Raw genomic sequence first — 54,698 nt, forward strand, 5'->3', positions numbered from 1 at the left:
AAGCCCCTGTATCTTCGGATACAGGGGCTTTCCGCATTTCCGGACCTTTTTCCTGCTGCCGTGAAAAGGCTCAGAAAGCGATATCCGCTGTTTCCACGGTGCCGTTCTCGCGGCCGGGGGCGGTGTGCCACGTCCAGTACAGATTGGTGTGGGCGATGACCTGGTCCGCCGGTGGGGCGCCGTACTTGGTGAGGTCTTCCGTGGTGTGGGCGTCCGCGACCAGGGTCGTGTCGTAGCCCCGGACGACCGCGCCGTGCAGGGTGGCGCGGATGCAGACGTCCGTCGAGGCACCGGTGATGAGGAGGCGGCCCACGCGCCGTTCGGCCAGGGCGGATTCCAGGTCGGTGTCCTCGAAGGAGTCCGGGTACTTCTTGTGCACCAGGTGCTCGTCCTCGGCGCGGACCAGCTCCGGGACGTAGGCCCACGGTTCGCTGCCGCGGGGGAGGTCCGTGTCGGAGTGCTGGACCCAGAGGACGGGCACGTCGGCCGCGCGGGCCTTGCCGATCACAGTGTTGATGTTCTGGACGACGTCGTCGCGGCGGTGGGCGGCGGCCACGACACCGTTCTGCATGTCGATGACGAGGACCGCGGTGTTCGGCCGGTCGGTGAGAGTGGTCATGGCACCACGGTAGGACCGGGCACTGACAGTGGCCCGCCGGTATTTCGGATGAGGGGGCGCGGGGCGGCGGTTAGCGTGACCGTATGACTTCGCAGACCGAGGGCTCCGGTTACCTCGTACGTGCTGTACGTCCCCACGAGTGGGCGGCCGTGAAGGCGTTGCGGCTGGACGCGCTGCGCGATCCTGTGGCGCCGCTGGCTTTTCTGGACACCTATGAGGAGGCCGTGGCCAGGCCCGACTCCTTCTGGCAGGACCGCGCTGTCGGGTCGGGTGAGGGGTCGGAGCGGGCGCGGCAGTTCGTCGCCGAGGCTCCGGACGGGACCTGGGCGGGGACGGTGACCGTGCTCCGGGAGGAGCCGGGGACCGAGGACTGGTCCGGGGCGGCCGTGGAGCGGCGGCAGGGGCATGTGGTCGGGGTGTTCGTGCGGCCCGGGCACCGGGGGAACGGGCTGATCGGGGCCCTGTTCGATGCGGGGGTCGAGTGGGCCTGGGAGTGGGGGGCCGAGCGGATGCGGCTGTTCGTGCACGCCGACAACGGGCGGGCCCAGGGCGCCTACCGCAGGCTCGGGTTCGCGCCGAGCGGACTCGTCGTGTCGTTCGCCAAGGACGAGACGGAGAACGAGCTGGAGTTCGTGCGGGAGCGCTGAGCGGAAGGCCTCAGCTCAAAGCGGGAGTTCCTGGTCGGGCCAGCGGGTGCGGGCCTGTTCGCGGGAGCGGAGCAGGGCGAGGGTGGGCAGGCCCTGGTCGTCGCCGGAGGCGAGCAGCTCGGGGAGCCGGGGGAGTGGGGCGACTGCGGCCACGTCGTCCAGGACGAGGGTGAGTGGTGGGTCGAGCCGACCGGAGGATGACCGTTCGGCCATGCGCCGGCCGTGCTCGACCACGCTTGCTGCCAGGGCCGTCAGCAGGGGCATGGCACCCGGCTGGGTCCTGGGGTCCTCGATGGATTCGCCTACCACGTAGAGCGTGCCCACCTCGTGGACGAAGGAATCCAGGGCGAGTGCGTCGGTTCGGTTCGGCGCGCACGCCTCGCGGACGTGGACCGTGAAGAGGGCGGAGAGCGCGCGGCCGGTCAACTCCTGGGCGATGTCCCGGCGTTCGGGGTGCGCGGTGAGCGCGGCTTCCAGTTCGCCCGCGGCGCCGGGGGCCGCCTTGGGGTGGGTGCGCAGGGTGCGGACCGCGTCCTGGATCTGGGTGCCCTGGGACCAGCGGTGGACGTGCCGGACCGTACGGGACTCCAGGGCGGCGGCGTGCAGATAGCTGCGCAGCAGGGTCGTCGCGGTGTCCGCGACCGCCTGGTCGATCCTCGCCGTCGGGCGCACCGGGGCCAGCAGTGCTTCCGCTCTGGCCAGTGCCGTCCGCTTGTCCTCGCAGCCCGCTGTGGGGGACCAGTGCAGGCGGGCCGGGGTGTCGCAGCGGTGCGTGGGGTCGTAGAGGAGGACCGGGCCGAGTTTGGCGCGGGCGTCCTTGGTCTCCGTCCACAGCGCCGGGTCGGAGGTCACCACCAGGGCGGCTCCGGGGGCTTCCTGGAGGGCCTGGGCGGCGATCGGGCGGCGGGCGTCCCTGGGGGCGACGACGAGGCGTTCGCGGGTCACCAGGGGGGCGGCGAGGGGGGCTGCCGGGGTGGGGAGCGGGAGTACGGGGGTGGGGGGCGTCGGGGGTTCGGGGAGCGGGGCTGCCTCCACAGGCTGTGGAGGGAGCGGTGGCTCCGGTGCGGGCGGGGCCGCGGGGGGCTGCTCCGCGCGTTGCACCGGGACCTCGTGATGCGGCTCCGGGGCAGGGGTCGTAGCGGCGGTGTGGTCGGCGCGGCGGCGGGTCCGGCCCGCGCGCCATCTGGCCAGCGTGCCCATCACGAACAGGGCGAGCACGAACAGGATCATCAGCTGGCCGATGAACAGGCCCCAGAACAGGCCCCAGCCGGAGAGGGCGCCGGGCGGGGCCGCCGACCAGGCGCCCGCGAGGTCGTGCGGGGCGCCGATGAGGTGGCGCATGGCGAGCGGGGTGTGGGTGAGATCGACGCCGTCCGGCCAGGCGCCGTGCGCGAACACGGCGGCGAGACCGGTCGCCGTCCACACCAGGGCGGTCATGCCGAGCAGGAACGCGATCAGGCCGAGGAGAAGGCCGTCCGGGACGCCGCCGCCCTGGCTGCCCTGGCCCTCCCGCCGGTTGTCGCGGCGGTCGTCCGGTCTCACCCGCGTACTCCCTACGCCACCGTCGATTCGTCGCCCAGATGCTGTTCCACGAAGGCCGCCGCGCGCTGTTCGGCCTCCAGCTCGGCCGCGCGCAGGGCGTCGTCGGCCAGCCGGTCGCTGGCGGACTCCGTCATGGCGCGGTCGGTGAAGACCAGCGGGCGTTCGGTCTCGGTGATCAGGTGTTTGACCACCTGGACGTTGCCGTTGACGTCCCACACGGCGATGCCGGGGGTGAGGGACGGGATGATCTCGACCGCCCAGCGGGGCAGGCCGATGACCTGGCCGGTGGCTCTGGCCTCGTCCGCCTTCTGGGCGTAGATCGTCCGGGTGGACGCCATCTTCAGGATGGCCGCCGCCTCCTTGGCCGCCGCTCCGTCCACCACGTCGGAGAGGTGGTGGACGACGGCGACGAAGGACAGGCCGAGACGGCGGCCGAACTTCAGCAGCCGCTGGAACAGCTGGGCGACGAACGGGCTGTTGATGATGTGCCAGGCCTCTTCGACCAGGAAGATGCGCTTCTTGCGGTCGGGCCTGATCCAGGTGTGCTCCAGCCACACGCCGACGATCGCCATCAGGATGGGCATGGCGATGGAGTTGCGGTCGATGTGCGACAGGTCGAAGACGATGAGCGGCGCGTCCAGGTCGATGCCGACGGTGGTCGGGCCGTCGAACATGCCGCGCAGGTCGCCGTCCACCAGCCGGTCGAGCACCAGGGCGACGTCCAGGCCCCAGGCCCGTACGTCGTCTATGGCCACGTTCATCGCCTCGGCGGACTCCGGCTCGGGGTGGCGGAGCTGCTCGACGATGTCGGTGAGGACCGGCTGCCGGTCGAGGATGGTCTCGTTGACGTAGGAGTGGGCGACCTTGAGGGCGAAGCCAGAGCGTTCGTCCAGGCCGTGGCCGAGGGCGACCTCGATGATGGTGCGGAGCAGCGCGAGCTGCCCGGTCGTCGTGATCGCCGGGTCGAGCGGGTTCAGCCGGATGCCGTGGTTGAGCGCGGCGGTCGGGTCGAGCCGGATGGGGGTTATCCCCAGCTCCTCCGCGATGAGGTTCCACTCGCCGACGCCGTCCTCGCCCTGGGCGTCCAGGACGACGACCTGGCGGTCCTTGAAGCGGAGCTGGCGCAGGACGTACGTCTTCTCCAGCGCGGACTTGCCGTTGCCGGACTCGCCGAGCACCAGCCAGTGCGGGGCGGGGAGTTGCTGGCCGTAGAGCTGGAAGGGGTCGTAGATGTAGCCCTTCCCGGAGTAGACCTCGCGGCCGATGATGACGCCGGAGTCGCCGAGGCCGGGGGCGGCCGTGGGGAGGTAGACGGCCTGGGCCTGGCCGGTGGAGGTGCGCACCGGCAGGCGGGTCGTCTCGACCTTGCCGAAGAGGAAGGACGTGAAGGCGTCCGTCAGGACGGACAGCGGGTCACGCATCAGCGCATCAGCCCCTACCGTCGGATGCCGGTGGCGAAGGGAAGGGTGTTCACGAAGGCCCGGTGGTGCTCGCGGTCGCACCATTCGAGCTTCAGGTACGACTTTCCGGCGGAGGCCCTTATGGTCCGCTTGTCGCGGTTGAGGGCCTCGGGGGAGCGGGAGGAGACCGTGATCCAGCCGACCAGGTTGACCCCGGCCGCGCCGCTGGCGAGGTCCTCGCCGCGCTGGTCGAGCCGGTTGTGGGCGGCGATGTCGCGGGGGTCCACGGTGCGGTTCATCTTGGCGGCGCGGGAGGCGTCGGCGACGTCGTTGGTCTTCTCGGTCAGCATGCGTTCGATGGCGACCTCGGTGGGTTCGAGGTCCATCGTGACGGCGACGGTGCGGATGACGTCCGGGGTGTGGACGAGCAGCGGGGCGAGGAAGTTGACGCCGACCGGGGTCATCGGCCATTCCTTGACCCAGGCGGTGGCGTGGCACCAGGGGGCGCGGGTGGCGGACTCGCGGGTCTTGGCCTGGAGGTGGTCGGGCTGGGTGGCGTCGAGTTCGGCCGGCCAGGCGTTGCGCTTGGTCATCGCCTGGATGTGGTCGATGGGGTGGTCCGGGTCGTACATGGAGTGGATCAGGGAGGCCAGGCGGCCCTGGCCGAGCGGCTGGCGGACCCGGATGTCGGCTTCCTGGAGGCGGGAGCAGATGTCGGTGACCTCGCGGGCCATGACGATGGCGAGCCCGGCGTCCCGGTCGAGCCGTCGGCCCGCCTGGGGGCGGGCGGCGCGGGCCATCGCGTTGGCCTCGGCGGCGAGTTCGCGGTTGAACTGCATACAGGCGACGAGATACGCGCGGTGCTGCTCGCTGCTGGTGGAGACCATCGACTGGAGCTGGTCGTAGGAGGCGGCCAGCCACTCGGGGGCGCGGTCGTCGCCGCGCTGGAAGACGTCCTTGGCGTGCGCGTCGGGGTCGGCGGGCAGGGTGCGGGCGAGCATCTGGAGCCGGGTGACGAAGCCGTCGCCGTTGGCCACGTGCTTGAGCAGGGTGCCGAAGCGGTCCACCAGGGCTTCCTGGTCCTCGGAGTCGCGCAGGCCGACGCCGGGGCCCTCGATCTCGACGGCCGCGGTGACGGTCTTGCGGTCGGCGTGCAGCAGGACGGCGATCTCGTCGGGGCCGAAGGGCGCGGAGAGCCAGTTGATGCGGTGGATGCCGGGGGGCGGGCCGATCTCGACCTCGCGGCCGTCGAGGCCGGTCCCGGCCTCCATGACGGAGGAGCGGTAGGCGGCACCGCGTTTGACGGTCCGTTTGTAGGAGCGGTTGATCTCGAACCACTTGTAGAAGGTGCGGCGCTTATACGGCACGTAGACCGCGGCGAGCGCGAGCATCGGGAACCCGGCGAGCAGGGCGATGCGCAGGGGCAGCGCCGGGACCAGGAGGCCGCACATCATGCCGAGGAACGCGCCGAGCACGATGAGCGCGATCTCGCCCGATTCGCGGTTGCGTCCGACGATCGCGTTCGGCCGGGCGCGGCCGATCAGATACGTACGGCGGGGCGTGACCGGATGGGACAGGTGGGACTCGGTCGTCAACGCCCTTCACCTCCTGAGCGGTTGTTGCGGGTGTTGCCTGCGTGCGGGGTGTTGACCGGGCTGGCGGCGCGCGGGGCGGGGGCGGCGGAGCCCTGGGAGGTGCGTCCGCTGTGGGCGGCGACGCCGCCGGAGACGGGGTTGGCGGGGCGGGGGGTGGAGCCGCCGCCTCCGCCGCCGGTGGCGCCGTTGCTGTCGGCGCGGGTGCTGTGGGTCTTGATGCCCTGGGCGACGAGGGTCGCGGGGGAGCTCATGACGGCGGCGGCCTTGCCTTCGGCGCCCTGCATGATGCGGTTGTTGCGGGAACCGGCGAGTTCGTCGCCGAAGCCGGGGACGAAGCGGTAGATCATCGCGCTGGCGAAGATGGCGAGCAGGATGATGGCGAGGCCGGAGACGACGGCGGAGAAGGAGTCCGGGCCGCTGCCGCCGGAGAGGGCGCCGGCGAGACCGAGGACGATCACGATGACCGGTTTGACCATGATGACGGCGATCATGATTCCGGCCCAGCGGCGGACGTGGCCCCAGAGGTTCTTGTCCACGAGACCGGCGTAGACGACGGTGCCGAGGAGGGCGCCGACGTAGAGCAGGGCGGCGCGGATGACGAGCTCCAGCCAGAGGACTCCGGCGGCGAGGATGCTGACGAGGGAGACGACGATCAGCATGATGGGGCCGCCGCCGATGTCGTCGCCCTTCTTCAGGGCGCCGGAGAAGGTGCCGAAGAAGGTGTCCGCCTGGTCGCCGGTGGCTTTGGCGAGGACGTCGGTGACGCCGTCGGCCGCGCTGACGACGGTGTAGAGGATGAGGGGGGTGAAGGCGGAGGCGAGGACGGTGAGCCAGAGGAAGCCGACGGCTTCGGAGATGGCGGTGGTGAGGGGGACGCCTCGGACGGCTCGTTTGGCGACGGCCAGGAGCCAGAGGACGAGGGTGAGGATGGTGGAGGCGGCGAAGACGACGGCGTACTGCTGGAGGAACTTCGTGTTCGTGAAGTCCACGTTCGCCGTTTCCTTCACGGCGGTGCTGAGTTTGCCGATGGTCCAGGCGGCGGCTTCCGCGCAGCCCTTGGCCAGGGAGGAGAGGGGGTCGAGGGTGGAACTCAGGGGGTTGTCGGTGACCCCTCCTCCACCGCCGCCCGTGCCCTTGTTCAGGTCGCAGCGTTCCCTGGCCGCGCCGGTGAGCAGCGCGCAGTCGATGTTCGACGTGGGCGTCGGCGTGGGGCTGGGCGCGGCGAAGGCTCGCGTGGCGGTGAGGACCGCCGCCGTCTGAACGGCGGTCACCGCTCCGGCGAGGCTCAGGACACGGCGCTTACCGGGCATAGGTGAACCCTCCGTACTCCTCGACGGCCTTCGACATGTCGCCCGAACTGGAGGCCCTGTCGTCGCCTGGCAGGGGGGACGGCCCCGCCTTCTGCGAGTTCGTGACGATCTTCCAGTCCCCCGCGGTCCACGCCAGCCGCATGGTGATGGTGAACCAGTTGTTGGTGACCGGGCTGGTGGACTTCTCGCCCGCGATGCCGAGCAGGCCGCTGCACCAGACCTCCGCCGTGACGCTGTCGTCCGTGTATCCGGTGGTCTTCGTGCCGATCGGCGTCGTCCGTGAGACGAACGTCGAGCCGCTCGGCGCGTTTCCGGCGGCGTCGATGCCGAGGCTCTGGTTGAAGGCGGGGGTGTACGCCTTGTCCATCGCGGCCTCCGCACCGGTGACCCGGTCCGGGCTCATGACGGACTGGAGGATGAAGTCCCGGCGGGCCTTGTTGAACATCTCCGCCGACCCCAGTGCCACCGCGTAGTTCGCCGCCGCGCTTTCCGCGCCCTGTTGGGTGTGGGGGAAGCCGGAGGGGATGGTGCCGGTTGTGGTGGTGACGGGTTTGGTGCCGGTGGGGGCGGTCGGGGCGGATCTGGGGAGGTTGTTCTTGGCCGAGGGGGGAGTGGTGCCGCGGGTGCGGTCGGTGCGGTTGGCGAAGGCGATGGCGGCGATGAGGAGGACGACGACGCCGACGACGGTGATGAGGCTGCGGGAGGAGGAGCGGGCGGGGCGGCGGGGGGCGCCGCCGTAGGGGTCGGTGCCGGGGAGCCGGGTGCGGGTCTGGCCGCCGTGCTCGTCTGGGGGAGTCATGCCGCGGGCGCCCCTTCCACCTCGTGGAGGTACGACGGTAGCCGTGCTGGTTCCCGCGTGGGTGCGGTGGGGTGACTCGACATCAGGGAAACGCGACCTCTGCCGGTGGGCACGACGGGTGGGTGAGGGGGAGGGGCTGCGCGCGGACGGTGCGTCAGACCGCCATGCCGTACACGATGGTGAACAGCGTGCCGAGCGAGCCGATGATGAACACCCCGGTCAGCCCGGCGATGATCAGGCCCTTGCCCTGTTCCGCGCTGAAGGTGTCGCGCAGGGCGGTGGCGCCGATCCGCTGTTTGGCCGCACCCCAGATCGCGATGCCGAGGCAGAGCAGGATGGCCACGGCCATGACCACCTCGACCATCACCTTGGCCTCGTTGCCCAGGCTGCCGAAGGGCCCCCAGTCCGGAGCGATCCCGCCGATGATGGTGTTGATGTCTCCTTTGTCGGCCGCAAAGAGCATGTAAGTCACCGCCCCTGATGGGTAGTTGCGCACGACCTCGCCGGTCTGCAGAGGTCAGTTCTCATTGTCGCCGACAACGCCGCTGTCGTATGTCGCCTTGGCGCCATTGACCGGTGGGTTTCGTACGAATAGCTGGCTCGGTGACTCTGTGTATCACGACAGGTCACGCCGGGCAACGATGACTGAGCGGAACCTGTGGTGTGGTTCCGTCGTTATCACTTTTCGCCCCGCTCGCCCGCTGCGTAGGGTTTCTGACGGCTGGTCGGGTGAGGCGTCGAGTCGATGTTCTCACGCGGGGACGGGGAAGGGGCCCCGGCGGCGGACGCCGGGGCCCCTTCGGGAGGTGCGGTGGTCAGCCGGTGAAGGCCGAGGTGCCCGCGGGGGTGCCGAGGCCGGTCGGGCCGTCGTAGCCGGTACCGGCGGTGCACAGGTAGGTGCCGCCGCAGCTGCCGTTGCTGCCGCTCGTCACGTCGTTGAGCGCGGAGGTGTGGGCGTACGGGAACTGCGCCGGGGTCGAGCCGCTGCTCGGGGTGCCGGCCAGGGCGTAGACACCGGCGATGATCGGCGCGGAGGCGCTGGTGCCGCCGAAGGTGTACCAGCCGGCGGTGACGCCGTAGGAGTCGTAGACGGAGACGCCGGTGGCGGGGTCGGCCACGGCGGAGACGTCGGAGACGGTGCGCTTGGCGCAGCCGGTGTCCTTCTGCCAGGTCGGCTTCGCGTCGTACTTGGAGCAGCCGGAGCCGGTGCCCTCGGTGCTGGAGGTGTTCCAGACGCTCTCGCTCCAGCCGCGGCTGGACGAGGAGGACTTCAGCGCGGTGCCGCCGACGGAGGTGACGTACTTGGAGGCGGCCGGGTACTCGGCGCCGTAGCCCTCGTCACCGGCGGAGACGGTGATGGCCACGCCGGGGTGGTTGTAGTACGAGGTGTCGTACGAGGTGTCCGAGGAGGACTCGGCGCCGCCGTAGCTGTTGGAGACGAACTTGGCGCCCAGCTTCACGGCCTCGTTGACGGCCGTGCCGAGGTTGGCGGTGGTCGGCGAGGTGGCCTCGACGAGCAGGATGTTGCACTTGGGGCAGACGGCGGAGGCCATGTCCAGGTCGAGGGACTCCTCCTGCGCCCAGCCGCTGTCGCCCTTGGGCAGCGAGGTGGTGGAGCCGGTCTGGCCGACCTTCTTGAAGCAGCCGCCCGCCGTGGTGCAGGCCGGGAGGCCGTAGTTCGAGCGGTACTTGGCGAGGTCGGCCTCGGCGTTGGGGTCGTCGTAGGCGTCCACGATGGCTATCGTTTCGCCCGCGCCCTTGGCGGACGCGGCCGAGGCCAGGCCGTACGCCGACTGGAGGTCGGAGGGGCCGTAGCCGGTGGGACCGGCGGCGGCGGACTTCGGGGTGACCTTCGCGGTGGCGCCGGAGCGCTGGGCGCGGGCCTTCTCGAAGGCGGTGACGCCACCGGTGACGCGGTAGGAGTTGCAGGCCAGTTCGCCCTTGTGCTTGGGGGTGGCACAGGGGGTCGCGGACCACGTCACCTTGCTGGAGCCGGACTTGGCCGGGGTGGCCGCCTCGGCGTGCGCGGCGGTCGCCAGACCGGCGGCGAGCAGGGCGGTGACGGCGACGGCGGCCGAACCGGCGCGGCGTCTGGCGGAGGTGCGGGGAGTGTTCTGGGCGGGCGTGGGCAAGGTACAGCCTCCCGGAATGGTGGCCCGAGGCCACGGGGGGTGTGGGGGACCACCGGTGGAGCCGGTGGGGGCGGCGGCCCGCGACGACACTCGCTTGTTGAGTACGTGACAACAAGAGGTTCCCGGATTCCTGACCTGCGAATTACCGAAGAGTGGACGGGGGTTACTGATCGCTGGCGGGTGCATGGGGTGGCTCTGGCCGAACCTTTACTCGGGGTAACGGTGGGTGATCGGCGGGCGTCCGGCGGGTCACGTGGGGGCGGCGTGACGGGGTGGCGGAGGTGGTGTGGTGGGGGTGGTGTGGCGGTGTGCGGGGGTTCGGCGTTCAGTGCCGGGTGCCGGGTGCCGGGTGCCGGGTGCCGGGTGCCGGGTGCCGGGTGCGGGGTGGTCTTGCGTCCCGGCCGTGCTCCTCGGCCCGGTTGCCCCCCAGCCCCTCGCCCCGCCCCTTGACCCGCCCCCCGTTTCACGGGAAAAACTCAGAGAAGTCGAGAGGGCTTTTCACTTTCGCCGGACACAGTGGGGCCCGATGAAGCGCATTCCCCGCCCCCGCCCGGCCGCGCGGCCGGCGCTGGCGTGTGCCGTGCTCATGCTCGCGGTGACGTCGGCGTCCGTCGCGTCGGCCGCCGACACGAGCGGCCCCCTCGGGGTCACCGGCCGTGCCGCGCCGACTCCCGCGAGCGCGCGGGTGGGCGCGCTGTTCGACGCCGGACGCGCCCACAGCCTGAAGGGCGGCCACTTCTGCACCGCCTCCGTGGTGCACAGTCCGCGTGCCGACCTGATCGTCACCGCCGCGCACTGTGTGGGGGAGGGGAGCGGGGGCCTCCTCTTCGTACCCGGCTACCACGACGGGAAGGCGCCGTACGGGGTGTGGACGGTGGGGCGGCGGTACGTGTCCGCGCGGTGGACACGCGCCGAGGACGAGGACAGCGACCTCGCGTTCGCGCGGGTGGACCGGCTGAAGGGGCGGCGGATCGAGGACGTGGTCGGCGCGAACCGGTTCGCCACGGGGACGGCGACCGGGGCCACCGCCGTGACCGTCACCGGTTACCCCGACACCCGCGAGAGCGCCATCCGGTGCACCAACCGGCCCAGCGAGCACAGCGACACCCAGCAGCGCATCGACTGTCCCTCCTTCACGTCGGGCACCAGCGGCAGCCCCTGGGTGAACGGCGACCACCGGGTGGTCGGGGTGCTGGGCGGGCACGAGAAGGGCGGCTCCACCGCCGACGTCTCCTACAGCGTCGTCCTCGGCGCGGAGGCCGCCGGTCTCTATCGGAAGGCCACCGCCGGTTCCTGACCCGGCGGCAGGGCGCGCGGCTCCCGGAGCGGGGGCGGGGACCGGCCTGTTCCGGCCGGACAGCACCGGGACAGGCCGGTCACCTCCTGCTCCGGGGGTCCCGGCCGTACACTGACGACCGGCGTACTCCCTGGCGGTGAGGGGCGGTTGACGGTGCGTAAGGCGTGGATCGCGGGAGGGGCGGTTCTCGGTGGTCTGCTCGCCTTCGTGATGCTGCTCGTCGTCGGGGTGTATCTGGTCGCCGGGAACCTGCTGAACGGGGTGACCTCCGGCGGCCGGGGGCTCGCCAAGGGCGCCGTACCGGCCGCGTACAAGCCGCTCGTGGAGCGGTGGGGGAACCGGTGCCCCGCGCTCAGCCCGGCGCTGCTCGCCGCGCAGCTCTACCAGGAGAGCGGCTGGAACCCGACGGTCGTCAGCCCCGCCGACGCGCGCGGCATCGCGCAGTTCATCCCCGCCACCTGGGCGTCGCACGGCATCGACGGCAACGGCGACGGCAAGCGCGACATCTGGGACCCGGCCGACGCGATCCCGTCCGCCGCGTCCTACGACTGCGAGCTGGCGAAGTACGTCAAGGACGTGCCGGGGAACGTGACCGACAACATGCTGGCCGCCTACAACGCGGGCGCCTACCGGGTGATCCGGTCCGGCGGGGTGCCCGCGATCAGCGAGACGCGCAACTACGTCAAGCGCATCCGCAGCCTGGCCGAGAGCTTCGCCGCGCCGGTCAGCCGGATCGACCCCTCCCACCAGGCCGCCGCCGCCATCGCCTTCGCGCAGAGCAAGCTCGGCACGCCGTACCTCTGGGGCGGCAACGGCACCGCCGACCAGGGGGGCCGCTTCGACTGCTCGGGGCTGACGAAGGCCGCGTACGAGAAGGTCGGCATCACGCTGCCCCGCGTCGCCAACGACCAGTACAACGCGGGCCCGCATCCCTCGCGGGACCAACTGCTCCCCGGTGATCTGGTGTTCTTCTCCGACGATCTGACCGACTCGCGGGCCATCCGGCACGTGGGGATCTACGTGGGCGGCGGGTACATGATCGACGCGCCCCGCACCGGTGCCGTGATCCGCTTCGACCGGGTGGACACCCCCGACTACTTCGGTGCGACCCGTGTCACCGAGGATGGCGCGAAAGCGCTCCCCACGCGGGTCTGAAGCCCTGCACACCGTGCGTGAAACCACCCCCTGAGCTGGGGTGACGCGTCTCTCTTCGATAACGTCTCAGTGATCGTTCCGTGGAGAGCGGAACCCGGCGGCCCCGGCCGTGCGTTCCTGGTGCAGTAGCCGTGCGGCTGCCCGCGCGTCCGAGCGCGGCGGCAGCGGATCTACGACCCACGGGGGGACGCGGCGGCGCACACCAGGTGCGTCCGGCACGACGACGAAGGAGCCGCAGCGGTATGGCTGTACTCGCCGAATCCGGTTCCGACCCCGACGTCGGCCTGCTCTTCGACATCAACGGGCTCGCCAGGTCGGCGCCCCCCGGTGTGGACCGGGCCGTGGCGTTCGTCGGGGAGTACGGACTGCTGTGCGCGATGGCGCTGCTCGTGCTCGCCTGCTGGTGGTCGCTGCGGCGGCGGGGCGGCACGGACGTCGCCTCCGGCATGGCCGCGCTGGTCTGGGCGCCGGTCGCCGCGGGGCTCGCCTTCCTCGTCAACATCCCGATCCGGGACTTCGTACGGCGGCCCCGGCCCTTCCACGAGTACCAGGGGCTGGACGTGCTGGTGCACGGGCAGCACGGGTTCTCCTTCGTCAGCGATCACGCGACGCTCACGATGGCGGTGGGGGTCGGGTTGTTCGTCGCGCACCGGCGGTTCGGGCTGGTCGGGATCGGGCTCGCGCTGGTGGAGGGGTTCTGCCGGGTGTTCATGGGAGTGCACTATCCGACCGACGTGGTGGGAGGTTTCGCGCTCGGTACGGCGGTGGTCCTGCTGCTGGCGCCGGGCGCGTCCGCCCTGCTCACCCCGTTGGTGCGGGTGGTCGAGCGGTCTCCCCGGATGGGGTGGCTTGTTCGGCGGAGGTCGGCCGGGCGGGGTGGGGCGGTGGTCCCGGGGACGCGGTTGCCTGTGGTCGAGGAGCGTGACCTGGCGGCTTGAGGGGGCCGGGGTACGGGGGTGTTCGTGCGGCGCCCTCGGCTGTCGTTGCTCGCGTGGTTCCCCGCGCCCCCGTATGACCGCCCTGCCTACAACCCCTGCGCGTAGGAGAAGAAGCGGTCCGGGTCGTACCGGTGTTTCACCTGGGTGAGGCGGGGGAGGGCGTCGCCGTAGTAGGCGGTGCGCCAGGTGGTGAGGGTGGGGTCGGTGTAGTTCTGGTAGGCGGCGCCGGAGGCGTGGGGGCGCAGGGCGGTGTGGGTGGCGGTGAGCCAGGACCGGGCGGTGGAGCCGGAGGTGCCCGCGGTCCAAGAGGCGAGGTACTGGGCGAGCACGCGCGAGCGGCGGTGGACGAAGGCGGTCGCGGTGGGGGAGACCCGGTTGACCGCGCCGCCCAGCGCGGTGAGCGCGATGCTGCCCCCGCCGCCCCGGACGTCGCTGATCTGCCGCAGCAGGGTCCGGATGCCCGCCGGGGACAGTGAGCGGTCGAAGAAGTCGGAGCGGGCGGAGTAGGTCTCGCGGCCGAGCGTTCCGTGCGGGTTCCGGTTCGGGGTGGAGCCGGGCAGGTGGCACTGGGCACCGGCCGGGAACGACGAGCAGCCCGCGTAGATCTCCATCGCCTCCTCGTAGCCGTGGCCGCGCAGCGAGACCGAGCGGGCGTCCGCACCGGCGCCGTGCGCGAGGCGGTCCACGGCGTTCTGGAGTTCGCCGTGGGTGCCGAGGGAGAAGCAGGCGACGGAGATGCCCGGGGTGCCGCCGGGGGTGTTCTCCAGGTGCAGGGAGGACCAGATCTCGTCCGGCTGGTCCGGGCCCCACTGCTGCCAGGCGGCGAGCACCGCGGCGGCCTTCGCCCACGGCCAGGTCAGACGGGCGGTGACCGCCCGAGGCGCCGGGTGGGTCCGGAACCGCAGCTCGGTGACGACACCGAAGTTGCCGTTGCCCGCGCCGCGCAGCGCCCAGAAGAGATCGGGGTGGGTGGTGGCGTCGCAGCCGACCTGGGTGCCGTCGGCGGTGATCACGGTGGCGCCGGTGAGGCTGTCGCAGGTCAGGCCGTAGGCGCGGGAGGCGACGCCGTGGCCGCCGCCGAGGACCAGGCCGGAGACGCCGACCGTGGGGCAGGAGCCCGCCGGGATCGTCGCGCCCTGGGCGGCCAGTCCCCGGTAGACGTCGATCAGTTTGGCGCCCGCGCCGACGACCGCCTGTCCGCCGCTGACCCGTACGCGGTTCAGCCGGGAGACGTCCAGGACCAGGCGGCCGTCGCCGGAGGAGTAACCGGCGTAGGAGTGGCCGCCGTTGCGGAGGGCGACCGGCACGTGGTGGGCGCGGGCGTACGACAGCAGGGTGCGGATGTCGCCGGTGTGCGCGGGGTAGGCCACGGCGGCGGGCCGCAGGGAGTCGAAGCGGGTGTTGTAGAGCTGCCGGGCGGTGCCCCAGGCGGCGTCGCCGGGGCGGACCAGGGTGCCGTCGAGGTCGTGGGCGAGGGCGGTCCAGTTCGCGGCGGCGGCCCGCGCGGTCGTGGCCGGTGCCGTACCGGTGGCCGCCGCGCTCCCCGCGGAGGCGCCGGGGCCGCCGTCGCCGCCGGAGTCGCCGGTGCCCGGGGTGCAGCCCGCGACCGCCGCGCCCGCCACCACGGCCGCGCCGCCGGACAGGAAGGTCCGCCGTTCCATGCCGCCCCCTTGTGTGCCGTAGGTCCCGCGTCACACGAGACGGGGTTCGGCGGACGGCGGTTCCGCGCGCGGGCCGGGGTGGCCGGAAAGGTGCCGCGGGGGTGCGGATCGAGGGGGGTTCTCGGAATCTCCACGTGTTCCCGCCGTGAGCATTCCGTGACCTCACCGGGCCGACGGCAGGGGTTCACCCGTCGTTCACTTCCGGCCATCGACTGCTTCACCTGTTCTGCCTAATTTCGGCCGTACCGGGTGCGGAACGCGCAATCAGCGCAGAGTCCGCATCCACACGACCTCGCACGCCGCCCCTCGCGGCGGCTCCTGGAAGGAAACCCCGGAAAGTGAACCTTCAGCGCAAGAACCGGATGCGCGTCCTCTCGCTCGGTGCGGTCGCCTTCTCCGGCGTCCTCGCTCTGACGGCGTGCGGCTCGGACGACACGGGCGCCGGTGCGGGCACGGGTGGCAAGGCGTCCGCCTCCGCCCCGGCCAAGGGCTCGATCAAGTGTGACGGCGCCAAGGGCCAGATCCTGTCCGACGGCTCCTCCGCGCAGAAGAACGCGATCGACGCCTGGGTGAAGAACTTCTCCCAGGCCTGTGGCGTGCAGATCAACTACAAGGCCGGTGGCTCCGGCGCCGGTGTCACCGCCTTCACCCAGGGTCAGATCCCGTGGGCCGGTTCCGACTCGCCGCTGAAGCCCGAAGAGGTCGAGGCCTCCAAGAAGGTCTGCAACGGCGGCCAGGGCATCGACCTCCCGATGGTCGGCGGCCCCATCGCCATCGGTTACAACGTGGCCGGTGTGGACAACCTCGTCCTCGACGCCCCGACCCTGGCGAAGATCTTCGACGGCAAGATCACCAACTGGAACGACCCGGCGATCAAGGCGCTCAACAAGGACGCCAAGCTCCCCGACCTGAAGATCCAGGCGTTCCACCGCTCGGACGACTCCGGCACCACGGACAACTTCACCAAGTACCTGATCGCCACCACGCCGAAGAACTGGAACTACTCCGGCGGCAAGACCTGGCAGGCCAAGGGCGGCCAGTCCGCCGCGCAGTCCTCCGGTGTGGCCCAGCAGGTCAAGCAGACCAACGGCGCCATCGGCTACTTCGAGCTGTCCTACGTCGGTGACGGCGTCAAGGCCGTCAGCATCGACACCGGTGCCGCCCAGCCGGTCGCCCCGAGCACCGACAGCGCCACCAAGGCCATCGCCGACGCCACCGTCGCCGGTACCGGCAGCGACCTGGCGCTGAAGCTGAACTACAACACCAAGGCGGACGGGGCGTACCCGATCACCCTGGTCACGTACGAGATCACCTGCGACAAGGGCAACAAGGCCGACACCCTGCCCGCCGTCAAGGCGTTCCTGACCTACATGGCGTCCGAGGACGGCCAGAAGATCCTGGGCGGCATCGACTACGCGCCGATGCCCGCCGACATCATCAGCAAGGTCCGCAGCACCATCCAGACCATCAGCTGAACCTGATCCGAGAGTGCGGTCCGGTCCCCGCGTCCCACGCGGGCCGGGCCGCACCGTCCGGTGCACCGCCGCCCGGAGCCGTGACCCCGTACCGGGGGCAGCGGCTCCACCGAGCCGCTCACCCCGCGGCTCCGCAGACCGGAGAACCCGATGGACATATCGACCCAGACCACTGAAGCCCCTCCCCCCACCCCACCGCCCTCCGCCACCGAGCGGAAGCGCGACGCCCGCGGTGCCACCCGCGCCGGTGACCGCGTCTTCCTCGGCCTGTCCCGCGGCTCGGGCATCCTGCTGCTGGTGATCATGGCCGCGATCGCGGTCTTCCTCACCTACCGCGCCTCGCTGGCGATCAGCGCGGACCACGGCAACTTCCTGACCACGTTCGAGTGGAACACCAACCTCAACCCGCCGGTGTTCGGCATCGCCGTGCTGGCCTTCGGCACGGTGGTCTCCTCGATCATCGCGATGGCGCTGGCCGTACCAGTCGCCGTCGCCATCGCGCTGTTCCTCACGCACTACGCCCCGCGCAGGCTGAGCGGTCCGATCTCGTACGTCATCGACCTGCTCGCCGCCGTGCCGTCCATCGTGTACGGCCTGTGGGGCGCCCTGATCCTGGTCCCGCACATGACGGGGCTGTACTCCTGGCTGAACGAATACCTCGGCTGGACCGGCATCTTCTCCTGGGACGGCGGCGCGCCCCGCGCGATGCTCACCGTCGGCCTGCTGCTGGCCATCATGATCCTGCCGATCATCACCAACGTCAGCCGCGAGGTGTTCCGCCAGGTCCCGCGCATGCACGAGGAGGCGGCCCTCGCCCTCGGCGCCACGCGCTGGGAGGTGGTCCGGATCTCCGTACTGCCCTTCGGCCGCTCCGGTGTGATCTCCGCGTCGATGCTCGGCCTCGGCCGCGCGCTCGGCGAGACGATGGCCGTCGCCACCGTGCTGTCGCCGACCTTCGACATCCAGGCCAGCCTGCTCAATCCGGGCGGCGGCACCTTCGCCCAGAACATCGCCAGCAAGTTCGGTGAGGCCACCGAGCAGGGCCGGGACGCGCTGATCGCGTCCGGCCTGGTGCTCTTCGTCATCACCCTGCTGGTCAACGGCGCGGCCCGTGCGATCATCGCCCGCCGCAAGGAGTACTCGGGGGCCAACGCATGAGCACCGCAGCCGTCACCGACCGCCGCCCCTCCACCCTGCGCGGCGCCCGGCTTCCCAAGTGGTCCCCGTGGGCCATCGCCGCCGGTTCGGTCCTCGTGGCCGTCGCCATCGGCCTCGCCGCCGGGCTGACCAGCCGCATCCAGTGGGGTCTGATCGCCGCGATCCTGTTCGTGGTCGGCACCTACGTCATCGCGGGCAGGGTCGAGGGCCGCCGTCAGGCCAAGGACCGCATCGCCACCTCGCTGGTCTGGGTCGCCTTCCTGATCGCCCTCGTCCCGCTGATCTCGCTGATCTGGACGACGCTGGCGCGCGGCGTGCACGACTTCAACCTCTACTTCCTGACCCACTCGATGGGCTTCGTCGCCGACAGCGACACCGGTGGCGGCATCTACCACGCCATCATCGGCAGCCTGGAGCAGGTCGGTCTCGCCACGGTGATCGGCGCCCCGGTCGGCGTGCTCACCGCGATCTACCTGGTGGAGTACGGGCGGGGCAGGCTGGCCCGCGCGGTCACCTTCTTCGTGGACGTCATGACGGGCATCCCGTCGATCGTCGCCGGTCTGTTCATCCTCAGCCTGATGCTGATGGCCGACATGCAGCCCTTCGGCTTCGCCGGTTCGCTGGCCCTGGCCATCCTGATGATGCCGGTCGTGGTCCGCTCCACCGAGGAGATGCTGAAGCTCGTGCCCAACGAGCTGCGCGAGGCGTCGCTGGCGCTCGGTGTGCCGAAGTGGCGCACCATCCTCAAGGTGGTCGTGCCGACCTCCATCGGCGGCATCGTCACCGGTGTGATGCTGGCCGTCGCCCGGATCGCGGGCGAGACGGCGCCGATCCTGCTGCTGGTGTGGGGCAACGCCTTCATCAACAACAACCCCTTCAGCGGGGCGCAGCAGGCACTGCCGCTCTACATCTACCAGCAGTACGCCAACAGCTCCGGCTCGCCCGCGGCCTACGACCGCGCCTGGGCCGCTTCGCTCACGCTGATCGCGTTCGTGATGATCCTGAACCTGGCGGCTCGCGGCATCGCCCGCTGGAAGGCCCCGAAGACCGGTCGCTGACGCGGCCACGGCGACCCCCCTCGAAGACTTTCGGAAGTGAAGCAGACATGGCCAAGCGAATCGACGTAAGCGGACTGACCGCCTACTACGGCTCCCACAAGGCGATCGAAGACATCTCGATGACCGTCGAGCCGCGCTCGGTGACGGCGTTCATCGGCCCCTCCGGCTGCGGGAAGTCCACCTTCCTGCGCACCCTCAACCGGATGCACGAGGTGACCCCCGGCGGTCGCGTCGAGGGCAAGGTGCTGCTGGACGACGAGGACCTCTACGGCAGCGGGATCGACCCGGTGTCGGTGCGCCGCGAGGTCGGCATGGTGTTCCAGCGGCCCAACCCGTTCCCCACGATGTCGATCTTCGACAACGTCGCGGCCGGGCTGCGGCTGAACGGCAACTACAAGAAGGCCCAGCTCGGCGAGATCGTCGAGAAGTCCCTCAAGGGCGCCAACCTCTGGAACGAGGTCAAGGACCGGCTGAACAAGCCCGGTTCCGGGCTGTCCGGCGGTCAGCAGCAGCGGCTCTGCATCGCCCGCGCGATCGCCGTCGAGCCGGACGTCCTCCTCATGGACGAGCCGTGCTCCGCGCTCGACCCGATCTCCACGCTCGCCATCGAGGACCTCATCGGTGAGCTGAAGGAACGGTTCACGATCGTCATCGTCACGCACAACATGCAGCAGGCCGCGCGGGTCTCCGACCGCACCGCCTTCTTCAACCTCTCCGCCGTCGGGCAGCCCGGCCGCCTGATCGAGATCGACGACACCGAGCGGATCTTCTCCAACCCCTCCGTCCAGGCCACCGAGGACTACATCTCCGGCCGCTTCGGCTGAGGGTCCCCCCCATACTCCTCGCGGTGTTGCATGGCGGTGCCACCCCGGGGAACAAGGAGGCCCGCCCCTACGGGGGCGGGCCTCTTCGCCGTTCGGTGTCCTCGCGCACCCCCCGCCCGGACGGACGGGGGAAGCGCCCGCTACAGCGCGACCAGTTTCACCACGCCGAAGGCCAGCGCCGCGACCAGGGCCGCCGCCGGCATCGTGATGAACCAGCCCAGGACGATGTTCTTGGCGACCCCCCACCGCACGGCGTTGACCCGCTTGGTGGCGCCGACGCCCATGATGGCGGAGGTGATGACGTGCGTCGTGGAGATGGGCGCCTTGAAGAGATACGCCGTCGTGAACATGATCGACGCGCCCGTGGTCTCGGCGGCGAACCCCTGCGGCGGATCGAGCTCGATGATCTTGCGCCCGAGGGTCCGCATGATCCGCCAGCCACCCGCGTACGTACCCAGCGACAGCATCAGGGCGCAGACGAGCTTCACCCACACCGGAATGGGGTCACCGAACGTCTCGTGGCCGGAGATGACGAGCGCGAGGACGACGACACCCATCGTCTTCTGCGCGTCCTGGAGCCCGTGCCCGAGCGCCATCGCGGCGGCGGAGACGGTCTGGGCGATCCGGAAACCCCGCTTCGCCTTGTGCGGGTTGGACCGCCGGAACAGCCACAGGATCGCGGTCATCACCAGGTAACCGGCGATCAGACCGACCACCGGCGAGAGGAACATCGGGATGACGATCTTGTCGAGCACGCCGTTCCACAGCACGTCCGTGCCGCCGGCCAGCGCCGCGCCCACCATGCCGCCGAACAGCGCGTGCGAGGAGGACGAGGGAAGCCCGAAGTACCAGGTGACGAGGTTCCAGACGATCGCGCCGATCAGCGCGGCGAACAGGATGCCCATCCCGGACGCGCCGTGCGGGGTCTCGATGATCCCCTCACTGACCGTCTTGGCGACCCCGGAACCGAGGAACGCGCCCGCGAGGTTCATCACCGCCGCCATCGCCAGCGCGGCACGCGGGGTCAGCGCCCGGGTGGAGACGGAGGTGGCGATCGCGTTCGCGGAGTCGTGGAAACCGTTGGTGTACGTGAAGAAGAGCGCGACCGCGACGGTCACGATCAGGGCGAAGGTGTCCATGAACGGGTCAGGACTCCTTGACGGCGATGGTCTCCACCGTGTTCGCCACATGCTCGAAGGCGTCCGCCGCTTCCTCCAGGACGTCCACGATCTGCTTCAGCTTCAGCACCTCGATGGCGTCGTACTTGCCGTTGAAGAGGTGGGCGAGCAGCTTGCGGTGGATCTGGTCCGCCTGGTTCTCCAGCCGGTTGACCTCGATCCAGTACTCCGTGAGGTTGGCCATCGTGCGCAGGTTGGGCATCGCCTCGGCCGTCAGCACGGCCGCCCGCGCCAGCACCTCGATCTGCTGCTCGACGCCCTTGGGCAGCTCCTCGACGTTGTAGAGGACGACCAGATCGACGGCCTCCTCCATGAAGTCCATGATGTCGTCCAGGGACCCGGCGAGGGCGTAGATGTCCTCCCGGTCGAACGGCGTGATGAACGAGGAGTTGAGCTGGTGGAAGATCGCGTGGGTGGCGTCGTCACCGGCGTGTTCGGCTGCCCGCATCCGCTCCGCGATCTCGGCTCGGGCGGAGGAGTCCGCCCCGAGCAGTTCCATCAGGAGTTTCGAGCCCGTGACGATGTTGTCCGCGGACGCGGCGAACATGTCGTAGAAGCTCGTCTCCCTGGGGGTCAGACGAAAGCGCACGTGGGGTCCTCGGGGTGCTTCGGTTTCGGTCAGGCTGATGCTAGGCGCAACATCCGGCCACGGCTATCGGGCCGTCGTCCAGTGTCGCCCATCGAACAGTGCGATCAGCACGGGGGCGCACCAAGGCCCCCTTACCCAGGGAAACTCGGTACCATATACCCACCAGGGGTATGTGTTCGCAGCCCGCTTCGAGACGGAGGCCCGCGATGACGACGACCGAGGCCGGCGCCACGCACGGCTACCACCACCAGAAGGACGAGCACCTGAAGCGGCTGCGCCGGATCGAGGGCCAGATCAGGGGCCTCCAGCGCATGGTGGACGAGGACACGTACTGCATCGACGTCCTCACCCAGGTGTCCGCCTCCACCAAGGCGCTCCAGGCGTTCGCGCTGCAACTCCTGGAGGAGCACCTGCGGCACTGCGTCGCGGACGCGGCCCTGCGCGGCGGCGACGAGATCGACACCAAGGTGGACGAGGCGACGAAGGCCATCGCCCGCCTGCTGCGCACCTGACCCGCGCCCGGACCCGAACGCTCAGTCCGCCGTCGGCCCCGGTCCCGCGCCCCGCTCGCGGTCGGCGCACACCCGCAGCACCGCGTCTATGCTCGCCAGGCTCAGCGGCTCCTCGGCCGCCGCGGCGGCGATCATCAGCTCGCCGTACAGCTCTATCTCGGCGAGCGCCACGTGGTCCTGTACTGCCGTACCGCCGAGCGGAGCCACGTGCGTCACCTCTTCCCTGCCGTCACCGGCCTCCAGAGTAGGCAGGGGCGTACGCCCCGCGCATGGCACGGACGGGCTAGTCCCGGCCCGCCGTTCGGATCACGGGGATGGCCTGATCCCGTCGTTCCGGTCCGCGCCCCTCCCGGCCCCCGGCGCCCGGTCCTCCGGCGCCCCGCCGTCCTCCGCGATCCGCCCGTCGTAGATGTCCCCCGACCCCGGCAGCGTGACGTCCACGGGGACGCCGAACCCGTACAGCAGGGTCGTGGACGCGACCGCGACCGGCGTCCGCGCGCGGCCGTTGACGAAGCTGAAGCGCTGGCGGAGCTTGCGCAGCCGTCCCCGGTCGTCGAGGTAGGCGTCGAAGGGGACCTCGGCGGTGGCGAACCCTTTCGCCGCCGCGTCCAGCGACGCCCGCACCTCCGCCGGGGCCCACCGTGCCGCGTCCGACAGGTCCGCCGTGCCCCGGTAGTGCCGCACCGGCGTCCCGCCGACCTCGGTACGGCCCGCGAACACCGCCGTCCGCGTCCCGCGCAGCACCTCGGCGGCGGTGTACGGGTCGGTCGCGCCGCCGGTGACGAGGTTGCCGTCGGCCAGGCCCGAGGTCTCCACCCGCACCCACTTGTCGGCGGGCACCCCGGCGCCCCGGTTCTTCATGAACAGGGCGCCGGGGGAAAGGAGTTCGGTGATGGGCCGATGCTCGGCGGTGCCCGCCGGGTCCTCCGGGAGCAGCACCTTCAGCCGGCCGAGCCGCCGCCGGAAGTCGTAGACGCCCTCGCCCCGGATGGTGACGCGGGTGCCGCCGGTGGCCATCTCCATCGAGGTGCTCGCCCTGGCGCTGCCCGCGTCGCGCAGCGCGGTGGACGCGGCCCGCAGCGCGGTCACCGGGTCGGCCGCCGGGCCCCCGGCCGGTTCGGCCGCGGCGCCCTCGCCGCACCCGCCGGTGGTCAGGCCGAGCCCGACCACGATCCCGACCGCGGCGGCCGTCCTGCCCGCGCGCCTGTGCTGCCGCCGATCCATCGCCTGCCTACCCCCAGCCGGTACGTCCGTCACGGGCCGCCCCCTGTCGTTCCCGTTAACGACGGCCGCGGGGCACCGTCACGCGGCGCCGGGAGCGGGACCGGCGTACGCGCCCGGTACACCGGCCCGGGACCTGGGTACCGTGGGGGCGTGGCGGAGCAGGACGGGCCGGAGGCGGCCGGGCGGGACCATCGGACGACGACGGCGGAGCAGGGGCGGTTCTGCGTGGCCCGCTGCACCTGCGGCTGGCGCGGCCCGGCCCGCCGGGCCCGCAGCCAGGCCAGGACGGACGCGGAGGGCCACGCGGCCGGGGAGTGAACTACCGCTCGGCGGAAGGGCCGAGCAGTTCGTCCACGAGGTCGCGGTCGCGGCGCCGGGTGAGACGGGCGCGGGCCGCGTCCGGGGCGAGCCAGAGGACGCGGTCCACCTCGGCGTTGGGCGTGAAGCGTCCGGTCGCGGCCTCGGCGGCCCAGTAACGCACCTGCTTGGGGCGACCGCCCACGGGATAGCACAGGGTGGACAGCTCCGCGCCGGTGCGGGCCGCGTACCCGGTCTCCTCGGCGACCTCCCGCACGGCGGCGGTCAGCGCGTCCTCACCGCGCTTCAGCTTGCCCTTGGGGTGCGACCAGTCGTCGTACTTGGGGCGGTGGACGAGACAGATCTCCAGGCCGCCGTGGACCGGCGAGCGGCGCCACAGCACGCAGCCCGCCGCCCGGACCGTGCCGCCCGCCGGTGCCGGTTCCGCCGTACGGTCGCTCATCGCCCCCCCGTTCAGGACGCGCTGACCGGCGCGGCGACCGGCTGCTGCTGCCACGCCTGCTGGAAGGCGAAGCGGGCCGCCTCCACCTCGTGGCGCTGGTCGGCGTGGAGCACGCCGAGCGCGTACGCGGTGGCCGGGGCGATCCGGGGGGTGCGGGCCGCCTGCGCGGCGGCCGCCGCCGCCTCCGAGGCGTCGCGGTGCCGGTTCAGCGCCTGGCACGCCGCGATCAGCCGCCCGTCCACCGGTACGCCCTCGTGCAGCACCTCGCGGGCGTACCGGTGCAGCCGCAGCAGCAGCCGTACCTGGTGCCAGGGGCCGTCCTGCGGGTGCGGGGACGGGTCGGGGGAGAGGCCGTGGACCAGGGCCTGCGCGTTGTACGGGTGCCCGGCGGCCAGCAGCGGCAGCGCGGTCACCGCGTCCGCGAGCCGCTCCTCGGCGGCTTCGGCGAGCCCGCCCAGGCCGGTGCCGGACGCGGCCGGGGTCAGCGGGACCTCGCTGGCCAGTACGGCGACCTTGTCCGCGACCGCGTGGAAGCGGGACGAGCCGAGCGCCTGGAGCGCGGTGGAGTGGGCGCGGGTGCGGGCCAGGGTGAGCTGGCGCTCCAGCAGCGCGCCCGCCTTGGCCGCGCCGACGGTCAGATTGCCCCGGTCGGGACCGCCCCCCGGCGCCGGCCGGGCGGCCGGTCCGGCGTCGGCCCCCGCCGCGAGCGAGGTCCGTACGGCGACGGGGGCGGCCTGGCCGCTCCGGGACCGGCCGGGGAGGGACGTCTGGCCGGGGAACGCGGTCGCCCCCGACAGCCGGTGCAGCGCCAGCAGCAGTCGTTCGAGGCGGGACTCGTAGGCGTGCTCCAGGCCCAGCGTGCCGGAGAGCCAGGCCAGTTCGGGCCGCATCTCCTCGGACCAGGCGGTGTCCAGCAGCGGCCGGAAGGTGTGCAGGCTGCCGCTGATCCGGCGGGCCGAGCGGCGCAGCGCCCGGACCGCGTCCACGGAGTCGCCCGCGCCGTCCCCGCTCCCGGCGCCGCCCGCCGTACGGGCCGGGTGACCGCCGCCCGACTCGCGGTGCGGGCGCAGCGCGCGCAGGAACTCCGTCGCCTGGGCGCGCAGATAACCGGCGAGCGCATCCCCCGTCACCTCCTCGGCCGCGGGGTCGGTCGGGTCAAGGTGTCGCTTTGCCACGCCGGCGCCTCCGGGCGTCTATGAGCATCTCCTGGACGTTGCGCAGGGGCTGTCCGTCCGTGTCGTTCGCGTGCCGGGTCCACTCCCCGTCCGGGCCGAGGTGCCAGGAAGCGGTGGTGTCGGACATCCCGGTGTCGAGCAGCCGGTTCAGGGCGGCCCGGTGGCCGGGGTCGGTGACCCGGACCAGGGCCTCGATACGGCGGTCCAGGTTGCGGTGCATCATGTCGGCGCTGCCGATCCACACCTCCGGCTCGCCGCCGTTGCCGAAGCCGAACACCCGCGAGTGCTCCAGGAACCGGCCGAGCACCGAACGGACCCGGATCTGCTCCGACAGGCCGGTCACCCCGGGCCGGATCGCGCAGATGCCCCGCACCCACACGTCCACCGGCACACCCGCCTGGGAAGCGCGGTAGAGGGCGTCGATGACCGCCTCGTCCACCATCGAGTTGACCTTGATCCGGACGAACGCCGGGCGGCCCGCGCGGTGGTGCTGGACCTCCTTGTCGATCCGGGCGATCAGCCCGTCGCGCAGCGACTTCGGGGCGACCAGCAGGCGGCGGTAGGTCTCGCGGCGGGAGTAGCCGGAGAGCCGGTTGAACAGGTCGGAGAGGTCCGCGCCGACCTGCGGGTCGGCGGTGAGCAGCCCCAGGTCCTCGTAGAGGCGGGCGGTCTTCGGGTGGTAGTTGCCGGTGCCGACGTGGCTGTAGCGGCGCAGCGTGTCGCCCTCCTGACGGACCACCAGCGACAGCTTGCAGTGCGTCTTCAGCCCGACCAGGCCGTACACCACGTGACAGCCGGCCTCCTCCAGCTTGCGCGCCCACTTGATGTTGGCGTGCTCGTCGAAGCGGGCCTTGATCTCCACCAGCACCAGCACCTGCTTGCCGGACTCGGCGGCGTCGATCAGCGCGTCCACTATCGGGGAGTCGCCGGAGGTGCGGTACAGCGTCTGCTTGATCGCCAGCACGTCCGGGTCGGCCGCCGCCTGCTCCAGGAACGCCTGCACGGAGGTGGAGAACGAGTCGTACGGGTGGTGCAGCAGGACGTCACGGGCGCGCAGCGCGGCGAAGATGTCCGGCGCGGACGCGGACTCCACCTCGGCGAGGTCGCGGTGGGTCCCGGCGACGAACTTCGGGTACTTCAGCTCGGGCCGGTCCAGGCCGTGGATGCGGAACAGGCCGGTCAGGTCGAGCGGGCCGGGCAGCGGGTACACCTCCGCCTCGGAGATCTTCAGCTCGCGCACCAGCAGGTCCAGCACCTCGCGGTCGATGGACTCCTCGACCTCCAGGCGCACCGGGGGCCCGAAGCGGCGCCGCATGAGTTCCTTCTCCAGTGCCTGGAGCAGGTTCTCCGCGTCGTCCTCCTCGACCTCCAGGTCCTCGTTGCGGGTCAGCCGGAACGCGTGGTGCTCCAGCACCTCCATGCCCGGGAACAGCTCCTCCAGGTGGGCCGCGATGACGTCCTCGATGGGGACGTAGCGGCCGGGGCTGGACTCCAGGAAGCGGGAGAGCAGCGGCGGGACCTTCACGCGGGCGAAGTGCCGGTGGCCGCTGACCGGGTTGCGCACCACCACGGCCAGGTTCAGCGACAGGCCCGATATGTACGGGAACGGGTGCGCGGGGTCCACCGCGAGGGGGGTCAGCACCGGGAAGATCTGGTGCCGGAACAGCGTGAACAGCCGTGCCTGCTCCTTCTCGGCCAGCTCGCTCCAGCGGACCAGGTGGATGCCCTCCTCCGCGAGTGCGGGGGCGACGTCCTCGTGGTAGCAGGCGGCGTGCCGGGCCATCAGCTCGCGGGAGCGGGCCCAGATCATCTCCAGCACCTCGCGCGGCTGGAGACCGGAGGCGGAGCGGGTGGCGACACCGGTGGCGATACGGCGCTTCAGCCCGGCCACGCGGACCATGAAGAACTCGTCCAGGTTGCTGGCGAAGATCGCCAGGAAGTTCGCCCGCTCCAGCAGCGGGGTGTCCGGGTCCTCGGCCAGCTCCAGCACGCGCTCGTTGAACGCCAGCCAGCTGCGTTCCCGGTCCAGGAAGCGGCCCTGCGGCAGGGGGGCGCCCTCGCCGGGTGCCTCCTCGTACCCGTCGAGGTCGGCGTCGAGATCCGGTTCCAGGTCGGAGACGGTCGCGGCCACGGTGTGCGGCCGGTGTGCGGCGATGGAGCCCACGGAGGGCTGCGTGTGCTGGATCTCTGCCCGCGTCTCTGGCTGACTCATGACCCCATTCTTCCGCGCCGGGGCCGGGACAGGCGCGTCGGAACGGGCGGGCGGGAGCACGACGGGCCTTGGCCCCGCGGGTCCCTCGGGCGGCGGCGCGGACTCTGGCACGGCGGGCTGCATGGCCCGAGCGTCGCAAGCCCGGCTGAATCAACGGTTACGGAGACATGACGTGCGGGATATCGCGGGGCGTCTCACGGGGGGCGCGCGGCGGGCGCGGGGGCGACGGCGGACCGTCCGCCGGGTGCGGCACGGGTGGGCGCGCGCGGCCGGTCGCGCCCCCGGAAGGCGGCTGCGCCGCCCTTCACGCCCGCCCGCGCGCCCCGGCGCTCACGTCTCCGTGCGGTACATCAGGTCCGTCTCGTACGTCTCGAAGCCCAGGCGCTCGTAGACGTGGACGGCGGCCGTGTTGTCGGCGTCCACGTAGAGGAGGACGGCCGGGAGGCCCTGGGCGGCGAGGTGGCGGAGGCCGAGGGTGGTGAGGGTCCGGCCGAGGCCGGTGCCCTGGGCGGTGGGGTGGACGCCGACGACGTAGACCTCGCCGAGCGCCTCCTCGGCGTGGATCTTGGTCCAGTGGAAGCCGACGAGTTCGCCGTCGTCCACCCGCTCGGCGAGGAAGAACCCGGCCGGGTCGAACCAGGGCTCGGCCATGCGGTCGTCGAGGTCGCGCTGGGTGAGGGAGCCCTGCTCGGGGTGGTGGGCGAAGGCGGCCGCGTTGAGCGCGAGCCACGCGGTGTCGTCCTTGCCGGGCTCGAAGGTCCGCACCCGGACCCCGGCGGGCACCACCGGCTCGGGCAGCGCGTCCAGCTCGGTCAACGGCCGCCGCATCTGCCGGAGTTCGCGGAACAGGGTGAGCCCGAGCACCTGGGCGAGATGCCGGGCGGCGGTGTGCCCGCCGTGCGCCCAGACGCGCAGCCGCTTGCCGGACGCGGCGAGCAGCGCGGTGCCCAGCGCCCGCCCGTGCCCGCGCCCCCGGTGCGCGGGGTGGACGACCAGTTCGGCGGCCGGTGCCTCCACCGGGTCGGAGTCCTCCAGCTGGGCGTACCCGACGAGTTCGCCGCCCGCCGTCAGCAGCAGGTGCGTGACGCCCTCGCGGGCGCCGCCGCGCAGTTGGAGGCGGCCCTGCTCGGAGACCGGCTGCTGTCCGTCCACCCGGGCGGCCTCCGCGAGCAGTCCGAGCACGGCCTCGGCCCGGCCCGGTTCGAGCGCGGAGTAGGACTCGATGGAGCGTGCGGGGAAGCCCCCGGCGGTGTCGTCGCTGCTCATGCGTACGAGGGTACGGGGCGTACGGCGCGAAGCGGCGGACCGGCCGCCGGGCAAAGGGGACGGCAAGGGCGAGGCAAAGGGAAACCAGGATGTAACCATGAAACCCCTGTTTTGCTACGCGCGTTGACCTTAGGCTGCGCCGCGAACGGGCCTTGTTGCCACAGCCGACCCACTAGGGGGTCCCATGCCAGCCGCGCCCCAGCGCACCCGACGCCGCGCCTTCGCGTTCCTCGGTACGACGGCCGCGCTAGCCACGGCGGCGGCGCTGACCGCCGCGCTGCCCGCACAGGCCCACAGTGGCGGCCACGGGCACGGGCACGGATGGCCGAGCCGTTACCAGGACGTGCAGTTGCTCTCCTTCAACGACCTGCACGGCAACCTGGAGCCGCCGTCCGGCTCCTCCGGCCGGATCACCGAGACCCAGGCCGACGGCACCACGAAGACCATCGACGCGGGCGGTGCCGAGTACCTCGCCACCCACCTGCGCGACGCCCGCAAGGGACACCCGTACTCGGTGACGGCGGCCGGTGGCGACATGGTCGGCGCCTCCCCGCTGCTGTCCGGTCTCTTCCACGACGAGCCCACCATCGAGGCGCTCAACAAGCTGAAGCTGGACGTCACTTCGGTCGGCAACCACGAGTTCGACGAGGGCGCCCGCGAGCTGGGCCGCCTGCAGAACGGCGGCTGCCACCCCACCGACGGCTGCTACACGGACAAGAAGTTCAAGGGCGCCGACTTCCCGTACCTCGCGGCCAACGTCCTGGACGAGAAGAAGAACAAGCCGATCCTCAAGCCGTACTGGGTCTGGCAGAAACGTGACGTCAAGATCGGCTTCATCGGCGTCACCCTGGAGGGCACGCCCGGCATCGTCTCCGCCGACGGCGTCAAGGGCCTCGTCTTCAAGGACGAGGTGGAGACCATCAACAAGTACGCCCGTGAACTCCAGCGCCAGGGCGTGCAGTCCATCGTCGCGCTGATCCACGAGGGCGGCTTCCCGGCCTCCGGGTCGTACAACTACGACTGCGACGCGGGCGGCGCGGGCGCGGGCATCTCCGGCCCGATCGTGGACATCGCCAAGCACGTCACCCCGGCCGTGGACGCCCTGGTCACCGGGCACACCCACAACGCGTACGTCTGCGACATCCCGGACCCGGCGGGCCGGCCGCGCATGGTCACCTCGGCCGCGTCCTTCGGCCGCCTGTACACCGACACCACGCTGACCTACGACCGCTTCACCGGCGACATCGCCCGCACGGCCGTGAAGTCCGCGAACCGGGTCGTCACCCGTGACGTGCCCAAGGCCGCCGACATGACCGACCTCATCAGCCGCTGGAACACGCTCGCCGCGCCCATCGGCAACCGCCCCGTCGGCTGGATCTCCGGCGACGTCAACAACACCGGCACCGAGTCCCCGATGGGCGACCTCATCGCCGACGCCCAGCTCGCCCACGGGCGCGAACTCGACCCGAAGACCAGCCTGGCCCTGATGAACCCCGGTGGCGTGCGGGCCGGGCTCACCTACGCGGCCAAGGGCGCCGAGGGCGACGGAGTCGTCACCTACGCCGAGGGCTTCACCGTCCAGCCCTTCGCCAACACGGTCAACCTCCAGGACTTCACCGGCGCCCAGCTCGTCCAGGTCCTGAAGGAGCAGGTCAGCGGGGCCAACGCGGCGGCCCCGAAGATCCTCCAGCCCTCTTCGGGCCTGACGTACACCCTGGACCTGACCAAGTCCGGCGCCGACCGTGTCGTCACGGACTCCATCCGCCTCGACGGCGCCCCCCTCGACCCGGCCGCCACCTACCGCGTCGCCACCAACAGCTTCCTCGCCGGTGGCGGCGACGGCTTCCCGACCCTCGCCCAGGGCACCTCCGACCTCGTCGGCTCCGACGACCTCACCGCCCTGGCGAACTACCTCACGGCCACCTCCACCCCCTCCGCCCCCCTGACCCCCCCGGCGGCGAACCGCATCACGATCGTCCAGTGACCCCCTGACGCGACGGCCCCCGGAGACCACGAGCCCCCGGGGGCCGTTTCGCGTTCCCGCGCCCGATCCGCCCCCTACTCCGCCGTACCCGGTGGCGGCACGGGCGCCCCCGGCAGTCGCACCGTCGCCACCGTGCCGTCGCCGGGTGGGGGTGCCGGGGAGAGGGAGACCTCGCCGCCCGCCTGGCGGACGGTGCGGGCGACGATGGAGAGGCCGAGGCCGGAGCCGGGGAGGGCGCGCGCGCCCGGGGAGCGCCAGAAGCGGTCGAAGACGTGCGGGAGTTCGTCGGGGGGGATGCCGGGACCGTGGTCGCGGACGGTGAGGGCACCGTCCACCAGGCGGACGTCGATCGTGCCGCCCTCGGGGGAGAACTTGACCGCGTTGTCGAGGATGTTGACGACGGCCCGCTCCAGGGCGGACGGCTCGGCGCGGACGTACCACGGCTCCAGGTGCGCGGTGATGGTGAGTTCGGGTCCGCGCAGGCGGGCGCGCCGCAGGGCGGCCTCCACCGTGTCCTGGAAGGAGAGGACCTGGACGCGCTCGCCGTGCTGTCCCTCGGAGCGGGAGAGTTCCTGGAGGTCCCCGATGAGTGAGGCCAGCTCGGTCATCTGGGCCTTCACGGAGGCGAGGAGCGCCTTGCGGTCCTCGGGGGGCAGCGGGCGTCCCGTCTCCTCGCTCCGGGTGAGCAGGTCGAGGTTGGTGCGCAACGAGGTGAGCGGGGTGCGCAGTTCGTGCCCGGCGTCCGCGATGAGCTGCTGCTGGAGTTCGCGGGAGCTGGCCAGCGCGGTGGTCATGGAGTTGAACGACCGTGACAGGCGGGCCACTTCGTCGTCGCTGTCGTCCCCCACCGGGATGCGGATGCTCAGGTCCTCGGTGCGGGCGACGTGTTCGACGGCCTCGGTCAGCTTGTCCACCGGCCGCAGCCCGGCCCGCGCGACGGCGAGCCCGGCGGCCCCGGCGCCGATCACCCCTATGCCGGAGACCAGCAGCAGGATCAGCGCGAGGTCCTTCAGCGTGTCCTGGGTGTTCTTCAGCGGGATGGCGACCAGGAGCGCGGTGTTCGGGTACAGCGCGGGCGGCCCGTCCGGCTGGCTGACGGTGAGCGGCTGGACGAGCACCCGGACGGCGGCGCCCTTGGAGTCGGTGCCGTCCCGCTTGATGACGCGGGCGCGCAGGATGCCGTCCCGGACGGAGATCTGGTTGATGACGGACGCGTCGGACGGGTCGGTCCGCACCCGGCCCGCCGAGTTGGAGAACACGCAGGACGTGCCGTCCTGCCGGACCAGCTGGACGTAGTAGTAACCGGCGTGGAAGCTGCCGACGCCCGCGTCGGCCGGGGCCTGCGGGCAGCTCTCCAGGGTGGAGGTGACGTCCCGCTGCCGCTGCGGCGAGGCCGCCTTCTGGAGATCGCTGTCCACCTGGTCGTAGACCTTGCGCTGGACGATGAACCAGCAGGTCATCGACACCGCGGCCACCGCGAACGCGACGGCGGCGGCCACCAGCATGGCGAGCCGCGCCCGGATCGGCAGCGAGCGGTACCGGCGGGCCAGCCTCCTCACTCGGCGCCGCCCTGCCGCAGGACGTACCCCACCCCGCGCACGGTGTGCACCAGCCGGGGTTCGCCGCCCGCCTCGGTCTTGCGGCGCAGGTACATGACGTACACGTCGAGGGAGTTGGAGGAGGGCTCGAAGTCGAAGCCCCAGACGGCCTTGAGGATCTGCTCGCGGGTGAGGACCTGGCGCGGGTGGGCCATGAACATCTCCAGGAGCGTGAACTCCGTGCGGGTCAGTTCGACCTGGCGCCCGCCCCGGACGACCTCGCGGGTGGCGAGGTCCATGCGCAGGTCGGCGAAGGTGAGCGCCTCGTCCTGGCGGGCCTCGTCGGAGACGGCCGCCGCGTACGAGCTGCGGCGCAGCAACGCGCGGATGCGGGCGAAGAGTTCGTCGAGTTCGAACGGCTTGACCAGGTAGTCGTCGGCGCCCGCGTCCAGTCCCGTCACCCGGTCCCCGACCGTGTCGCGGGCGGTGAGCATCAGGATGGGGGTGGTGTCGCCGGTGGCCCGGATGCGGCGGGCCGCGGTCAGCCCGTCCATGCGGGGCATCTGGATGTCGAGGACGACGAGGTCGGGCCGGTACGCGGCGGCCTTGTCGAGGGCGTCCGCGCCGTCCACGGCGACCTCGGTGCCGTACCCCTCGAAGGCGAGGCTGCGCTGGAGCGCCTCGCGGACGGCGGGCTCGTCATCGACGATCAGGATGCGCTGGGGGTCGCCTTCGGCGGGGCTCATCGCGGTTCCTCGGGGGTGCGGTCGGGTCGGTGGGCGGGGGTGCTGCTCAGCCTCGCACGTTTCCGTCCCGCCCCGCGGGCGGCCCGCGCGGCGCCGGGTCCGGCCCCCGGTGGAACACCGGGGGCGTCGGGCGGCCTGCGGGACCTGCCGGGAAGGCGCCGGTCAGACGCCGAGCGCGCTCAGCTCGCGCATGGCGGTCAGGCGGCGCAGCGGCACCTTGCGGCGGTGCGGGCGGTCGGCGGAGGTGCGCAGGCCCATCAGCTCCGGCACGTGCAGCGGGGGCAGTTCGGGCCGCGGTGCCTCGGTCGGCGCGTGCAGCGCGTGGGCCACGGAGAGGGCGAGGGTGATGTCGGCCGGAGCGATGGTGGTGGTGGGGTGCGAAACCTGCTCGATCATGACGTACTCCCTTTCGTCCCGCACGGGGTCGGGCTCGTGGGCCCGTCTACCCCGATGTGCCGTGGATTCAGCTCGTGCCGCCCGCCCGGAGTTTGGCCAGGTCGGACTTGACGGTGTCGATGGGGATGGCGAATCCGAGTCCCACGCTGCCCGCGTCCGAGGAGGACGAGGACTGGGCGCCGGACGAGTACATGGCCGAGTTGATGCCGATGACGTCGCCGGAGGCGTCGATCAGGGCGCCGCCGGAGTTGCCGGGGTTGAGCGAGGCGTCCGTCTGGATCGCCTTGTACGTGGTGGTGGACGAGCCGGTGTCGCCGTTGAACTGGCGTCCGCCGAACTGGAACGGCCACTGGTCCCCGAAGCCGCCGCCCTGGCCGTCCTGTCCGCCGCCCTGCCCGAACTGGTCGCCCTGGCTCTGGCTCTGGCCGCCCTCCTCCGGCACGGTCACGTCCCGGTCGAGCGCGGAGACGATGCCGCTGGTCACGGTTCCGCTCAGCCCCTCGGGCGAGCCGATCGCCACGACCGAGTCACCGACCCGCACGTCGGAGGAGTTGCCCAGCGAGGCCGCCTTGAAGCCGGAGCCGCCCTGGACCTGGAGCAGCGCGAGGTCCTTCGCCGGGTCGGTGCCGACCACCTTCACGGAGTACGACGTGCCGTCGCTGGTGCGCACCTTCACCGAGTCGGCGCCCGCCACCACGTGGTTGTTGGTGACGATCTGGCCGCCGCTGGTGACGATCACCCCGGCACCGGTGGACGTGCCGTCGCTCAGCCGGGCCTGGACCTCGACCACGCTCGGGCTGACCGCCGAGGCGATGGCGGCGACATCTCCGCGCTGCGAGGCGGGCACCGCGTTGGTGGTGGTCCCGGCCGCCGTGACCGTGTTCTTCCCGGTCAGCTCCTGGAAGCCGTACGCGGTGGCACCGCCGACCGCCGCCGCCACGATGGCGACCGCCGCGACCAGCACGGTCGGCCCCCGCCTGCGCCGCTTCGGCGCGGGCCCGGGCGCCCCGGCCCCGGCGACGACCGTCGGCGGGTCGTACGGCGGCGGGGGCGGCCACTCGGGGTTCACGGGAGCGGAGTAGCCGTACTGCTGCTGCGCCTGGGGACCCTGCTGGGCCTGGGGACCCTGCGGGTCCCCGTACTCGTACTCGCCGCTTCGGCGGTGGCTGTCGGTCATACGAAAAGCATTGCCCGCCACCATGAGAGCTTGCTGAGTGCCGCCTGAGAAGCCCGGCAGAACCGCGTTCGCCCGGTATAAGGACCCGTCCCGGTGAGCTCGCAGCTACTCTCGGACACCGTCGCGGAACCCACCGCGAGCCCTGCCGCACCGGCCCCGCGAGCCTCCGCCCGCGAGCCGCCCGCGGGGTCTCTCACCCGCAGCCGCAGCTCCCGCGCGTCACCAGCCGGGACGGGAACGTCTTCAGCCGCTCCCGCCGCGAGCCCGCGACGCGCAGCCCGTCGTCCAGGACGAGGTCCACCGCCGCGCGGGCCAGCGCCGGGCGGTCGGAGGCGACCGTGGTCAGCGGGGGGTCCGCGAGCGCGGCCTCCTTGATGTCGTCGAACCCGGCCACCGCCAGCTCGCCGGGCACGTCGAGGCGCAGCTCGCGGGCGGCCCGCAGCACGCCGATCGCCTGGTCGTCGGTGGAGCAGAAGAACGCCGGGGGCCGCTCGGGGCCGGACAGCACCTCCAGCGCCACCCGGTAGGCGTCGTACCGGTTGTACGGCGCCTCGTAGAGGCGGCCCTCGGTGCTCAGTCCGGCCTCCTCCATCGCGCGCCGCCAGCCCTCGACGTGGTCGGAGACCGGGTCGCCGACCGCCGGGGTGTCCGCGGTGCCGCCCATGCAGGCGACGTAGGGGTGCCCGTGCTCCAGCAGATGGCGGACGGCGAGCTGGGCGCCACCGAGGTCGTCGGTCACCACGGCGACGTCGTCGATGGCCTCGGGGCGCTCGTGCAGCAGCACCACCCGGGCGTCCCAGGCGTCGATCTCCGCGGCGGCCTGGTCGTTCAGCGCGTGCGAGACGAGGATCAGCCCGGAGACGCGCATCCCGAGGAACGCGCGCAGATAGTGGACCTCGCGTTCACTGATGTAATCGGTGTTGCCGACCAGCACCATCTTGCCGCGCTCGGAGGCGGCCTGTTCCACGGCGTGCGCCATCTCGCCGAAGAACGGCTGACGGGCGTCGGGGATGATCAGTCCTATGAGGTCGGTGCGCCGGGACGCCATCGCCTGCGCGACCCGGTCGGGCCGGTACCCCAGTTCCCTGATCGCGGCGAGGACACGCTCGCGCGTGGCCGGGGCGACCGGCCGGGGTCCGTTGTTGATCACATAGCTGACAACGGCGGTGGAGGTCCCCGCCAGCCGAGCCACGTCGTCCCGAGTCACCTTGGCCACGCGCGGAGTCTACGCGGATGGACCCTTCCTGGGCAGGGCGTTCGGCCACCCCGGTCCGCGCGGATGTGCGCGAGCAACGCCCCGGCGCGGACGCCGGGGCGTGCGGTCAGGCGTCCATGTGCGCCTCGGCGCCCGCGCGGGCCGCCGATGCGTCCCGGTCGTCCGTGTTTGCCTGCCCGGAACCGGCCTTCCGCTCCGGCGCGGACCGCTCGGCGCGCTCCGGCTTCTCCGGGGTAACGAATCGGTAACCCACGTTCCGTACGGTGCCGATCAGCGACTCGTGCTCCGGGCCGAGCTTGGCCCGCAGCCGCCGTACGTGCACGTCCACGGTGCGGGTGCCGCCGAAGTAGTCGTAGCCCCAGACCTCCTGGAGGAGCTGGGCGCGGGTGAAGACGCGGCCGGGGTGCTGCGCGAGGTACTTCAGCAGCTCGAACTCCTTGAAGGTGAGGTCGAGGACCCGGCCCTTCAGCTTGGCCGAGTAGGTCGCCTCGTCCACCGACAGGTCGCCGTTGCGGATCTCCATCGGGGAGTCGTCGTGGCCGAGCTGGCGGCGGCCCACGGCGAGCCGGAGCCGGGCCTCGACCTCGGCCGGTCCCGCTGTGTCGAGCAGGACGTCGTCCACCCCCCAGTCGGCGGTGACGGCCGCGAGGCCGCCCTCGGTGACGATCAGGATCAGCGGGCTGCCGGGCCCGGTGGAGCGCAGGAGCTGGCACAGGCTGCGGACCTGCGGCAGATCCCGGCGGCCGTCCACCAGGATGACGTCGGCGCCAGGTGTGTCCACCAGCGCGGGGCCCTCGGCGGGGGCAACCCGGACGCTGTGGAGGAGCAGCCCGAGTGCGGGCAGTACCTCCGTGGACGGCTGGAGGGCGTTGGTCAGGAGCAGCAGAGAACTCATATATCCGGTTCCTCCTCGGTCCCTGCGAGGACGTGTGCGGTGCGGCACTGCTCTGCGATCCCGGTGCGCCGGGCGGCGGCGGCCTCGCGGCCCCACCACCGTGCACAACGCGTCCGAAAGCACAAAAGGACCCGGGGGCTGCGTCGCCCGAGTCCTCTGCCCAGCACAATAGCCCACATGCGCAACCACCCGGCAGGCCGCGAGGCACGTTCCGCCGTCCGTCCGCGTGCTGAGACGGACGGACCGGGCCTCATACGGACATTCCTCCGCACAGCCGACGGCGTGGCGATCGATTCCGTATACGAACCGGGCGCCTCCGGGTCCGGGACGTCCGGCGGGGGAGCGTCCCCGGACGCCCCGGACGCCCCGGACGTGGTGTTCGTCGTCGCGCACGGCTTCACCGGGGACGCGGACCGGCCGCACGTACGAAGGGTGGCGTCGGTGCTCGCGCGGTACGGCGCGGTCGTCACCTTCTCCTTCCGGGGGCACGGCGCCTCGGGCGGCCGGTCCACCCTGGGCGACCGCGAGGTGCTCGACCTGGACGCCGCCGTCGCGCGGGCCCGCGGCTTCGGGCACGCCCGCGTGGTGACCGTCGGCTTCTCGATGGGCGGCTCGGTGGTGCTGCGGCACGCGGCCCTGCGCCCCGGCTCGGTGGACGCGGTGATCTCGGTCAGCTCCCCGGCCCGCTGGTACTACCGGGGCACGGCCCCGATGCGCCGGGTGCACTGGCTGGTCACCCGCGCCTCCGGACGCCTGGTCGGCCGGTACGGGCTGCGGGTGCGCATCCACGACCGCGACTGGGACCCGGTGCCCCTCCCGCCGGTCGCCGCCGTCCCCCTCATCGCCCCGGTGCCGCTGCTCGTCGTGCACGGCGACCGGGACGGCTACTTCCCCCTGGACCACCCGCGCAGCCTCGCCGAGGCCGCCGGTGAGCACGGCGAACTCTGGGTGGAGCCGGACATGGGGCACGCGGAGAACGCGGCCGGTGAGGCGCTGCTGGGCCGCATGGCGCGCTGGGCCGCCGCCCGCTGCGGCTAGCCTGGCCGTACCGTTCGTCTCTCGTTCGTTCGCCGCATGTGTTCCACACCCGCCAGCCCAGAGGAAACAGATGCCCAAGGTCACGGTCCGTTACTGGGCCGCCGCCAAGGCCGCCGCAGGGACCGCCGAGGAGCCGCTCGAAGCGGACACGCTCGCCGACGCCCTGGCCGCGGTGCGCGAGCGGCACCCCGGCGAACTCCCGCGCGTCCTGAAGCGCTGCTCGTTCCTCATCGACGGCGCTCCCGCGGGAACCCGCCCGCATGAGACGGTACGGCTGGCCGAGGGCGGCACGGTCGAGGTGCTCCCGCCGTTCGCAGGAGGGTGAACCGATGAGCGACCAGCAGCAGTACGGGGGCGGCCCGTACGAGGGTGGTTCCTACGGGCAGCAGGGCTACGACCCGTACACGGGACAGCCGCTCCCCGCCGGGGAACAGCGGCAGCCGTACCCCCACCCGCAGCAGCCCGCGCCCGCCTGGCCGGGACCGTACGCCGGTCAGGGCCAGAGCCAGGCCCAGGCGCACCCGCAGGCACAGGCGCACCCGCAGGGGTACGGGCAGGCGCAGGGATACGGGCAGGCGCAGGGGTACGGGCAGGCCGCCCAAGCCCCGCGGCAGCAGGGCGAGTTCGGGGAGCCGTACGCCCCCGGCGCCGACCCGCAGCACACCCAGCAGTGGCAGGGCCGCACCTGGGAGACCCCGTCGCCCGCCCCGGCCGCCCCGGCGGCGGAGACGGCGTACCTCCCGGCGCAGGACCCGTACGCCCCCCGCCCGGCCACCACCCCGGCAGCCCCGCAGACCCAAGTCCCGCAGGCGCAGGCCCCGCAGGCGCGGTCGGCCGATGCGGGGTACGGGCCCGCCACGCTCGGCGGCAACGCGCGGGTCACCGACGCCCAGCGGGCGCGCGCCGAGGGCCGCTCCCCGATCATCGAACCCGGTGTGCGGCCCGCCGCGCTCACCGCGCTGCTCGGTCTGCTCCTCGCCGGGGCCGCGCCGCTCGGCGTCTACGCGCTGGTCGTGCCGGTGGTACTGCTCCAGGCGGTGACGGCGGCCGGCTGGTTCCGGCTGAACGGCATGTGGCCGGCCCGGCAGGGCATCGCGCTCGCCTTCCTCGGCGGTCTGGTCGCGGACGCGGCGCTGCTCGCCGCCGGACGGCAGCACGCGCCCGCCGCGATCTTCGGCACCCTCGGCGTCTGGGTGCTGCTCTGCCTGGTGCTGCAACTCCGCTCGCACGCCGACCCGGACGAGCGGATGTACGGCCTGATGGCCACGGTCGCCTCCTCCGCGCTGACGATCGTCGCCACCGGGTTCCTCGGCGCCGCTCCGCACGGCGTGTCCGTCGGCGCGGCGGCCGTCGCGGTCGCCCTCCTCGTCCGGGCGCTGCCGCTGCCCACCCCCGCCTCGGTCGGGGTGGCCGTGCTGGCGGCGGCCGGTGCGGGCATCGCCGTCGGCGCCATGACCGGCCTCGGCACCAGGGGCGCGCTGGTCGGCACGGGCGCGGGCGTGTGCGCGCTGATCGGGCACCGGGTCGCCGCCTACGACTACCCGTCCCGCTTCGTGCACTTCACCGCCGGTGTCGCGCTGCCGCTGGCCGCCGCCGCGCCCGCGGTCTGGGTGCTGGGCCGCGCGCTGGGCTGAGCGGACGGAACGAAACGGGCAGGGGCCGGACGCGATGCGTCCGGCCCCTGTCACAACTGATCCACAATTCCGCCACGGCCCCCGCGAGCGGAGTTACCGTGTCGTAGCCCGTCCACACACCGCCCACCGGGGGAACTCCACATGCGCGCCCTGCGAATACTGCTCATCCTCGTCGTGCTCCTGGGCGTGCTGTTCGTGATCGTGGACCGGGTCGGTGTGCGCTTCGCCGAGGGCAAGGTCGCGGACCGGCTGAAGACCTCCGAGAACCTGTCGGCCACCCCGAGCGTGGACATCAAGGGCTTCCCCTTCCTGACCCAGGTGGCGGGCGGCTCGCTGGACGACGTCGAGGTCGGCATCAAGGAGTACGAGGCCGCCACCGGCACCGACGGCAAGAAGCTCCGCATCGACGACCTCACCGCCGACATGAAGGGCGTCTCCTTCTCCGGCGACTACAGCTCCGCCACCGCCGCCGACGCCACCGGCAGCGCGACCGTCTCCTACGCCGAGCTGCTGAAGGCGGCCCAGATTCCGGCGGCCCAGGTCGCGCCCGGTGTCACCGCCCAGGTGGTCGGCCTGTCGGACGGGGGCAACGGCAAGATCAAGGTCGCCGTGGACGCCACCGTGCTCGGCAACAAGCTGCCCCGGCCGCTCTACGTGCTCAGCTCCGTCGCCGTGAAGGACGGCAAGGTCCAGGTGCGCGCCGACTCGCTGCCCGCGATCGCCGGTGCCGCGCTCGCCGAGGGCCAGATCCGCCGGATCACCGACTTCCAGCAGGCCATCGACGGGCTGCCGGGCGGTATCGCGCTGGACAAGGTAGAACCGATGAAGACCGGCGTCCGTCTCACTGTGACGGGGACCGACGTGCGGCTGGCGGGCTGACCGCCCGCTCCGCGCCGTTCGGCCTCCCGCGATTCGGCCTGCCACGATGCGGCCTGTCGCCATCCGACGTATCGCAATATGGACCATCGCGTCTCAATATGTGACACGCCGGTGACATGCCCGCCGTTCCGTCCCTACGATCGACGGCATGAGGCGACAGGCGGATCTCACCAAGCGGCGGGCAGTGGACCTGTGCCGCGTTGCCGCCATGCTCTGTCGCCCCTTCTGAGCGGAAGTCCGCGCCGTACGCGCGCTCCGCGTCCCTCACCCGCCCTGTGATGACCAGGGCATCCGTGCGCCGCTCGGTCCGAGGGGCGCACCCACGCAGCCGTACGCCCCGCCGCACCTGCCCCGGAGGAGAACAGCATGAGCCGCAGCGACGTCCTGGTAGACGCCGACTGGGTCCAGGACCACCTGGACGACCCGGCCATCGTCGTCGTGGAGGTGGACGAGGACACGTCCGCCTACGACAAGAACCACATCAAGAACGCGATCCGCATCGACTGGACCAAGGACCTCCAGGACCCGGTCCGCCGCGACTTCGTCGATCAGGCGGGCTTCGAGAAGCTCCTGTCGGAGAAGGGCATCGCCAACGACACCACGGTGATCCTCTACGGCGGCAACAACAACTGGTTCGCGTCGTACGCCTACTGGTACTTCAAGCTCTACGGCCACGACAGCGTCAAGCTGCTCGACGGCGGCCGGAAGAAGTGGGAGCTGGACGCCCGCGAGCTGGTCGCCGGTGACGAGGTCCCCGAGCGCGCCAAGACCGACTACCGGGCGCAGCCGCAGAACACCGCGATCCGCGCCTTCCGCGACGACGTGGTCTCCGCCATCGGCGCCCAGAACCTGGTCGATGTCCGCTCGCCCGACGAGTTCTCCGGCAAGCTGCTCGCCCCGGCCCACCTGCCCCAGGAGCAGTCCCAGCGCCCCGGCCACGTGCCGTCCGCGAAGAACATCCCGTGGTCGAAGAACGCCAACGACGACGGCACCTTCAAGTCGGACGACGAGCTGAAGGAGCTGTACGCCGAGCAGGCGGTGGACCTCGCCAAGGACACCATCGCGTACTGCCGCATCGGTGAGCGCTCCGCGCTGACCTGGTTCGTGCTGCACGAGCTGCTGGGCGTCGAGAACGTCAAGAACTACGACGGTTCCTGGACCGAGTACGGCTCCCTGGTGGGCGTGCCGATCGAGCTGGGCGCCGCGAAGTAACGCCCGGTCCCGCGACCTCCCGAACGCACCCCGGACCCGATCCGATCCGGACCCACCCGACCCGAACCCGATCCGACCCTCGCGGTCAGACCCCTTACGGAGACAGACATGTGCGGAGCGAAGGCCGGCGGCCCGGACGCCTCGGCGATCAAGCCCGGTGAGACCACCATCCAGGGCCAGGTGACCCGCGACGGCGAGCCCGTCACCGGGTACGTCCGGCTGCTGGACTCCACCGGCGAGTTCACCGCGGAGGTCCCCACCTCCGCCACGGGGCAGTTCCGCTTCTACGCGGCCGAGGGCACCTGGACCGTACGCGCCCTCGTGCCCGGCGGCAGCGCCGACCGCACGGTCGTCGCGCAGCGGGGCGGGCTCGCGGAGGTCGCCATCGCGGTCTGAGCGACCGCGTCTCACGGCGTGACGGGAAGGGCCGCGCTCCGGCGCGGCCCTTTCCGCGTCCGCCGGATCTACCCTGGAAGCATGTACGCGCGGCGGCGGCACCGGTACTTCGCCATGATGGGCGTCTGCATCGGACTCTTCGTCCTGGCCTGGTCCGTCGTACGCCTGTGGTCGGTCCCGGCCGCCGTCGGGATGTGCGTCCTCGCCATGATCATCCCGCCGGTCGCCGCCGTCGTGGCCAACCGGCGCGGCCCGGACGACCGCTGGTGGGACGACCCCTCGGGCGACCCCCAGTCGGACGAGTGGTGGGACGAACTGGACGGGAAGAAGCGCCCGCGCGGATGAGTGCCCGGGGCCGGGATCAGTAGACGAGGGCCTGGGTGTCGTCCTCCATCGCCTCCCGCACGAACACCTGCGCCCCGGCGATCCGCACCCCCTCCAGCACGTCCGCCTCGGTGATGTCCCGCCGCGCGGCACACTGCGTGCACAGCGTGACCCGGCCGGAGGCCAGCACCGAGTCGATCAGGTCCGGCAGCGGCGCGGCGTGCGGCAGCTCGAACTCCGCGGCCCGTCCCGGCAGCGCGAACCAGGCGGACTCCCCGGTCAGCCACAACGACACCTCGACCCCGCTGGCCACCGCCACCGCGGCCACCGTGAACGCCTGCGAGCACCGCTCGGGCGCGTCCACCCCGGCGGTCACCTTGATCACGAGCTTCTTCGCCATGCGGCGCATCGTAGTCCGGACCGGGCGTACGCCCACCTCGTCAGGAGGCGCCCGGTCCCGCCGCGTAAGCTGGGGACCGGCTCTGTACGTACGTCCACCCGCTCAAGGAGCACTCCGTGGAGATCTTCTACGAAACCCTGCTCGTCCTGGTCTGCGTCGGCGTCCTCGCCTTCGCCGGACTGACCGTGAAGAAGCTGTACCAGGGCCAGCGCTGACCCAGACGTCGAGGAACCTCCGAGGAACCCGCTCATGATCGAGATCCCGTCCGACCTGCACAAGGACCTTGTCCCGCTGGCCTTTCTGCTGGGCAGCTGGGCCGGGGCCGGGGTTCACGACTTCCCCGGCTCCGAGAAGTGCAACTTCGGCCAGGAGGTGACCTTCGGCCACGACGGCCGGGACTTCCTGGAGTACCAGTCCCGCACCTGGGTGCTGGACGGCGACGGGAACAAGGTCCGCCCGCTGGAGACCGAGACCGGCTTCTGGCGCATCGACGCCGACCGCAAGGTCGAGGTCACCCTCACCCGTGACGACGGCGTGGTGGAGATCTGGTACGGCGAGATGGCGGACAAGACCCCCCGGATCGAGCTGGTCACCGACACGGTCGCCCGCACCGCCACCGCCCGCCCCTACTCCGGCGGCAAGCGGCTGTACGGCTACGTCAAGAGCGACCTCATGTGGGTCGGCGAGAAGCAGACCCCCGAGGTCGAGCTGCGCCCCTACATGTCCGCCCACCTGAAGAAGGTCGTCACCCCGGAAGAGGTCGAACGCTGGGCCAAGGCCCTCCCCGACGACCTGCCGGACGACGGCATCGCCTTCTTCAAGTAGGCCGGACCTGTTCTTCAAGTAGGCCGTACCCGCACCCCTCGCGCGTACCCGGAACGCCCCTGCGCCCACCGCAGGGGCGTTTCCCCGTCGTGGCCCTAGACTTTCCGGTGTGGTGAGCACCGACTGGAAGAGTGATCTCAGGCAGCGCGGTTACCGGCTGACGCCGCAGCGGCAGCTCGTGCTCGAAGCCGTGGACACGCTGGAGCACGCGACCCCCGACGACATCCTGGGCGAGGTCCGCAGGACGGCGTCCGGGGTGAACATCTCCACCGTGTACCGCACTCTGGAGCTGCTGGAGGAGCTGGGCCTGGTCAGCCATGCCCACCTCGGGCACGGGGCGCCGACGTACCACCTCGCGGACCGCCACCACCATCTGCACCTGGTGTGCCGGGACTGCGAGAACGTCATCGAGGCGGACGTCGCCGTCGCCGAGGAGTTCACCGCGAAGCTGCGCGAGCAGTTCGGGTTCGACACCGACATGAAGCACTTCGCGATCTTCGGCCGCTGCCGGGACTGCTCCCGCGAGAGCGCGCCGGACGCGTCGTAGGCTTGCCGGTATGAAGAGTCCCCTGCTGTCCCTGCCCGGCGCCGTTCCCGCCGAGGGCGTGGACGAAGGCGTCGCCGCCCACTACGGCGACCTGTTCCGCGAGCAGCGTGCCCTCGCCGACGGCACCGGATTCGTGGACCTCTCGCACCGGGGCGTGGTCACGGTCACCGGCGACGACCGGCTGAGCTGGCTGCACCTGCTGCTCACCCAGCACATCACCGACCTGCCCGTGGGCCGGGCCACCGAGGCGCTGATCCTCTCCGCCAACGGGCACATCGAGCACGCCCTGTACCTGGTGGACGACGGCACGACCGTGTGGGCGCACGTGGAGCCCGGCACCGAGGAGGCGCTGATCGCCTACCTGGAGTCGATGAAGTTCTTCTACCGGGTCGAGGTCGCGGACCGCACCGCCGACACCGCGCTCGTCCACCTCCCGGCCGGTTCCATCACGCCCGCCCCCGAGGGCGCCGTGGTGCGCGAGACGCCGTACGGCCGTGATCTCTTCCTGCCCCGCGCCGACCTGGAGTCCTTCGCGGACGCCCACGGCCCGGCCGCCGGTCTCCTCGCCCACGAGGCGCTCCGTGTCGAGCAGCACCGCCCGCGCCTCGGCTTCGAGACCGACCACCGCACCATCCCGCACGAGCTGGGCTGGATCGGCACCGCCGTCCACCTCCAGAAGGGCTGCTACCGGGGCCAGGAGACCGTGGCCCGCGTGCAGAACCTCGGCAAGCCGCCGCGCCGCCTGGTCTTCCTGCACCTGGACGGCAGCGAGGTGCACCTCCCGGTGCCGGGCACCGGGGTCCGGCTCGCGGACGACGGCCCCGACGGCCGGCAGATCGGCTTCGTCACCACCTCCGTACGCCACCACGAGCTGGGCCCGGTCGCCCTCGCCCTGGTCAAGCGGAACGTCCCGACCGACGCGCGTCTGATGGCCGGGGACACGGCCGCCGCCCAGGAGACCGTCGTCGAGCCGTAGGCACGAACGGCGTGCGACGGGTCCTCACACCTCCAGCAGCACCGTGAACGGCCCGTCGTTCGTCAGCGACACCCGCATCGTCGCGCCGAAGCGGCCGGTCGCCACCGTCGCGCCCAGCGCCCGCAGTTGGGCGACGACCTCGTCCACCAGCGGCTCCGCGACCTCGCCGGGGGCCGCCGCGCTCCAGGTGGGGCGGCGGCCCTTGCGGGCGTCGCCGTAGAGCGTGAACTGACTGATGACCAGCAGGGGCGCGTCGATGTCGCCGCACGAGCGCTCGTCCGTGAGCATCCGCACCGACCACAGCTTGCGCGCCAGCCGGGCCGCGTGCTCCTTCGTGTCCTCGTGCGTGACCCCGACCAGGACGCACAGGCCCTCGCCGTCGATCGCGCCGACCGTCTCGCCGTCCACGACGACACTCGCGCCGTCCACCCGCTGCACCACCGCTCGCATGCGGACCATCATGCCGGGTGTGCGGACGGGGGGCACCGCCGGTCCACCAATGATCCCCAACTTCCCATCTACGGCCGTTCGGGGGCACTCGGTCACATAGCGGCCACTTGGGGTGGCACGATGCTTGCACACGCCGGTCGAGGGGACGGTCACACCACATGAGCAGCACATCGAGCACCGGGGACCTGGACACGCACCGGCCGCCCGCACAGCGCGCCGACGGCCCGGACACCCCGCCACTGCCCGCCGAACGGCAGCACGACCTGGCCCTGTTCAGCCTCGACCAGCTCCGCGTCCTGCGCCGGAACGCCCAGCGCGACGAGGCCGACCTCAGTTACGTACGGCGCCTGCTGCACGGCCGGATCGACATCCTGCGCGCCGAACTCGCCCTGCGCGGGCGGGCGTCGGTGCCCGCACCGGCGGACTCCTCCGTGGTCGAGCGGCTGCCGGAGATCCTCACCGACGCACCCGCCCGGCACCGCTCCTCCGCCCGGCACGTCACGGTCGGCCCGCCGCACAACGAGGAGTACGGACAGCTCGCCGCCGCCATGCTGGGCGAGGTCGAACTCTCCGACCTGACCGCCCGTACCGACCTCGAACTCACCTCCGCGATGGGCCGGTTGTCCCGGTACGAACAGGAGGTGTCCCGCTGCCGCCAGCACCTCCAGCGCACCGCCGACGACTGCAGCGGCGAGATCGCCCGCCGCTACCGCGAGGGCGAGGCCCAAGTGGACGACCTGCTGAACTGAGCGGCGCGGCACGCCCTTTATCCGGGCGACACACCCCGGCCGCGCTGTCTACCGTGGCGGCCATGACGATCGACGTACGTACCGTGACCGAGGGCGAGTTCCCCGACTGGGTCCGGGCCCGCAAGGTCGGCTTCCTGGAGGAACCCGCCGTCACCGAGGCCCAACTCGCCGCCCGCAGGCGCAATTTCGTGGCGGGGCGGCTGCTCGGCGCCTTCGACGCGGGCCGCTGCGTGGCGACCTTCCGCTCCTTCGCCCAGGAGGTCACGGCGGTCGGCGGCGCCCCGGTGGCCGCGAACGCGATCTCCAACGTCACGGTCACCGCCACGCACCGCCGCCGGGGCCTGCTCTCCCGCATGATGCGCCGGGACCTCGCGGCGGCCCGCGAGCGCGGCGACACGGTCGCCACCCTGATCGCCGCCGAGTACCCGATCTACGGCCGCTACGGCTTCGGCCCCGCCACCCACACCACCCGCTGGACCGTGGAGGTGCCGCGCGCCGGGCTCGACCCCCGCAGCTCCGGCCCGGAGGACGGCGGCCGGATCGACCTGGTGGACCTGGCCGACGTGCGCGAACTCGGCCCCGAACTGCACGACCGCTGGCGGAGCGTGACCCCGGGCGCGGTCAGCCGGGACGCCCTGTGGTGGGACCGCCACACCGGCACCGCCGACTTCGGCACGGCGTGGAAGGAGCCCTTCCACGCCGTGTACCGGTCCGCGTCCGGCCAGGTCGAGGGCATGATGGCGTACGCCTTCGACGACGAGTGGAAGGGCACGCAGCCCTCGGTCACCGCGTCGGTCGAGTGGGTGCTCGCCGCAACCCCGGGCGCCGAGCGCGCGCTGTGGCGGTTCCTCTGCTCGGTGGACTGGACGGTCCGGGTGGACACCGGGTGGCTCGGCCCCGACGCCCTGCTGCCGCACCTCCTCCCCGATCCCCGCGCCGCCCGCGTCACCGACCACGCGGACTTCCTCTGGGTCCGCGTCCTCGATGTCGTACGCGCCCTGGAGTCCCGTACGTACGCGGCGCCCGGCACCCTCGTCCTCGACGTGCGCGACGAGGACGGCCCGGCCGCCGGGCGCTACCGCCTCGACGCGGGCCCGGACGGCGCCACCTGCGCCCCGGCCCCCGGTGCCACCCCCGATCTCACACTCCCCGCCGCCGAGTTGGCGTCCCTCTGGCTCGGTGACCAGTCCGCCGCCCGCCTCGCCGCCCTCGGCCGCCTGACGGAGAACACGCCGGGCGCGGTCCAGCGGGCGACGCCCATGTTCCGGGGGGCGGTACGGCCGTGGTGCCCGGACGCGTTCTGAGGCGCGGCGGGCGGTGTCGCAGGGCGCGTACGGCTGCGGAGGGTGGTGTCGCGGGGGGAGGCGTGCGGCTGCCGGGACACGGGCGCGCCTCCGGTGAGGCCCTCTGGGAAACCGTGGCCCCGGACCTGACACTGAGTGAGTGACCTCCGAGACGACGACCCAGCCCGAGCCCCCGTCCCCGCCCGCGCCGACCGGTGTACCGCGTGAGCTGATCGCCGGTGCCCGGCTGGTGCTGTGGGACTTCGACGGGCCGCTCTGCCGCCTGTTCGCGCCCGGCTCGGCCGAACGGGTGGCCGCCGAACTGGTGGAACTCCTCGACGCCCACGGCCGTACCGACCTCCTGACCCCCGCCGAGCGCGCCGTGCCCGACCCGTGGGCGGTGCTGCGCGCCGTACACGCGCGCGACCCCGGCGGCACGCTCCCCGCCGTACTGGACGAACGGCTCGCCGACCGCGAGGCCGGGGCGGTGGCCACCGCCATGCCCGCCGCCTACGCCGACCCCGTGATCCGCACCTGGACCGCCGTCGGCGCGCGGATGGCGGTCACCGCGCACACGTCCGCGCGGGCCGTCGCCGCCTACCTGGCCACCCGTGGCCTGACCGGCTGCTTCGGCGGGCGCGTCCACGCCCGCACCCCCGCCCACCCCGGCCCCGACACCGTCCGCCGCGCCCTGGCCGCGTCCGGCGTGCCGCCCGCCGAGGCGCTGGCCGTCGGCAGCCTCCCCGCCCACCACGAGGCCGCGCGGGCGGCGGGCGTGCCCTTCCTCGGCGTGACCCCCGTCGAGCCCCGCGCTCACGCCCTGCGCGCCGCGGGCGCCCCCGTCGTCCTCCCCTCCCTCGCCCCGCTCCTCCCGGTCCTGCGCACGGTGTCCGTACGGGAGGTGGGGGCGGCGGGGTGAGGCGGAAACGGGGGAGACGGCCGGGCGGTCGGGCGGGAGACTGGCCGCATGCCCGAACTACGACGGCTGCGCGCCGACCACGCCCCGGCCGTCCTCGCCTTCGAGCTGGCCAACCGCGCCTGGTTCGCCGCGTCGATCACGGACCGGGGTGACGCATACTTCGCCGAATTCCCGGCCCGGCACGCCGAGTTGCTGGCCGAGCAGGAGGCGGGCACCTGCGCCTTCCATGTCCTGGTCGCGGAGGACGGCTCGGTGCTGGGCCGCTTCAACCTGGTGGACATCGCGGACGGCACCGCCGTCCTCGGCTACCGCATGGCCGAAGCCGCCACCGGCCGCGGCCTCGCCACCCGCACCGTCCACACCCTCTGCCACCTGGCAGCCACCCGCTACGCCCTCCACACCCTCCACGCCGCGACCTCCCACACCAACACGGCGTCCCAACGGGTCCTCGCCCACACCCACTTCGTCCCGAACGGCCCGGCGGACCCGTCCGCACTGGGCGGCAAGGCGGGCGTCTCGTACGTCCGCCACCTCCGCCCGGCGCGTGCACCGGGCCGGTGATCCTCCCTCGCGCACAGATCATGAACTCGTCCCCGAGCAGTGGAACTCGGCTCTGTCCAGCCAGACTTGGCGGTGCCCTGCCGGACGAGTGGGGCGGCGGTCAGGGGGTGGTGGTGTCCGTGAGGATCGCCTCCAGGCGGGCTCGGCACTCCGCGACGAAGGCCGGGAAGGTGGTCCAGTAGTACGAGAGTCCGGCGGCGCCGACCGCGATGGCCCAGGCGCGGGCGCGGGTCCAGGTCGTGGGGGAGAGGGAGAGGGCGTTCCAGTAGGCGGCACGTGCGGCGGGCGGCAGGTCCCAGGCGGGGGCGTGTTCGGCGTCGGGGTGGCCGACGGAGAGCGCGCCGAAGTCGATGACGGCGTGCAGGCGGCCGTCGCGGACCAGCAGGTTGGTCGGTTTGAGGTCGCCGTGCAGCCAGACGTGTGGTCCGGACGGCTCGGGGAGCGTGAGGGCGTCGCGCCACATCCGCTCCAGCGCGTCGAGGTCGAGCGCGTCCCCCGCGAGGGCCCGGCAGCCGTCCAGCGCTTCGGTGACCCACCCGTCGCACGGCACGAGGCTCCCGCCCCGGTACCACTCCAGTTCGTCGGCGCGGCGCGCGCCCATGAGGTCGATGCCGTGCAACTCGGTCACGAAAGAGGCGAGTTCGGCACCGAAGAGACTCCAGTCCGCCACTCTCCCCGCTCCGGCCTCCTCCCCGTCGATCCACCGCGACACCGACCAGGGGAACGGGAAGGCGCCGGTCGGCGTCCCGGCGTACACCGGCTCGGGAACCGGCCACGACAGCTTCGGCGCCAGCCGGGGCAGCCACATGTGCTCCTTGCGAACCGAGTGGGCGGCAGTCCGGGGCACCCGCACCAACAGCTCGTCCCCCAGCCGGAACATGGAGTTGTCCGACCCGCCCCCGACCCGCGCCAGCTCCATCCCGGCCCACCCCGGACACTGCTCCTCCAACAGCCCCCGCACGAGCCCCACATCCACGGCGATCTCACCTTCGTGCAGTGTCATGTCCCCAAGTCTGGCCGCGATCAACGGGGTTGGGCCAACGACTTTACGGGCCACCGGATGCCGCCTCGCGCGGCCCCGTAGGCTGGGCGCATGTGGACCCCGCACTCCCAGGCTCTGTGACCACGAGGCTCTGAGGGCGACGCCGTAGGACGTCGCCCTCCTCGGCGTGCCCACCGTGCGGCCCTTCGGGGGGCACGCGTCGAGCGCGCTCATTCCCCGCCGTCACCCGCGCGGCCCCCCTCGGAAGCGCGCGGCGACGGCCCCTCCGCTCACCGTCGCCCGCGTCCTCACCGGAGTGCCCTGTGCCCGCGCTGTTTCCCCCTGCCCTCGTACCCTTCCTCGACGTGCTGTGCTGCCCGGTGTGCCGGGCGCGTCTTCACCCCGGCCAGGGGGCGCTGCGCTGTCCGGACGGTCACGCCTTCGACATCGCCCGCCAGGGCTACGCCGCTCTCCTGACCGGTGCCCGTGCCACCAGCGGGGACGACGCGGACATGGTCCAGGCCCGGATGCGCTTCCTGGCCGCCGGTGCGTACGAGCCGGTCCGCGAGGCCCTGACCCGGCTGGCCGCCGACGCCCTGCCCGGCCCGGGCACCGTCGCGGACCTCGGCTGCGGCACCGGGCACTACCTGGCCGGTGTCCTCGACCGACTCCCCGCCGCCCGCGGGCTGGGGCTGGACACCTCCGTACGCGCCCTGCGCGCCGCGGTGCGGTCCCATCCGCGAGCCGCCGCCGCGAGCTGGGACGTCTTCCGCCCCTTCCCGCTGGCCGACCGGTCGCTCGATCTCGTGCTCAACGTCTTCGCGCCGCGCAACCCGCCCGAGTTCCACCGCGTGCTGCGTCCGTCCGGACGGCTCATCGTGATCCGCCCCACGCACCACCACCTCGCCGAGCTGCGCCGCCGCTTCCCCGCCATGCTCACGATCGACCCGGCCAAGGAACAGCGCCTGCACACCGCCCTGACCCCCCACTTCGAGCCCACCGACACCCTGCGCGTCGCGTACACCACCCCCCTGACCCCACAGGAGTCCCAGGACCTCCTGACCATGACCCCCACCCGCCACCCCGCCCCGGCCACTCCCACGGACCCCGGCTCCCTGCCCGGCCGGGTCACCGTCTCCGTACTGGCCACCGCGTACCGGCCGGTGCACTTTTGCAAGCAAGCTGCTTGCAATTGTTAGCGCGGGTGGGGCATGGTGGAGGCATGGCATCGCTCAGCGTCGGGAATCTCGGGGAGTATCTGCGGGAGCAGCGGAGGACCGCTCAGCTCTCGCTGCGGCAGCTCGCCGATGCCGCCGGGGTGTCGAATCCGTATCTGAGCCAGATCGAGCGCGGGCTGCGCAAGCCGAGCGCGGAGGTGTTGCAGCAGGTCGCCAAGGCGCTGCGGATCTCCGCCGAGACGCTGTACGTCCGCGCCGGAATCCTCGACGCCGAGCGGGACCGGGACGAGGCCGAGACGCGCGCCGTCCTCCTCGCCGACCCCTCGCTGAACGAGCGGCAGAAGCAGGTGCTGCTCCAGATCTACGACTCGTTCCGCAAGGAGAACGGCTTCGGCGCCGAGGGGATACCGGGCGCCGAAGCTGACGGCCCCGGCAGATCCGACGGGTCCGCCGGACCCGGAGAACCCGGCGGCCCCGGCGCTGCTCGGCGGGCCGCCGACGCCTGAGCGTTCGCGCCGCCCGCACCGTCGCGGATCACGTCGTCCACGTACACAAGACCCTCAGTCGCAAGCGAATCGAATCCGGGAGGACCCCACCGTGGCCATCACCGACGACCTGCGCAAGACCCTCAGCGACCCCACCCCGCTCTACTTCGCCGCCGGTACCGCCGACCTCGCGTTCCAGCAGGCCCGCAAGGTGCCCGCGCTGGTGGAGCAGCTCGCCGCCGAGGCACCGGCCCGTATCGAGGCCGTACGCAACACCGACCCGAAGGTCGTGCAGGAGAAGGCGACCGCCCGTGCCAAGGAGGCGCAGGCCGGGTTGCAGAACCGGGTCACCGAGTTCATCGGCGGTCTCGACCTGGACTTCAAGAAGCTCGGGGAGAACGCCCAGGACCTCGCGCTGCGCGGAGTCGGCGTCGCCGCCGAGTACGCCGTCCGGGCCCGCGAGACGTACGAGAAGGTCGCCGAGCACGGCGAGCAGACCGTGAAGACCTGGCGCGGCGAGGCCGCCGAGGACATCGAGGAGCTCGCCATCGCCGTCGAGGGCAAGCCCGAGCCGGTTGAGGTCAAGCACGAGCCGAAGCCCGCCGCCCCCGCGGCCGCCGCCCAGGCCAAGCCCAAGCCCGCCCGCAAGACCCCGGCGCCCCGCAAGGCCGCCACGACCAAGAAGCCCACCCCGCCCTCCGAGTGACCACCCCCGCACGGCGTGTTCTCCGGGTACGGTGACGACACGCCGTACGCGGCGATCGCGTACGGAACGGGACAGAGCAGGAGGTGGATGTCGTGTTGATGCAGGGGTTTCAGGGGTTCATCTCGCTGCTCTACTACGCGATGCTGGCGATGGCCGTCGTGGCGTTCGTGCTGGCGCTCGTGGCCAGGCCGGACGCGTACCGCGCGGCGGACAAGCAGAACAAGGGCTTCTGGCTGATCATCCTGGGGATCGCCGTCGTGGTGAACCTCGTGGTGCCGATGCTGTTCCTCCAGATCGCGGGCCTCATCGCCTCGATCGTGTTCTTCGTGGACGTCCGTCCCGCGCTCAAGCAGGTCTCCGGTGGCGGAGGCGGCGGCGGGGGCTGGGGCCGACGTGGTGGCCGGGGCAGCAGCAGCGACGGACCGTACGGGCCGTACAACGGCGGTCGGTGAACCGCCAGCGGGGGTGCCCGTAGGTGACATGAGAGGAAGCGGGGCCCGTTCGTTCCGGGCCCCGCTTCCTCGTTCCCGCCGAGTTCCCTGCCGGACACCCGGCCGGGCCTCTTGCCGGACACCCGGCCGGGCCTCTTGCCGGACACCCGGCCGGGCCCCTCGCCGGACTCCCGCCGCGCTTCCCTACCGCGTGCGGTCCAGCAACACCACCGCCACGTCGTCCGTCAGCTCGCCCCCGTTGAGGTCGCGCACCTCGCTGACCGCCGCCCGCAGCAGATGCGCCCCGCGCAGCCCCTCGCCGAGCTGGCGGCTGATCATCTCCACCATGCCGTCCTGGCCGAGCCGTTCCCCGTCCTCGCCGACGCGGCCCTCGATCAGCCCGTCGGTGTAGAGCATCAGGCTCCACTCCGAGCCGAGTTCGACCTGCATCCGGGGCCAGCGGGCGCCGGGCAGCAGGCCGAGGGCGGGCCCGTTGTTCTCCTGCGGGAGCAGCTTCGGCGCACGGCCGGGGCGGGCGACCAGAGGGGCGGGGTGCCCGGCGAGGCAGAGCCCGGCGCGGCGGCCGTCGGGCGCGATGTCCACCGTGCAGAGCGTGGCGAAGATCTCGTCGTCGGCCCGCTCGTGCTCCAGCACCTGCTGGAGCGTGCCGAGCAGTTCGTCCCCGCACAGTCCGGCCAGCGTCAGCGCCCGCCAGGCGATCCGCAGCTCGACCCCGAGCGCGGCCTCGTCCGGACCGTGCCCGCACACGTCCCCGATCATGGCGTGCACGGTGCCGTCCGGGGTGCGCACGGCGTCGTAGAAGTCGCCGCCGAGCAGCGCGCGGGAGCGGCCGGGGCGGTAGCGGGCGGCGAAGCGCAGCGTGGAGCCGTCCAGCAGGGGCGTGGGCAGCAGACCGCGCTCCAGGCGGCGGTTCTCCTGCGCGCGCAGCCGCCCCTCCGCGAGCCGCCGCTCGGCGGTGTCGGAGCGCTTGCGCTCGACGGCGTAGCGGATGGCGCGGCTGAGCAGCCGCGCGTCCAGCTCGTCGCGGAACAGGTAGTCCTGGGCGCCGACGCGTACGGCCTCGGCGCCGCGCTCGGCGTCACCGGTGGCGGTCAGCGCGAGGACGGCGTGCCGGGGCGCCAGCTCCAGCACGTGCCGCAGGACGGCCAGCTCGTCGCCGTCTCCGCCGCCGGGCGCGGGCAGGGCGAGGTCGAGCAGGATGCAGTGCACGTCGTCGGTGAGCAGCCGCCCGGCCTCGGTGAGGTTGCGGGCGGTGCGCACGCGCAGCGCGGTGCCGGACGGGTCCAGCAGGTTCGCCGCGAGGGCCGAGCCGGACGGGTCGTCCTCGATCAGCAGCAGGGTGAGAGCGGTGCCGCCCGCGCTCGCGGCGGCACGGTGAGCCTCTTCCTTGAGGGAGCCGTCCCGCGGGACGGCCGGCGCCACACCACTCTCCACGGCCGGGATCGCTCTCGGCCGGGGTACGGGTACGGGCATCGTCTGGGTTCCTTCCCTCCCCCCGAGGGCAGGTGGGGCGAGGGACCTCGACCCACCGTCGGAGGACCATAGCGGCATCGGCCGCCCCGGCGGAATGGCACGGGCCCGGCCGCCGGGGCGCAGGCCACTGTCATATGCCGTTTTATGTACGACAGTTGGACACGCCACGGGGTTCCGCGGGATGACGAAGCTCACTACGGCCCCGCCGGGCAGGGGCGTTGGCGTGCGCGGGGTCACATGACGGGGGTCACGGTCGCGCCGCCCGGCACGCCCCCGGGAGTGCCGCCCCCCGGTACGCCGTCACGCGTCGGGGCGTACGACCCCCAGGATCGGCATCGTCCCGGCCCCCGCGACCGTCACCGTGCGGCCGGGACGCGGGGCGTGGATGATCATGCCGTCGCCCACGTACATCGCCACATGGCTCGCGTCGGCGAAGTAGATGATCAGATCGCCGGGCCGCATGTCCGCCACGGCCACGTGCTTCAGCTGCCGCCACTGCTCCTGCGAGGTGCGCGGCACCGGGTGCCCCGCCGAGGCCCACGCCTGCGAGGTCAGGCCGGAGCAGTCGAAGGAGTCGGGGCCCTCGGCGCCCCAGACGTACGGCTTGCCGAGCTGCTCGGTGGCGAACCGGACGGCCTCCCTGCCCTGCGCGGAGCCGGTGAGACCGGTCTTCCCCGGGGTGCCGGGCTTCTTCAGGGCGCCGGTGTCCAGCCACCTGGTCTGTGCCTCGCGGGCCGCCTTCCGCTCCAGC

Annotated in this window: 58 protein-coding genes (1 of these 58 running past the window's edge); 30 read left to right on the forward strand and 28 right to left on the reverse strand. The window is 72.4% G+C overall.

All coding sequences use genetic code 11. The features are described from left to right. Positions 1–70: 70 nt before the first annotated feature. A complete protein-coding gene (locus KUM39_RS20865) occupies positions 71–619 on the reverse strand; it encodes an isochorismatase family protein (protein WP_217787257.1) in 549 nt (182 codons plus the stop codon). Positions 620–702: 83 nt separating this feature from the next. Here KUM39_RS20865 and KUM39_RS20870 point away from each other — a divergent pair, with 83 nt between their 5' ends. Continuing rightward, positions 703–1,266, forward strand: a complete 564-nt coding sequence (locus KUM39_RS20870; protein WP_217787258.1) for a GNAT family N-acetyltransferase — start codon at positions 703–705, stop codon at positions 1,264–1,266. Positions 1,267–1,281: 15 nt separating this feature from the next. Here KUM39_RS20870 and KUM39_RS20875 read toward each other — a convergent pair whose 3' ends face one another. From KUM39_RS20875 to KUM39_RS20905, 7 genes are all read right to left on the reverse strand, one after another. Further along, positions 1,282–2,808 carry a P-loop NTPase family protein gene (locus KUM39_RS20875; RefSeq protein ID WP_217787259.1) on the reverse strand — a complete coding sequence of 509 codons (1,527 nt, stop codon included), beginning with the start codon at positions 2,806–2,808 and terminating at the stop codon, positions 1,282–1,284. 11 nt (positions 2,809–2,819) lie between these two features. After that, entirely contained in the window at positions 2,820–4,229 is a 1,410-nt protein-coding gene (locus KUM39_RS20880) for an ATP-binding protein (RefSeq protein ID WP_217787260.1), read from the reverse strand. A 14-nt stretch (positions 4,230–4,243) separates the two neighbouring features. Continuing rightward, positions 4,244–5,803, reverse strand: coding sequence for an SCO6880 family protein (locus KUM39_RS20885; RefSeq protein ID WP_217787261.1), 1,560 nt, complete (start codon positions 5,801–5,803; stop codon positions 4,244–4,246). After that, positions 5,800–7,113: a hypothetical protein gene (locus KUM39_RS20890; RefSeq protein WP_217787262.1), complete on the reverse strand. Its 1,314-nt coding sequence runs from the start codon at positions 7,111–7,113 to the stop codon at positions 5,800–5,802. The genes KUM39_RS20885 and KUM39_RS20890 overlap by 4 nt, the downstream gene beginning before the upstream one ends. Beyond that, the gene (locus KUM39_RS20895; RefSeq protein WP_217787263.1) at positions 7,103–7,912 is read right to left on the reverse strand and encodes a DUF8175 domain-containg protein; all 810 of its coding nucleotides are present in this window, start codon (positions 7,910–7,912) and stop codon (positions 7,103–7,105) included. Before KUM39_RS20895 ends, KUM39_RS20890 begins: the two co-directional genes overlap by 11 nt. Positions 7,913–8,066: 154 nt before the next feature. After that, positions 8,067–8,375: a DUF8827 family protein gene (locus tag KUM39_RS20900; protein WP_037622434.1), complete on the reverse strand. Its 309-nt coding sequence runs from the start codon at positions 8,373–8,375 to the stop codon at positions 8,067–8,069. Between the two features lie 352 nt (positions 8,376–8,727). After that, positions 8,728–10,044, reverse strand: a complete 1,317-nt coding sequence (locus tag KUM39_RS20905) for a S53 family peptidase (RefSeq protein WP_217787264.1) — start codon at positions 10,042–10,044, stop codon at positions 8,728–8,730. A gap of 526 nt (positions 10,045–10,570) precedes the next feature. On the opposite strand from KUM39_RS20905, the gene KUM39_RS20910 reads away from it, so the two are divergent. From KUM39_RS20910 to KUM39_RS20920, 3 genes are all read left to right on the forward strand, one after another. Next, positions 10,571–11,341, forward strand: a complete 771-nt coding sequence (locus KUM39_RS20910) for a trypsin-like serine peptidase (protein ID WP_217787265.1) — start codon at positions 10,571–10,573, stop codon at positions 11,339–11,341. A gap of 147 nt (positions 11,342–11,488) precedes the next feature. Continuing rightward, the gene (locus KUM39_RS20915; protein WP_246620495.1) at positions 11,489–12,496 is read left to right on the forward strand and encodes a C40 family peptidase; all 1,008 of its coding nucleotides are present in this window, start codon (positions 11,489–11,491) and stop codon (positions 12,494–12,496) included. A gap of 242 nt (positions 12,497–12,738) precedes the next feature. After that, complete coding sequence (locus tag KUM39_RS20920) at positions 12,739–13,434, forward strand: phosphatase PAP2 family protein (RefSeq protein ID WP_217787266.1); 696 nt, start codon at positions 12,739–12,741, stop codon at positions 13,432–13,434. An 86-nt stretch (positions 13,435–13,520) separates the two neighbouring features. On the opposite strand, the gene KUM39_RS20925 is transcribed toward KUM39_RS20920, so the two are convergent. Then, positions 13,521–15,095, reverse strand: coding sequence for an FAD-binding oxidoreductase (locus tag KUM39_RS20925; RefSeq protein WP_217787267.1), 1,575 nt, complete (start codon positions 15,093–15,095; stop codon positions 13,521–13,523). Between the two features lie 338 nt (positions 15,096–15,433). Between KUM39_RS20925 and pstS the strand changes: the two genes are divergently transcribed. The 4 genes from pstS to pstB all read left to right on the forward strand — a co-directional run bounded on the left by pstS (position 15,434) and on the right by pstB (position 19,610). Continuing rightward, positions 15,434–16,570 (forward strand): phosphate ABC transporter substrate-binding protein PstS, encoded by a 1,137-nt coding sequence (gene pstS, locus KUM39_RS20930; RefSeq protein WP_217787268.1) that lies wholly within the window; start codon positions 15,434–15,436, stop codon positions 16,568–16,570. Positions 16,571–16,720: 150 nt separating this feature from the next. Beyond that, positions 16,721–17,728: a phosphate ABC transporter permease subunit PstC gene (pstC, locus tag KUM39_RS20935; protein WP_217787269.1), complete on the forward strand. Its 1,008-nt coding sequence runs from the start codon at positions 16,721–16,723 to the stop codon at positions 17,726–17,728. Next, entirely contained in the window at positions 17,725–18,786 is a 1,062-nt protein-coding gene (gene pstA, locus KUM39_RS20940) for a phosphate ABC transporter permease PstA (RefSeq protein WP_217787270.1), read from the forward strand. The genes pstC and pstA overlap by 4 nt, the downstream gene beginning before the upstream one ends. 47 nt (positions 18,787–18,833) lie before the next feature. Next, a complete protein-coding gene (gene pstB / locus KUM39_RS20945) occupies positions 18,834–19,610 on the forward strand; it encodes a phosphate ABC transporter ATP-binding protein PstB (RefSeq protein WP_217787271.1) in 777 nt (258 codons plus the stop codon). A gap of 140 nt (positions 19,611–19,750) precedes the next feature. On the opposite strand, the gene KUM39_RS20950 is transcribed toward pstB, so the two are convergent. Further along, positions 19,751–20,749 carry an inorganic phosphate transporter gene (locus KUM39_RS20950; RefSeq protein ID WP_217787272.1) on the reverse strand — a complete coding sequence of 333 codons (999 nt, stop codon included), beginning with the start codon at positions 20,747–20,749 and terminating at the stop codon, positions 19,751–19,753. A gap of 7 nt (positions 20,750–20,756) precedes the next feature. Beyond that, complete coding sequence (locus KUM39_RS20955; RefSeq protein ID WP_217787273.1) at positions 20,757–21,377, reverse strand: DUF47 domain-containing protein; 621 nt, start codon at positions 21,375–21,377, stop codon at positions 20,757–20,759. A gap of 206 nt (positions 21,378–21,583) precedes the next feature. Between KUM39_RS20955 and KUM39_RS20960 the strand changes: the two genes are divergently transcribed. After that, positions 21,584–21,889: a metal-sensitive transcriptional regulator gene (locus tag KUM39_RS20960; RefSeq protein WP_217787274.1), complete on the forward strand. Its 306-nt coding sequence runs from the start codon at positions 21,584–21,586 to the stop codon at positions 21,887–21,889. A 21-nt stretch (positions 21,890–21,910) separates the two neighbouring features. On the opposite strand, the gene KUM39_RS20965 is transcribed toward KUM39_RS20960, so the two are convergent. Both KUM39_RS20965 and KUM39_RS20970 read right to left on the reverse strand, forming a co-directional pair. Then, positions 21,911–22,105 carry a hypothetical protein gene (locus KUM39_RS20965; protein ID WP_217787275.1) on the reverse strand — a complete coding sequence of 65 codons (195 nt, stop codon included), beginning with the start codon at positions 22,103–22,105 and terminating at the stop codon, positions 21,911–21,913. A 90-nt stretch (positions 22,106–22,195) separates the two neighbouring features. Next, complete coding sequence (locus KUM39_RS20970; protein ID WP_246620496.1) at positions 22,196–23,113, reverse strand: SCO4651 family lipoprotein; 918 nt, start codon at positions 23,111–23,113, stop codon at positions 22,196–22,198. A 150-nt stretch (positions 23,114–23,263) separates the two neighbouring features. Here KUM39_RS20970 and KUM39_RS20975 point away from each other — a divergent pair, with 150 nt between their 5' ends. Further along, positions 23,264–23,431: a hypothetical protein gene (locus KUM39_RS20975; protein ID WP_217787276.1), complete on the forward strand. Its 168-nt coding sequence runs from the start codon at positions 23,264–23,266 to the stop codon at positions 23,429–23,431. A gap of 1 nt (position 23,432) precedes the next feature. Here KUM39_RS20975 and KUM39_RS20980 read toward each other — a convergent pair whose 3' ends face one another. The 4 genes from KUM39_RS20980 to mshD form a co-directional block, all read right to left on the reverse strand. Then, entirely contained in the window at positions 23,433–23,873 is a 441-nt protein-coding gene (locus tag KUM39_RS20980; RefSeq protein WP_217787277.1) for an NUDIX hydrolase, read from the reverse strand. Between the two features lie 11 nt (positions 23,874–23,884). Beyond that, positions 23,885–25,048, reverse strand: a complete 1,164-nt coding sequence (locus KUM39_RS20985; protein WP_217787278.1) for a CHAD domain-containing protein — start codon at positions 25,046–25,048, stop codon at positions 23,885–23,887. Next, positions 25,029–27,383 (reverse strand): RNA degradosome polyphosphate kinase, encoded by a 2,355-nt coding sequence (locus tag KUM39_RS20990; protein WP_372455792.1) that lies wholly within the window; start codon positions 27,381–27,383, stop codon positions 25,029–25,031. The genes KUM39_RS20985 and KUM39_RS20990 overlap by 20 nt, the downstream gene beginning before the upstream one ends. Positions 27,384–27,590: 207 nt before the next feature. After that, positions 27,591–28,526, reverse strand: a complete 936-nt coding sequence (gene mshD, locus KUM39_RS20995; protein WP_217787280.1) for a mycothiol synthase — start codon at positions 28,524–28,526, stop codon at positions 27,591–27,593. Positions 28,527–28,710: 184 nt separating this feature from the next. Between mshD and KUM39_RS21000 the strand changes: the two genes are divergently transcribed. Continuing rightward, positions 28,711–30,510 carry a bifunctional metallophosphatase/5'-nucleotidase gene (locus tag KUM39_RS21000; RefSeq protein WP_217787281.1) on the forward strand — a complete coding sequence of 600 codons (1,800 nt, stop codon included), beginning with the start codon at positions 28,711–28,713 and terminating at the stop codon, positions 30,508–30,510. A gap of 74 nt (positions 30,511–30,584) precedes the next feature. Here the strand turns inward: KUM39_RS21000 and KUM39_RS21005 are convergent, their stop codons facing one another. From KUM39_RS21005 to KUM39_RS21030, 6 genes are all read right to left on the reverse strand, one after another. Next, the gene (locus KUM39_RS21005) at positions 30,585–32,069 is read right to left on the reverse strand and encodes a sensor histidine kinase (RefSeq protein WP_308288191.1); all 1,485 of its coding nucleotides are present in this window, start codon (positions 32,067–32,069) and stop codon (positions 30,585–30,587) included. Further along, positions 32,066–32,794 carry a response regulator transcription factor gene (locus KUM39_RS21010; RefSeq protein ID WP_217787282.1) on the reverse strand — a complete coding sequence of 243 codons (729 nt, stop codon included), beginning with the start codon at positions 32,792–32,794 and terminating at the stop codon, positions 32,066–32,068. Before KUM39_RS21010 ends, KUM39_RS21005 begins: the two co-directional genes overlap by 4 nt. A gap of 162 nt (positions 32,795–32,956) precedes the next feature. Then, positions 32,957–33,190: a hypothetical protein gene (locus KUM39_RS21015; RefSeq protein ID WP_217787283.1), complete on the reverse strand. Its 234-nt coding sequence runs from the start codon at positions 33,188–33,190 to the stop codon at positions 32,957–32,959. Between the two features lie 67 nt (positions 33,191–33,257). Next, positions 33,258–34,367: a S1C family serine protease gene (locus KUM39_RS21020; RefSeq protein ID WP_217787284.1), complete on the reverse strand. Its 1,110-nt coding sequence runs from the start codon at positions 34,365–34,367 to the stop codon at positions 33,258–33,260. A 193-nt stretch (positions 34,368–34,560) separates the two neighbouring features. Beyond that, positions 34,561–35,583, reverse strand: coding sequence for a LacI family DNA-binding transcriptional regulator (locus tag KUM39_RS21025; protein WP_217787285.1), 1,023 nt, complete (start codon positions 35,581–35,583; stop codon positions 34,561–34,563). A gap of 106 nt (positions 35,584–35,689) precedes the next feature. Further along, positions 35,690–36,478, reverse strand: a complete 789-nt coding sequence (locus KUM39_RS21030; protein WP_217787286.1) for a response regulator transcription factor — start codon at positions 36,476–36,478, stop codon at positions 35,690–35,692. 177 nt (positions 36,479–36,655) lie between these two features. On the opposite strand from KUM39_RS21030, the gene KUM39_RS21035 reads away from it, so the two are divergent. The 8 genes from KUM39_RS21035 to KUM39_RS21065 all read left to right on the forward strand — a co-directional run bounded on the left by KUM39_RS21035 (position 36,656) and on the right by KUM39_RS21065 (position 41,982). Continuing rightward, entirely contained in the window at positions 36,656–37,516 is an 861-nt protein-coding gene (locus KUM39_RS21035; protein WP_217787287.1) for an alpha/beta hydrolase, read from the forward strand. Positions 37,517–37,586: 70 nt separating this feature from the next. After that, complete coding sequence (locus KUM39_RS21040) at positions 37,587–37,841, forward strand: MoaD/ThiS family protein (protein ID WP_217787288.1); 255 nt, start codon at positions 37,587–37,589, stop codon at positions 37,839–37,841. Positions 37,842–37,845: 4 nt separating this feature from the next. Further along, a complete protein-coding gene (locus KUM39_RS21045; protein ID WP_217787289.1) occupies positions 37,846–39,150 on the forward strand; it encodes a hypothetical protein in 1,305 nt (434 codons plus the stop codon). A gap of 141 nt (positions 39,151–39,291) precedes the next feature. Further along, the gene (locus KUM39_RS21050; RefSeq protein ID WP_217787290.1) at positions 39,292–40,029 is read left to right on the forward strand and encodes an LmeA family phospholipid-binding protein; all 738 of its coding nucleotides are present in this window, start codon (positions 39,292–39,294) and stop codon (positions 40,027–40,029) included. Between the two features lie 148 nt (positions 40,030–40,177). Continuing rightward, entirely contained in the window at positions 40,178–40,258 is an 81-nt protein-coding gene (locus tag KUM39_RS28835; protein WP_351055874.1) for an Ms5788A family Cys-rich leader peptide, read from the forward strand. A 137-nt stretch (positions 40,259–40,395) separates the two neighbouring features. Beyond that, positions 40,396–41,241 (forward strand): sulfurtransferase, encoded by an 846-nt coding sequence (locus KUM39_RS21055; protein ID WP_217787291.1) that lies wholly within the window; start codon positions 40,396–40,398, stop codon positions 41,239–41,241. A gap of 108 nt (positions 41,242–41,349) precedes the next feature. Then, the gene (locus KUM39_RS21060; RefSeq protein WP_217787292.1) at positions 41,350–41,637 is read left to right on the forward strand and encodes a DUF1416 domain-containing protein; all 288 of its coding nucleotides are present in this window, start codon (positions 41,350–41,352) and stop codon (positions 41,635–41,637) included. 81 nt (positions 41,638–41,718) lie between these two features. After that, complete coding sequence (locus tag KUM39_RS21065; protein WP_217787293.1) at positions 41,719–41,982, forward strand: DUF3099 domain-containing protein; 264 nt, start codon at positions 41,719–41,721, stop codon at positions 41,980–41,982. A gap of 16 nt (positions 41,983–41,998) precedes the next feature. On the opposite strand, the gene KUM39_RS21070 is transcribed toward KUM39_RS21065, so the two are convergent. Next, positions 41,999–42,361 (reverse strand): DsrE family protein, encoded by a 363-nt coding sequence (locus KUM39_RS21070; RefSeq protein ID WP_217787294.1) that lies wholly within the window; start codon positions 42,359–42,361, stop codon positions 41,999–42,001. Positions 42,362–42,610: 249 nt separating this feature from the next. Here KUM39_RS21070 and KUM39_RS21075 point away from each other — a divergent pair, with 249 nt between their 5' ends. From KUM39_RS21075 to ygfZ, 3 genes are all read left to right on the forward strand, one after another. Then, positions 42,611–43,186 (forward strand): heme-binding beta-barrel domain-containing protein, encoded by a 576-nt coding sequence (locus tag KUM39_RS21075; RefSeq protein WP_217787295.1) that lies wholly within the window; start codon positions 42,611–42,613, stop codon positions 43,184–43,186. Between the two features lie 109 nt (positions 43,187–43,295). Next, entirely contained in the window at positions 43,296–43,733 is a 438-nt protein-coding gene (locus tag KUM39_RS21080; RefSeq protein ID WP_217787296.1) for a Fur family transcriptional regulator, read from the forward strand. Positions 43,734–43,743: 10 nt separating this feature from the next. Next, positions 43,744–44,709 carry a CAF17-like 4Fe-4S cluster assembly/insertion protein YgfZ gene (gene ygfZ, locus KUM39_RS21085; RefSeq protein WP_217787297.1) on the forward strand — a complete coding sequence of 322 codons (966 nt, stop codon included), beginning with the start codon at positions 43,744–43,746 and terminating at the stop codon, positions 44,707–44,709. A gap of 24 nt (positions 44,710–44,733) precedes the next feature. Here ygfZ and dtd read toward each other — a convergent pair whose 3' ends face one another. Then, positions 44,734–45,159 (reverse strand): D-aminoacyl-tRNA deacylase, encoded by a 426-nt coding sequence (dtd, locus tag KUM39_RS21090; RefSeq protein WP_217787298.1) that lies wholly within the window; start codon positions 45,157–45,159, stop codon positions 44,734–44,736. A 158-nt stretch (positions 45,160–45,317) separates the two neighbouring features. Between dtd and KUM39_RS21095 the strand changes: the two genes are divergently transcribed. The 4 genes from KUM39_RS21095 (at position 45,318) to KUM39_RS21110 (ending at position 48,671) form a co-directional block, all read left to right on the forward strand. Further along, complete coding sequence (locus KUM39_RS21095) at positions 45,318–45,908, forward strand: RsiG family protein (protein ID WP_217787299.1); 591 nt, start codon at positions 45,318–45,320, stop codon at positions 45,906–45,908. Between the two features lie 62 nt (positions 45,909–45,970). Further along, entirely contained in the window at positions 45,971–47,212 is a 1,242-nt protein-coding gene (locus KUM39_RS21100) for a GNAT family N-acetyltransferase (RefSeq protein ID WP_217787300.1), read from the forward strand. 139 nt (positions 47,213–47,351) lie between these two features. Then, the gene (locus KUM39_RS21105; protein ID WP_308288192.1) at positions 47,352–48,110 is read left to right on the forward strand and encodes an HAD family hydrolase; all 759 of its coding nucleotides are present in this window, start codon (positions 47,352–47,354) and stop codon (positions 48,108–48,110) included. A 48-nt stretch (positions 48,111–48,158) separates the two neighbouring features. Further along, complete coding sequence (locus KUM39_RS21110) at positions 48,159–48,671, forward strand: GNAT family N-acetyltransferase (protein ID WP_217787301.1); 513 nt, start codon at positions 48,159–48,161, stop codon at positions 48,669–48,671. A 100-nt stretch (positions 48,672–48,771) separates the two neighbouring features. Here the strand turns inward: KUM39_RS21110 and KUM39_RS21115 are convergent, their stop codons facing one another. Further along, positions 48,772–49,674, reverse strand: a complete 903-nt coding sequence (locus KUM39_RS21115) for an aminoglycoside phosphotransferase family protein (protein ID WP_217787302.1) — start codon at positions 49,672–49,674, stop codon at positions 48,772–48,774. A gap of 302 nt (positions 49,675–49,976) precedes the next feature. On the opposite strand from KUM39_RS21115, the gene KUM39_RS21120 reads away from it, so the two are divergent. The 4 genes from KUM39_RS21120 to KUM39_RS21135 all read left to right on the forward strand — a co-directional run bounded on the left by KUM39_RS21120 (position 49,977) and on the right by KUM39_RS21135 (position 52,474). Beyond that, positions 49,977–50,852: a putative RNA methyltransferase gene (locus tag KUM39_RS21120; protein ID WP_217787303.1), complete on the forward strand. Its 876-nt coding sequence runs from the start codon at positions 49,977–49,979 to the stop codon at positions 50,850–50,852. Positions 50,853–50,875: 23 nt separating this feature from the next. Then, a complete protein-coding gene (locus tag KUM39_RS21125) occupies positions 50,876–51,337 on the forward strand; it encodes a helix-turn-helix domain-containing protein (protein ID WP_217787304.1) in 462 nt (153 codons plus the stop codon). Positions 51,338–51,428: 91 nt separating this feature from the next. Further along, positions 51,429–52,022 (forward strand): ATP-grasp domain-containing protein, encoded by a 594-nt coding sequence (locus KUM39_RS21130; protein WP_217787305.1) that lies wholly within the window; start codon positions 51,429–51,431, stop codon positions 52,020–52,022. A 98-nt stretch (positions 52,023–52,120) separates the two neighbouring features. Next, positions 52,121–52,474, forward strand: a complete 354-nt coding sequence (locus KUM39_RS21135) for a DUF2516 family protein (RefSeq protein WP_246620497.1) — start codon at positions 52,121–52,123, stop codon at positions 52,472–52,474. A 183-nt stretch (positions 52,475–52,657) separates the two neighbouring features. Here KUM39_RS21135 and KUM39_RS21140 read toward each other — a convergent pair whose 3' ends face one another. After that, complete coding sequence (locus KUM39_RS21140; protein ID WP_217787307.1) at positions 52,658–53,947, reverse strand: PP2C family protein-serine/threonine phosphatase; 1,290 nt, start codon at positions 53,945–53,947, stop codon at positions 52,658–52,660. Between the two features lie 300 nt (positions 53,948–54,247). Then, positions 54,248–54,698 carry the 3' end of a C40 family peptidase gene (locus KUM39_RS21145; protein WP_217787308.1) on the reverse strand. 686 nt of this gene lie beyond the right edge of the window, so only the last 451 of its 1,137 coding nucleotides appear in the window; its start codon lies beyond the right edge, outside the window; the stop codon is at positions 54,248–54,250.

The organism is Streptomyces corallincola (assembly GCF_019104725.1).
Lineage (GTDB): Bacteria > Actinomycetota > Actinomycetes > Streptomycetales > Streptomycetaceae > Streptomyces > Streptomyces corallincola.

Excerpts from the sequence above, each read along its gene's own strand:
- KUM39_RS21035 (WP_217787287.1), top strand. The coding sequence starts at position 36,656 with ATGCGCAACCACCCGGCAGGCCGCGAGGCACGTTCCGCCGTCCGTCCG.
- KUM39_RS21050 (WP_217787290.1), top strand. The coding sequence starts at position 39,292 with ATGCGCGCCCTGCGAATACTGCTCATCCTCGTCGTGCTCCTGGGCGTG.
- pstA (WP_217787270.1), top strand. The coding sequence starts at position 17,725 with ATGAGCACCGCAGCCGTCACCGACCGCCGCCCCTCCACCCTGCGCGGC.
- KUM39_RS21125 (WP_217787304.1), top strand. The coding sequence starts at position 50,876 with ATGGCATCGCTCAGCGTCGGGAATCTCGGGGAGTATCTGCGGGAGCAG.
- KUM39_RS20870 (WP_217787258.1), top strand. The coding sequence starts at position 703 with ATGACTTCGCAGACCGAGGGCTCCGGTTACCTCGTACGTGCTGTACGT.
- KUM39_RS20990 (WP_372455792.1), bottom strand. The coding sequence starts at position 27,383 with ATGCAGCCCGCCGTGCCAGAGTCCGCGCCGCCGCCCGAGGGACCCGCG.
- KUM39_RS21000 (WP_217787281.1), top strand. The coding sequence starts at position 28,711 with ATGCCAGCCGCGCCCCAGCGCACCCGACGCCGCGCCTTCGCGTTCCTC.
- KUM39_RS20880 (WP_217787260.1), bottom strand. The coding sequence starts at position 4,229 with ATGCGTGACCCGCTGTCCGTCCTGACGGACGCCTTCACGTCCTTCCTC.
- KUM39_RS20910 (WP_217787265.1), top strand. The coding sequence starts at position 10,571 with ATGAAGCGCATTCCCCGCCCCCGCCCGGCCGCGCGGCCGGCGCTGGCG.
- pstB (WP_217787271.1), top strand. The coding sequence starts at position 18,834 with ATGGCCAAGCGAATCGACGTAAGCGGACTGACCGCCTACTACGGCTCC.
- pstC (WP_217787269.1), top strand. The coding sequence starts at position 16,721 with ATGGACATATCGACCCAGACCACTGAAGCCCCTCCCCCCACCCCACCG.
- KUM39_RS21010 (WP_217787282.1), bottom strand. The coding sequence starts at position 32,794 with ATGAGCCCCGCCGAAGGCGACCCCCAGCGCATCCTGATCGTCGATGAC.
- KUM39_RS28835 (WP_351055874.1), top strand. The coding sequence starts at position 40,178 with ATGAGGCGACAGGCGGATCTCACCAAGCGGCGGGCAGTGGACCTGTGC.
- KUM39_RS20925 (WP_217787267.1), bottom strand. The coding sequence starts at position 15,095 with ATGGAACGGCGGACCTTCCTGTCCGGCGGCGCGGCCGTGGTGGCGGGC.
- KUM39_RS20865 (WP_217787257.1), bottom strand. The coding sequence starts at position 619 with ATGACCACTCTCACCGACCGGCCGAACACCGCGGTCCTCGTCATCGAC.
- KUM39_RS21100 (WP_217787300.1), top strand. The coding sequence starts at position 45,971 with ATGACGATCGACGTACGTACCGTGACCGAGGGCGAGTTCCCCGACTGG.
- KUM39_RS21045 (WP_217787289.1), top strand. The coding sequence starts at position 37,846 with ATGAGCGACCAGCAGCAGTACGGGGGCGGCCCGTACGAGGGTGGTTCC.
- KUM39_RS21020 (WP_217787284.1), bottom strand. The coding sequence starts at position 34,367 with ATGACCGACAGCCACCGCCGAAGCGGCGAGTACGAGTACGGGGACCCG.
- KUM39_RS20950 (WP_217787272.1), bottom strand. The coding sequence starts at position 20,749 with ATGGACACCTTCGCCCTGATCGTGACCGTCGCGGTCGCGCTCTTCTTC.
- ygfZ (WP_217787297.1), top strand. The coding sequence starts at position 43,744 with ATGAAGAGTCCCCTGCTGTCCCTGCCCGGCGCCGTTCCCGCCGAGGGC.
- KUM39_RS21115 (WP_217787302.1), bottom strand. The coding sequence starts at position 49,674 with ATGACACTGCACGAAGGTGAGATCGCCGTGGATGTGGGGCTCGTGCGG.
- KUM39_RS20970 (WP_246620496.1), bottom strand. The coding sequence starts at position 23,113 with ATGGATCGGCGGCAGCACAGGCGCGCGGGCAGGACGGCCGCCGCGGTC.
- KUM39_RS20920 (WP_217787266.1), top strand. The coding sequence starts at position 12,739 with ATGGCTGTACTCGCCGAATCCGGTTCCGACCCCGACGTCGGCCTGCTC.
- KUM39_RS21135 (WP_246620497.1), top strand. The coding sequence starts at position 52,121 with ATGCAGGGGTTTCAGGGGTTCATCTCGCTGCTCTACTACGCGATGCTG.
- KUM39_RS20960 (WP_217787274.1), top strand. The coding sequence starts at position 21,584 with ATGACGACGACCGAGGCCGGCGCCACGCACGGCTACCACCACCAGAAG.
- KUM39_RS21110 (WP_217787301.1), top strand. The coding sequence starts at position 48,159 with ATGCCCGAACTACGACGGCTGCGCGCCGACCACGCCCCGGCCGTCCTC.
- KUM39_RS21030 (WP_217787286.1), bottom strand. The coding sequence starts at position 36,478 with ATGAGTTCTCTGCTGCTCCTGACCAACGCCCTCCAGCCGTCCACGGAG.
- KUM39_RS20900 (WP_037622434.1), bottom strand. The coding sequence starts at position 8,375 with ATGCTCTTTGCGGCCGACAAAGGAGACATCAACACCATCATCGGCGGG.
- KUM39_RS21070 (WP_217787294.1), bottom strand. The coding sequence starts at position 42,361 with ATGGCGAAGAAGCTCGTGATCAAGGTGACCGCCGGGGTGGACGCGCCC.
- mshD (WP_217787280.1), bottom strand. The coding sequence starts at position 28,526 with ATGAGCAGCGACGACACCGCCGGGGGCTTCCCCGCACGCTCCATCGAG.
- KUM39_RS21140 (WP_217787307.1), bottom strand. The coding sequence starts at position 53,947 with ATGCCCGTACCCGTACCCCGGCCGAGAGCGATCCCGGCCGTGGAGAGT.
- KUM39_RS20890 (WP_217787262.1), bottom strand. The coding sequence starts at position 7,113 with ATGCCCGGTAAGCGCCGTGTCCTGAGCCTCGCCGGAGCGGTGACCGCC.
- KUM39_RS21095 (WP_217787299.1), top strand. The coding sequence starts at position 45,318 with ATGAGCAGCACATCGAGCACCGGGGACCTGGACACGCACCGGCCGCCC.
- KUM39_RS20895 (WP_217787263.1), bottom strand. The coding sequence starts at position 7,912 with ATGACTCCCCCAGACGAGCACGGCGGCCAGACCCGCACCCGGCTCCCC.
- KUM39_RS21040 (WP_217787288.1), top strand. The coding sequence starts at position 37,587 with ATGCCCAAGGTCACGGTCCGTTACTGGGCCGCCGCCAAGGCCGCCGCA.
- dtd (WP_217787298.1), bottom strand. The coding sequence starts at position 45,159 with ATGCGAGCGGTGGTGCAGCGGGTGGACGGCGCGAGTGTCGTCGTGGAC.
- KUM39_RS21015 (WP_217787283.1), bottom strand. The coding sequence starts at position 33,190 with ATGATCGAGCAGGTTTCGCACCCCACCACCACCATCGCTCCGGCCGAC.
- KUM39_RS21065 (WP_217787293.1), top strand. The coding sequence starts at position 41,719 with ATGTACGCGCGGCGGCGGCACCGGTACTTCGCCATGATGGGCGTCTGC.
- KUM39_RS21075 (WP_217787295.1), top strand. The coding sequence starts at position 42,611 with ATGATCGAGATCCCGTCCGACCTGCACAAGGACCTTGTCCCGCTGGCC.
- KUM39_RS21055 (WP_217787291.1), top strand. The coding sequence starts at position 40,396 with ATGAGCCGCAGCGACGTCCTGGTAGACGCCGACTGGGTCCAGGACCAC.
- KUM39_RS21060 (WP_217787292.1), top strand. The coding sequence starts at position 41,350 with ATGTGCGGAGCGAAGGCCGGCGGCCCGGACGCCTCGGCGATCAAGCCC.
- KUM39_RS20980 (WP_217787277.1), bottom strand. The coding sequence starts at position 23,873 with ATGAGCGACCGTACGGCGGAACCGGCACCGGCGGGCGGCACGGTCCGG.